The sequence below is a fragment of the Nitrospirota bacterium genome, assembly GCA_016214845.1.
Classification (GTDB): Bacteria; Nitrospirota; Thermodesulfovibrionia; order UBA6902; family UBA6902; genus SURF-23.
The window spans coordinates 115,344-173,014 of sequence record JACRMS010000032.1 but is presented as its reverse complement, the minus strand read 5'-3'; the positions used below and the strand labels follow the sequence as shown (position 1 = coordinate 173,014).

General features: G+C 46.8%; 54 protein-coding genes (2 of these 54 cut by a window edge). 32 read left to right on the top strand and 22 right to left on the bottom strand.

The features are described 5' to 3' along the window. Both HZB61_11710 and HZB61_11705 read left to right on the top strand, forming a co-directional pair. On the top strand, positions 1–546 hold the 3' portion of the coding sequence (locus HZB61_11710; protein MBI5057268.1) for a pantoate--beta-alanine ligase. It extends 315 nt beyond the left edge of the window; only the last 546 of its 861 coding nucleotides appear in the window; its start codon lies beyond the left edge, outside the window; it ends in the stop codon at positions 544–546. A gap of 95 nt (positions 547–641) precedes the next feature. Next, on the top strand, positions 642–1,175 hold the full coding sequence (locus tag HZB61_11705; protein ID MBI5057267.1) for a hypothetical protein: 534 nt from the start codon (positions 642–644) through the stop codon (positions 1,173–1,175). A 42-nt stretch (positions 1,176–1,217) separates the two neighbouring features. Here the strand turns inward: HZB61_11705 and HZB61_11700 are convergent, their stop codons facing one another. Continuing rightward, positions 1,218–1,652, bottom strand: a complete 435-nt coding sequence (locus HZB61_11700; GenBank protein MBI5057266.1) for a DUF296 domain-containing protein — start codon at positions 1,650–1,652, stop codon at positions 1,218–1,220. Between the two features lie 403 nt (positions 1,653–2,055). Here HZB61_11700 and HZB61_11695 point away from each other — a divergent pair, with 403 nt between their 5' ends. The 6 genes from HZB61_11695 to HZB61_11670 all read left to right on the top strand — a co-directional run bounded on the left by HZB61_11695 (position 2,056) and on the right by HZB61_11670 (position 7,942). Next, a complete protein-coding gene (locus HZB61_11695) occupies positions 2,056–2,412 on the top strand; it encodes a PEP-CTERM sorting domain-containing protein (protein ID MBI5057265.1) in 357 nt (118 codons plus the stop codon). A gap of 192 nt (positions 2,413–2,604) precedes the next feature. Continuing rightward, positions 2,605–3,447, top strand: a complete 843-nt coding sequence (gene htpX, locus HZB61_11690; GenBank protein ID MBI5057264.1) for a zinc metalloprotease HtpX — start codon at positions 2,605–2,607, stop codon at positions 3,445–3,447. 192 nt (positions 3,448–3,639) lie between these two features. Then, positions 3,640–4,791 carry an aminofutalosine synthase MqnE gene (gene mqnE / locus HZB61_11685; GenBank protein MBI5057263.1) on the top strand — a complete coding sequence of 384 codons (1,152 nt, stop codon included), beginning with the start codon at positions 3,640–3,642 and terminating at the stop codon, positions 4,789–4,791. A gap of 5 nt (positions 4,792–4,796) precedes the next feature. Further along, positions 4,797–5,897, top strand: a complete 1,101-nt coding sequence (gene mqnC / locus HZB61_11680) for a dehypoxanthine futalosine cyclase (protein ID MBI5057262.1) — start codon at positions 4,797–4,799, stop codon at positions 5,895–5,897. Positions 5,898–6,336: 439 nt separating this feature from the next. Next, the gene (locus HZB61_11675; GenBank protein MBI5057261.1) at positions 6,337–6,957 is read left to right on the top strand and encodes a DUF47 domain-containing protein; all 621 of its coding nucleotides are present in this window, start codon (positions 6,337–6,339) and stop codon (positions 6,955–6,957) included. Further along, a complete protein-coding gene (locus HZB61_11670; protein MBI5057260.1) occupies positions 6,950–7,942 on the top strand; it encodes an inorganic phosphate transporter in 993 nt (330 codons plus the stop codon). Before HZB61_11675 ends, HZB61_11670 begins: the two co-directional genes overlap by 8 nt. A gap of 1 nt (position 7,943) precedes the next feature. Here HZB61_11670 and HZB61_11665 read toward each other — a convergent pair whose 3' ends face one another. The 3 genes from HZB61_11665 to HZB61_11655 all read right to left on the bottom strand — a co-directional run bounded on the left by HZB61_11665 (position 7,944) and on the right by HZB61_11655 (position 12,480). Next, on the bottom strand, positions 7,944–8,588 hold the full coding sequence (locus HZB61_11665) for a YdbL family protein (GenBank protein MBI5057259.1): 645 nt from the start codon (positions 8,586–8,588) through the stop codon (positions 7,944–7,946). A gap of 61 nt (positions 8,589–8,649) precedes the next feature. Next, the gene (locus HZB61_11660) at positions 8,650–11,841 is read right to left on the bottom strand and encodes a hypothetical protein (GenBank protein MBI5057258.1); all 3,192 of its coding nucleotides are present in this window, start codon (positions 11,839–11,841) and stop codon (positions 8,650–8,652) included. Between the two features lie 30 nt (positions 11,842–11,871). Next, positions 11,872–12,480 carry a threonylcarbamoyl-AMP synthase gene (locus tag HZB61_11655; GenBank protein MBI5057257.1) on the bottom strand — a complete coding sequence of 203 codons (609 nt, stop codon included), beginning with the start codon at positions 12,478–12,480 and terminating at the stop codon, positions 11,872–11,874. 139 nt (positions 12,481–12,619) lie between these two features. Here HZB61_11655 and HZB61_11650 point away from each other — a divergent pair, with 139 nt between their 5' ends. Next, on the top strand, positions 12,620–13,015 hold the full coding sequence (locus HZB61_11650; GenBank protein MBI5057256.1) for a DUF3568 family protein: 396 nt from the start codon (positions 12,620–12,622) through the stop codon (positions 13,013–13,015). Here the strand turns inward: HZB61_11650 and HZB61_11645 are convergent, their stop codons facing one another. Beyond that, entirely contained in the window at positions 13,016–14,404 is a 1,389-nt protein-coding gene (locus HZB61_11645; GenBank protein MBI5057255.1) for a serine protease, read from the bottom strand. Between the two features lie 62 nt (positions 14,405–14,466). On the opposite strand from HZB61_11645, the gene msrA reads away from it, so the two are divergent. Together msrA and HZB61_11635 are read left to right on the top strand one after the other, a co-directional pair. Beyond that, positions 14,467–15,558 carry a peptide-methionine (S)-S-oxide reductase MsrA gene (gene msrA, locus HZB61_11640; protein ID MBI5057254.1) on the top strand — a complete coding sequence of 364 codons (1,092 nt, stop codon included), beginning with the start codon at positions 14,467–14,469 and terminating at the stop codon, positions 15,556–15,558. A 118-nt stretch (positions 15,559–15,676) separates the two neighbouring features. Then, a complete protein-coding gene (locus HZB61_11635) occupies positions 15,677–17,191 on the top strand; it encodes a radical SAM protein (protein MBI5057253.1) in 1,515 nt (504 codons plus the stop codon). 153 nt (positions 17,192–17,344) lie between these two features. Here the strand turns inward: HZB61_11635 and HZB61_11630 are convergent, their stop codons facing one another. Next, on the bottom strand, positions 17,345–17,791 hold the full coding sequence (locus tag HZB61_11630; protein MBI5057252.1) for a hypothetical protein: 447 nt from the start codon (positions 17,789–17,791) through the stop codon (positions 17,345–17,347). A 72-nt stretch (positions 17,792–17,863) separates the two neighbouring features. Then, a complete protein-coding gene (locus tag HZB61_11625) occupies positions 17,864–19,396 on the bottom strand; it encodes a radical SAM protein (GenBank protein ID MBI5057251.1) in 1,533 nt (510 codons plus the stop codon). A gap of 262 nt (positions 19,397–19,658) precedes the next feature. Here HZB61_11625 and alaS point away from each other — a divergent pair, with 262 nt between their 5' ends. The 8 genes from alaS (at position 19,659) to HZB61_11585 (ending at position 26,813) form a co-directional block, all read left to right on the top strand. Continuing rightward, positions 19,659–22,289, top strand: a complete 2,631-nt coding sequence (gene alaS / locus HZB61_11620; protein MBI5057250.1) for an alanine--tRNA ligase — start codon at positions 19,659–19,661, stop codon at positions 22,287–22,289. Between the two features lie 77 nt (positions 22,290–22,366). Beyond that, entirely contained in the window at positions 22,367–22,678 is a 312-nt protein-coding gene (locus HZB61_11615; GenBank protein ID MBI5057249.1) for a phasin family protein, read from the top strand. A 40-nt stretch (positions 22,679–22,718) separates the two neighbouring features. Beyond that, positions 22,719–22,913 carry a hypothetical protein gene (locus HZB61_11610; GenBank protein MBI5057248.1) on the top strand — a complete coding sequence of 65 codons (195 nt, stop codon included), beginning with the start codon at positions 22,719–22,721 and terminating at the stop codon, positions 22,911–22,913. A 44-nt stretch (positions 22,914–22,957) separates the two neighbouring features. After that, complete coding sequence (locus HZB61_11605) at positions 22,958–23,287, top strand: hypothetical protein (protein MBI5057247.1); 330 nt, start codon at positions 22,958–22,960, stop codon at positions 23,285–23,287. A 281-nt stretch (positions 23,288–23,568) separates the two neighbouring features. Beyond that, positions 23,569–25,281 carry an AarF/ABC1/UbiB kinase family protein gene (locus HZB61_11600; GenBank protein MBI5057246.1) on the top strand — a complete coding sequence of 571 codons (1,713 nt, stop codon included), beginning with the start codon at positions 23,569–23,571 and terminating at the stop codon, positions 25,279–25,281. A 109-nt stretch (positions 25,282–25,390) separates the two neighbouring features. Beyond that, complete coding sequence (locus HZB61_11595; protein ID MBI5057245.1) at positions 25,391–25,828, top strand: hypothetical protein; 438 nt, start codon at positions 25,391–25,393, stop codon at positions 25,826–25,828. A 79-nt stretch (positions 25,829–25,907) separates the two neighbouring features. Further along, positions 25,908–26,027, top strand: coding sequence for a hypothetical protein (locus tag HZB61_11590; protein ID MBI5057244.1), 120 nt, complete (start codon positions 25,908–25,910; stop codon positions 26,025–26,027). Between the two features lie 51 nt (positions 26,028–26,078). Then, a complete protein-coding gene (locus HZB61_11585) occupies positions 26,079–26,813 on the top strand; it encodes a PilZ domain-containing protein (GenBank protein ID MBI5057243.1) in 735 nt (244 codons plus the stop codon). A gap of 42 nt (positions 26,814–26,855) precedes the next feature. On the opposite strand, the gene HZB61_11580 is transcribed toward HZB61_11585, so the two are convergent. Beyond that, entirely contained in the window at positions 26,856–27,620 is a 765-nt protein-coding gene (locus tag HZB61_11580) for an MBL fold metallo-hydrolase (protein ID MBI5057242.1), read from the bottom strand. 116 nt (positions 27,621–27,736) lie between these two features. Between HZB61_11580 and lptF the strand changes: the two genes are divergently transcribed. Beyond that, positions 27,737–28,816: an LPS export ABC transporter permease LptF gene (lptF, locus tag HZB61_11575; protein MBI5057241.1), complete on the top strand. Its 1,080-nt coding sequence runs from the start codon at positions 27,737–27,739 to the stop codon at positions 28,814–28,816. Positions 28,817–28,821: 5 nt separating this feature from the next. After that, the gene (locus HZB61_11570; protein ID MBI5057240.1) at positions 28,822–29,892 is read left to right on the top strand and encodes an LptF/LptG family permease; all 1,071 of its coding nucleotides are present in this window, start codon (positions 28,822–28,824) and stop codon (positions 29,890–29,892) included. Positions 29,893–30,028: 136 nt separating this feature from the next. On the opposite strand, the gene HZB61_11565 is transcribed toward HZB61_11570, so the two are convergent. The 3 genes from HZB61_11565 to HZB61_11555 all read right to left on the bottom strand — a co-directional run bounded on the left by HZB61_11565 (position 30,029) and on the right by HZB61_11555 (position 32,344). Next, a complete protein-coding gene (locus tag HZB61_11565) occupies positions 30,029–31,021 on the bottom strand; it encodes a YncE family protein (protein ID MBI5057239.1) in 993 nt (330 codons plus the stop codon). Positions 31,022–31,065: 44 nt separating this feature from the next. After that, positions 31,066–31,929 carry a UbiA family prenyltransferase gene (locus tag HZB61_11560; GenBank protein MBI5057238.1) on the bottom strand — a complete coding sequence of 288 codons (864 nt, stop codon included), beginning with the start codon at positions 31,927–31,929 and terminating at the stop codon, positions 31,066–31,068. Between the two features lie 190 nt (positions 31,930–32,119). Then, positions 32,120–32,344, bottom strand: coding sequence for a hypothetical protein (locus HZB61_11555; protein ID MBI5057237.1), 225 nt, complete (start codon positions 32,342–32,344; stop codon positions 32,120–32,122). Between HZB61_11555 and HZB61_11550 the strand changes: the two genes are divergently transcribed. After that, positions 32,313–35,261 carry a PAS domain S-box protein gene (locus tag HZB61_11550; protein MBI5057236.1) on the top strand — a complete coding sequence of 983 codons (2,949 nt, stop codon included), beginning with the start codon at positions 32,313–32,315 and terminating at the stop codon, positions 35,259–35,261. The genes HZB61_11555 and HZB61_11550 overlap by 32 nt on opposite strands. A gap of 175 nt (positions 35,262–35,436) precedes the next feature. Continuing rightward, positions 35,437–35,814 (top strand): response regulator, encoded by a 378-nt coding sequence (locus HZB61_11545; protein MBI5057235.1) that lies wholly within the window; start codon positions 35,437–35,439, stop codon positions 35,812–35,814. A 666-nt stretch (positions 35,815–36,480) separates the two neighbouring features. Here the strand turns inward: HZB61_11545 and obgE are convergent. The 6 genes from obgE to HZB61_11515 form a co-directional block, all read right to left on the bottom strand. Further along, positions 36,481–37,488 (bottom strand): GTPase ObgE, encoded by a 1,008-nt coding sequence (obgE, locus tag HZB61_11540; GenBank protein MBI5057234.1) that lies wholly within the window; start codon positions 37,486–37,488, stop codon positions 36,481–36,483. Between the two features lie 211 nt (positions 37,489–37,699). Beyond that, positions 37,700–37,969: a 50S ribosomal protein L27 gene (gene rpmA / locus HZB61_11535; protein ID MBI5057233.1), complete on the bottom strand. Its 270-nt coding sequence runs from the start codon at positions 37,967–37,969 to the stop codon at positions 37,700–37,702. 21 nt (positions 37,970–37,990) lie between these two features. Beyond that, entirely contained in the window at positions 37,991–38,299 is a 309-nt protein-coding gene (gene rplU / locus HZB61_11530) for a 50S ribosomal protein L21 (GenBank protein ID MBI5057232.1), read from the bottom strand. A gap of 185 nt (positions 38,300–38,484) precedes the next feature. Further along, positions 38,485–39,948, bottom strand: a complete 1,464-nt coding sequence (locus tag HZB61_11525) for an anthranilate synthase component I family protein (GenBank protein ID MBI5057231.1) — start codon at positions 39,946–39,948, stop codon at positions 38,485–38,487. A gap of 96 nt (positions 39,949–40,044) precedes the next feature. Further along, positions 40,045–40,767 (bottom strand): orotidine-5'-phosphate decarboxylase, encoded by a 723-nt coding sequence (gene pyrF / locus HZB61_11520; protein ID MBI5057230.1) that lies wholly within the window; start codon positions 40,765–40,767, stop codon positions 40,045–40,047. 2 nt (positions 40,768–40,769) lie between these two features. Further along, complete coding sequence (locus HZB61_11515) at positions 40,770–41,318, bottom strand: dCTP deaminase (protein ID MBI5057229.1); 549 nt, start codon at positions 41,316–41,318, stop codon at positions 40,770–40,772. 824 nt (positions 41,319–42,142) lie between these two features. Here HZB61_11515 and HZB61_11510 point away from each other — a divergent pair. The 4 genes from HZB61_11510 to HZB61_11495 all read left to right on the top strand — a co-directional run bounded on the left by HZB61_11510 (position 42,143) and on the right by HZB61_11495 (position 46,417). Then, positions 42,143–42,427 (top strand): hypothetical protein, encoded by a 285-nt coding sequence (locus HZB61_11510; protein ID MBI5057228.1) that lies wholly within the window; start codon positions 42,143–42,145, stop codon positions 42,425–42,427. Positions 42,428–42,494: 67 nt separating this feature from the next. Continuing rightward, positions 42,495–43,490, top strand: a complete 996-nt coding sequence (locus HZB61_11505; protein ID MBI5057227.1) for a YncE family protein — start codon at positions 42,495–42,497, stop codon at positions 43,488–43,490. A gap of 154 nt (positions 43,491–43,644) precedes the next feature. Further along, on the top strand, positions 43,645–45,021 hold the full coding sequence (locus HZB61_11500) for a mannose-1-phosphate guanylyltransferase/mannose-6-phosphate isomerase (protein ID MBI5057226.1): 1,377 nt from the start codon (positions 43,645–43,647) through the stop codon (positions 45,019–45,021). A gap of 154 nt (positions 45,022–45,175) precedes the next feature. After that, the gene (locus HZB61_11495) at positions 45,176–46,417 is read left to right on the top strand and encodes a cobalt-precorrin-5B (C(1))-methyltransferase (protein MBI5057225.1); all 1,242 of its coding nucleotides are present in this window, start codon (positions 45,176–45,178) and stop codon (positions 46,415–46,417) included. A gap of 9 nt (positions 46,418–46,426) precedes the next feature. Here HZB61_11495 and HZB61_11490 read toward each other — a convergent pair whose 3' ends face one another. From HZB61_11490 to galU, 5 genes are all read right to left on the bottom strand, one after another. Next, positions 46,427–47,266: a site-2 protease family protein gene (locus tag HZB61_11490; protein MBI5057224.1), complete on the bottom strand. Its 840-nt coding sequence runs from the start codon at positions 47,264–47,266 to the stop codon at positions 46,427–46,429. Then, positions 47,253–47,741 (bottom strand): DUF2062 domain-containing protein, encoded by a 489-nt coding sequence (locus HZB61_11485; protein MBI5057223.1) that lies wholly within the window; start codon positions 47,739–47,741, stop codon positions 47,253–47,255. The genes HZB61_11490 and HZB61_11485 overlap by 14 nt, the downstream gene beginning before the upstream one ends. A 110-nt stretch (positions 47,742–47,851) precedes the next feature. Then, positions 47,852–48,835, bottom strand: coding sequence for a thiamine-phosphate kinase (thiL, locus tag HZB61_11480; protein ID MBI5057222.1), 984 nt, complete (start codon positions 48,833–48,835; stop codon positions 47,852–47,854). Between the two features lie 130 nt (positions 48,836–48,965). Further along, positions 48,966–51,332: an endopeptidase La gene (lon, locus tag HZB61_11475; GenBank protein MBI5057221.1), complete on the bottom strand. Its 2,367-nt coding sequence runs from the start codon at positions 51,330–51,332 to the stop codon at positions 48,966–48,968. Then, a complete protein-coding gene (gene galU / locus HZB61_11470; protein MBI5057220.1) occupies positions 51,332–52,219 on the bottom strand; it encodes a UTP--glucose-1-phosphate uridylyltransferase GalU in 888 nt (295 codons plus the stop codon). The genes lon and galU overlap by 1 nt, the downstream gene beginning before the upstream one ends. 628 nt (positions 52,220–52,847) lie before the next feature. On the opposite strand from galU, the gene HZB61_11465 reads away from it, so the two are divergent. From HZB61_11465 to HZB61_11445, 5 genes are all read left to right on the top strand, one after another. Next, on the top strand, positions 52,848–53,285 hold the full coding sequence (locus HZB61_11465; GenBank protein MBI5057219.1) for a cyclic nucleotide-binding domain-containing protein: 438 nt from the start codon (positions 52,848–52,850) through the stop codon (positions 53,283–53,285). Positions 53,286–53,384: 99 nt separating this feature from the next. Further along, positions 53,385–55,013, top strand: a complete 1,629-nt coding sequence (locus HZB61_11460) for an MHS family MFS transporter (GenBank protein ID MBI5057218.1) — start codon at positions 53,385–53,387, stop codon at positions 55,011–55,013. Between the two features lie 93 nt (positions 55,014–55,106). Beyond that, a complete protein-coding gene (locus tag HZB61_11455) occupies positions 55,107–55,850 on the top strand; it encodes a metallophosphoesterase family protein (protein ID MBI5057217.1) in 744 nt (247 codons plus the stop codon). Between the two features lie 6 nt (positions 55,851–55,856). Further along, complete coding sequence (locus tag HZB61_11450) at positions 55,857–57,287, top strand: protein kinase (GenBank protein MBI5057216.1); 1,431 nt, start codon at positions 55,857–55,859, stop codon at positions 57,285–57,287. A gap of 72 nt (positions 57,288–57,359) precedes the next feature. Next, on the top strand, positions 57,360–57,671 hold the start of the coding sequence (locus HZB61_11445) for a cation:proton antiporter (protein ID MBI5057215.1). It continues 837 nt past the right edge of the window; 312 of the gene's 1,149 nt are visible here — the first part of the coding sequence; it begins with the start codon at positions 57,360–57,362; its stop codon lies off the right edge, out of view.

Genomic DNA, 57,671 nt, shown 5'->3' with positions numbered 1-57,671 from the left:
TCGATCAACATTGGCAATATTGGAACAATACTGTGCGGCGCGTCAAGGCCGGGACATTTCAACGGCGTTGCAACGGTTGTCGCAAAGCTTTTCAATGTCGTTATGCCGGACAGGGCGTATTTCGGGCAGAAGGATTTTCAGCAGACTGTTGTTATTATAAAACTGGCAAGGGAAGTAAACTTTGCCATCGATATTATTGTCTGCCCGACAGTCAGGGAACCTGACGGGCTTGCCATGAGTTCAAGGAACACATACTTGAATAGTGAAGAAAGAAAGGCGGCCCTGATCTTGTATAAAGCGCTGAAGCTTGGGGAGGAGCTTATTGTTTCCAATGGCATTGTTAATGCGGTATTGATCAAAGAGGAACTGAGAAGGCTCATTCACACAGAACCGCTTGCAGTCATGGACTACGTCGAGATAGTTGCCGCTGATCTTGGAGAAGTGGAAAAAATCAAATTGCCTGTGGCAATATGTCTTGCAGTGAAGTTTGGAAAGACAAGATTGATCGATAATATAATTGTCGACAGCCTTCAGCAGAAGTCCTGACCTGTCACCCTGAAACTTGTTTCAGGGTCTCATGGTAATTCCTGTAACAATTAGATGCTGAAATCAATTCAGCATGACAACTCACGATATTTTTTATGACTGAAAAAAAAGCACAGCCCGAACTGTTTCAGGACTCTTCAAAAGCGCCTCTTCCGTTAAAAGAGCGCAAGGCGGAGATAATCCCGCTTGCAAAACAGTTCATTAAATTGTCAGAAGTACAGCTCGGCACCGCGCATAAGGAACTATCAAAAGAGATAGAAGAGCATCTTGTGATATACGACTGGCCCGGCGGGGAAAAAGAACTTGAGACCGCTGTAAAAAGGGCATGCATACTTTCGGATGAAACGGTACTTCAGATAGAAGATTTTGATTTTAAGCAGAGGCAGGCAAAATCCATCGGGAGATTTGTCGAGGTCCGGCTTAAAAGCTTCATGAAGAATATTAACCGTTTTGAAAAATTCAACCTCTATGACATGGTAATACCTGAAGTGGAAAAATCGCTGATTGTAATGGTTTTGAAAGAGACAAAAGGCAACCAGATCAAGGCAGCAAAGATACTCGGCATCAACCGCAACACATTGAGAAGCAAGATAGGAACACTGAAGATAAAATTAAAAGATTTGAAGTAGGGGCTGGTTTTAAACCAGCCCGCCCCTGCAAGACCATAATTTTTACAATTTCAACAGCACCAAACCGGTGACGGGGTCGAGTTCTCTCGTAGCGGTAATCCCCTCCATCTCAATTATCACCGCCTCAAGCACAAGGAAGGTCTCCGATTGTTCCCTGAGGCATCCGACCTTCACCATGTCCTTCTTGCCGAAGGCCCCATGAAAATGTACTTTCGGTTCGTCACCCTGCCAGAAGATGGTCCCAAGTCCAACGACCTCATGACATTCGCCAAGGGTTTTCCAAACCGGTTTCGGCGGCACTTCATCTGTTTCAGGTCCGACAACAATTCTCCCTTCACGCATTCCGCCCACGAGGTAGAAAATTCCGGCCCTGATATTTTCCGCCTTTGCAAGGCTTACAAGATTCGCAAGCACATCGTCATGATCTTCAAATTTTGCCACAAGGACCCGTCCGGGTTTACCAGTCTGGTATTTCATTCAGCCTCCTCAAAAGATTTTTTTCAGGCACTAAGTTTTATAACATAAAGAAATTATATTTTACAGCACGCAGATTAGTTTTAATTATTCCACCAGTCGTCCGAGTCAACTCATAGATTTACTTCTTCCCAGTATCTTTAAATAAATCAGAATGTCAACTTGATTTACACATAATAATGGGGTTTGAATTATAACTACTTGTTTCTTCATTGAAAGTTAACTGTAAACCTTGTCGATGTCGATTTTCATTACAGTTTTGTCGGAATAGTTTACCCTATTTCGCTTTCTTGTTTTTATGTTTCTTGTAAAATCAGATGGTTACAGTTAAGCACAAATATTGCATTTAGTTAAATCAGGAAAAGCGAAACGCTAACTTTGAAATAAATTAAATATGGAGGCAACAATGAAAAAACATTTTACAATTTGTGGGGTATTAGTTATAAGCCTCATTTTGCTACCCGTACTTAGCTTTGGAACGTCTATATCGTTTGATAACTACTCTTCACACAGTGGCCATGACTCGCACAACGATCATGACTCAGACAATGATCATGACTCAGACAATGATCATGACTCAGACAATGATCATGACTCAGACAGCAATCATGATTCCCACAACGATCATGATTGCCTCTTGGACTCACCTTCACATGATGAAACTTCTCAAGGCAGTACCACAGTCCCTGAACCAAGCACCCTGGTACTCCTTGGCAGTGGGCTTTTAGGTCTTGGCATTTACAGAAAAAAATTAAAGAAATAAAATTATTATAAAAATACCGCTTACCAGATAACGGAAGGTCCAATCAGATCTTCCGTTATATTTTTTCGTGCTGTTCACTTCGCATTATTTCCTCAATAATCTCTTCCAACCTGGAATATCGCGATTATTGCTTTGGCATAAACTTTGAGTTAGAATAGAATCAAATTTCGAGATTTCCGGAGGGACAAATAAATGAACACACTTAAAACAATGTCTCTGATGGTCGGTCTTACGCTCGTCCTTGTATGGGCAGGGGCCGCGCTTGGAGGCAGATCAGGCATGACAATGGCGCTTATATTCGCCTTGATGATAAACCTGTTTTCCTACTGGTTCAGCGACAAGATAGTGTTGAAGATGTACAGGGCAAAGGAGGTAACTGAAAATGAAGCGCCTGAGCTTTACTCAATAGTAAGAAGGCTCTCGCAGAAGGCGGAACTTCCGATGCCGAAGGTTTATATAATGGAGCAGGACCAGCCGAATGCCTTTGCCACAGGAAGAAATCCTGAACATGCGGCAGTTGCTGTGACAACGGGCATAATGAGGATACTGAGCAGGGAAGAGCTTGAAGGAGTTATCGGGCATGAGCTTGCTCATGTAAAACACAGGGACATCCTGATCAGCACAATCGCTGCGACAATTGCAGGCGCAATAAGTTATCTCGCGCAGATGGCGCAGTGGGCCATGATATTCGGAGGCGGCAGGCGCGACGACGATGATGGAGGAAGTCCGATAGCTGCGATTGTGATGATGATCGTCGGCCCGATTGCGGCGATGCTCATACAGATGGCTATATCACGTTCGAGAGAATACTTGGCAGATGAGGGCGGCGCGAGGATCGCGGGAAATCCGAGATATCTCGCAGGCGCATTAAAGAAACTGAACATGGCGTCACAGAGAATACCAATGGAGGCGCAGCCTGCAACGGCCCATATGTTCATTGTCAATCCGCTTACAGGCGGCGGGCTGATGAAACTGTTCAGCACGCATCCGCCGATTGAAGAGAGGATTGAAAGACTCGAAGCAATGGCAAGATAACGTTTGATGACCGGCACAGGATTCAGGATACAAAATGTATTCTGGATCCTGTTTTTTTGTTTTCAATCAGTCATTCCGAACAAACGGGAATGACTACTATGGGCGCTTCACCGGAACTTTTTATTCGACTATGCCTAATCTCTCTTTTTAGGTTATAATTTCCTGACTACTTAAACTTCAATACAGCGAAATATGTCCTTAAAGAAAATTGAAAATAAGGTCCTGTCTGAAAAACGCCTGACCACCGAAGACGCGCTTGTGCTCTTTGAGAGCGAGGACATCTTCACCATCGGCAGGCTTGCGAATATTATTGCCGAAAGAAAGAACGGGAAGAACGCCTACTTCATCCAGAACCATCACATTAATCCGACAAACATCTGCGTGAACCGCTGTAAATTCTGCGCCTTCAGCCGCTCCAGGGGAGAAAAAGGCGCGTATGAGCTTAGCATTAAAGAGATCATCAACAAGCTTAGCGCAAAGGGCAAAGGGCATATAGCAAAAGAAACTAACCCTTCGCCCCATGCCCCATGCCCTATGCCGCAGTCTTTCAGCGAAGTCCACATTGTCGGCGGATTACATCCTGACTGGCAATTTGATTTCTACGTGGAGATGCTTAAGGAGATCAAGAAGGCGCTCCCGCACATTCACATAAAAGCCTTCACCGCGGTTGAGATAGACTATTTCTCAAAGATAAGCGGGCTGCCGCTCCCTGAAACTCTTCGTGAGCTGAAGAACGCGGGCCTTGATTCCATGCCGGGCGGCGGAGCGGAGATATTTGATTCTCGTGTGAGAAATAAAATTTGTCCTGAAAAGGTCTCCGGCAAAAAATGGCTTGAGGTAATGGAAGCAGCTCATAATGCCGGGATCAAAACAAACGCCACTATGCTGTACGGCCATCTTGAATCACTTAAGCACAGGGTTAAACACATGCTGAAACTCCGGGAGCTTCAGGACAGGACAGGCGGCTTCCAGGCGTTCATTCCCCTTGCGTTTCATCCCATGAATACAAAATTAAGTCAGAAGTCGGAACCTTCAAATCTCAAACCTTGCGGATATACTTCAGGCATTGATGATCTGAAGACCATCGCGATCTCAAGACTCTTCCTCGATAATTTCCAGCACATAAAAGCCTACTGGATAATGCTTGGTGAGAAGATCGCACAGCTTGCGCTCAAGTTCGGGGCTGATGACATGGACGGCACGATAATAGAGGAAAAGATCACACACTCCGCAGGCGCGCTTTCAGGGAATGCTTTGACTAAAGCCCAGTTAACAAATCTGATTGAAAAGGCAGGAAAGGTCCCTGTGGAGAGGGATTCATTTTACAAACCTGTAAGATATTAATAAAAATGAACAGGATAACCAAAAAACAGGCATTGACCCTTCTCAAATCCGCTGACCTTCTCGGGCTCGGTCAGATGGCTGACGGTTCGAGAAAGAAGCTGCATTCTGACGGAATAGTCACGTTTATCATTGACCGCAATATCAATTACACGAATGTGTGCATCAACAAATGCAAGTTCTGCGCATTTTACAGGGACAAGGATGACCCCGATGCTTATGTCTTGGGCAGGAGAAAGCTTTTCAGCAAGATAAAGGAAACCATTTCACTCGGCGGCACGCAGATACTTATTCAGGGCGGGCTCCATCCAGAGCTTGATATAAATTATTACGTTGACCTTTTGAAGACCATCAAGGATAAATTCCCGATCCACATCCACGGTTTCTCACCTCCGGAGGTTTGCTACATGGCGGACAAGGCGGAACTTTCCATAAAAAAGACTTTGCAAATTTTAAATGAAGCCGGACTTGACTCGATCCCCGGCGGAGGGGCAGAGATCCTCTCTGACAGGATACGGGAAAAGATCAGCCCAAAGAAGATCGGCAAGGACAGGTGGCTTGAGGTGATGGAACAGGCGCACCGCATCGGGATGAAGACTACTGCTACAATGATGTTCGGCAGTGTTGAAGGGCCGGAAGACATAATAGAACACCTTGATGCAATACGAAGATTGCAGGACAGGACAAATGGTTTCACGGCTTTTATCCCGTGGAGCTTTCAGCCGGGCAACACTGAATTAGGGATTAGGGATCAGGGATTAGGGATTGGTAAGAAAAGAAAAACCAACCCCCAACCCCCAACCCCCAACCCCTTTCACGCTGCTACTGCAATTGACTATCTCCGGGTGCTGGCGCTTTCACGCGTCTATCTTGACAATGTACCTAACATTCAGGCGTCGTGGGTGACGCAGGGATTGAAGATGGCGCAGGTGGCTTTGAGATTCGGAGCGAATGATTTCGGCTCAACAATGATTGAAGAAAATGTTGTCGCGTCAGCCGGAGTGAAGTACAGGGTCTCGGTCCAGGATATTATCAATTCAATAAAGACAGCAGGGTTTCAGCCGGCACAGAGGGACATGTACTACAATATTATCAAGAAGAATCTGTAATTAACTCCCTATCTGCTCCGCTGCACCCATTACATCAAATAAACTAATAACTATCATTTATTGAATCCGGGAACATAAATTTTATTCAAAGAAAACTTATTGAATATGATTTAAATCATATTGCGGGACCTTTTTTTGTTTTAAAACGTTACTAACTTAAATGAAATAAGTCCTCTGTAGAGTGATGCTACAGAGTTTCCCTTCAGTCCCCTTCATCACCCAAGAAGGGGAGGAACAGCAACGCTGTCAACCTCCCCTTCACCCCTCATTTTGCAATAGAGAGTTTTGAAGTTATTAAATAAATTTGTAATGCCTTTTGTTTGTGGACAGTTAACTTTTCAGGCGGCGGATGGCAGCACTTTATGCGTGCATCGCGGTTGACATTAGTACGATATTTTAGTATTCTTTTACCACATATTCAGGTATCAAACACGCAATGATGAAAAAGTTCTTTCCTAAAGAAATTGATTTCTTCGATATGTTCGAAAAAGCGGCTCTTAATGTAAACAGAGGCGCTGTATCGCTTGTCGACATGATGGGGAATTTCGATTTTGCGGCTGAAAAGGCAAAAGAGATACATGAAGCAGAGCAGGAAGGCGACATGCTCACTCATGAGGTCATGAGAAAACTCAACAAGACCTTCATTACCCCGCTGGACAGGGAAGACATTCACTCCCTCATAAGCTGTCTGGATGATGTGCTTGATCTAATATGGGCTTCCGCGGACAGGGCGGTCTTATTCAAGTTGAACAACCCTTTGCCGGAGGCGGTCGAGCTTGCAAAGACCCTGCATGAAACTACCGAGATAATCACAAAGGCCATCAGCTGCCTGAAAGGCAAAAAATATACTTATATCCAGGAATACTGCATCGAAATCAACAGGCTCGAAAACAGGGGAGACAGGATCTTCAGAGAGGGGCTTGTAAAATTATTTGATAACATAAAAGATCCCATCACAGTCATCAAATGGAAAGAGGTCTATGAGCACCTTGAAGACGCCAGCGACACTTGCGAAGACGTAGCAAATATTCTTGAAAGCATAGTCCTTAAACATGCATGACACTTATTTCCTCCTTGTATGCGTAATAGTCCTTGCCACAATCTTTGATTTTATAAACGGTTTTCACGACACTGCAAACGCCATCGCCACTTCAGTATCAACAAGAGTTTTGTCTCCAAGAGTGGCTGTTTCCATGGCGGCGGTATTGAATTTATTCGGTGCACTGACAGGCACCGCAGTTGCCAAGACGGTCGGGGCAGGACTTGTGGAGGCGGCATATATCACACAGGCCACTGTTGTCGCCGCACTTCTGGCCGCAATACTGTGGGACTTAATAACATGGTATTTCGGACTTCCCACATCTTCAAGCCATGCCCTGCTTGCGAGTATACTCGGGGCGGCAGTCGCAACGGCGGGGACAGATGTTATCATGGAGAAAGGCGTATACAAGGTTTTAATAGGGTTGATTGTTTCACCCCTCGTTGGTTTTGGCCTCGGCTTTCTTTTGATGCTGTTCCTCATGTGGCTTTTCGGCAGGTCCCCGATTGCATTTGTAAACACATTCTTCAACAGGCTCCAAATAGTGTCGGCAGCCTACATGGCCTTCAGTCACGGCAATAACGACGCCCAAAAAACAATGGGCATAATAACCATGGCCCTTGTGAGCTATTATAAACTTCAGGTCTTCGAGGTGCCGTTATGGGCAATGCTTCTGTGCGCTACTGCAATGGCGCTCGGCACTGCAATAGGCGGCTGGAGGATAATAAAAACACTTGGAGTGCGTCTTGTCCACCTTCAGCCCATTCACGGTTTTGCCGCTGAGGCGTCCGCAGGCACAATAATAGAGATAGCATCAAGAATAGGCCTGCCGCTTTCAACGACCCACATAATTTCATCCACCATAATGGGAGTCGGGGCTACGAAAAGGGCCTCGGCAGTCAGGTGGGGTGTAGCAAGAAGTATAGTAATGGCATGGATACTCACACTTCCGATGTGCGCGATCATGGCGTGGCTGATTTATAAGGCCATGATATTAGTCCTTTAGACTATTTCTGTTTCCAGTTCCCGCCGCTGTCCTGGACCCACCAGCCTTGTCTTGCGTTCTTGATCCAGCTTCCGGCAAAAATCTTTTTTATGGAAGGAATTCTGTCCGGCTGAAAGTTGTTCGCCTTTGCGATCTCCGAATAGAGGGCCTCCCTGTCTTTGTTTTCCGCCTCAACGAGCCTTGAGAGGTTTGCCTTGTCCTTTAAGTTCAGCCCCTCGGCGCTGCGCACGGCCAGAAGGCCGTCATTGGTAAGGCCCGCGTTTCCGCTGTCCATGAACGGCTTGATCGAGTCAGCCCTTTTCTGTATGGAGTCTTTCAAGGCCCTGATGGCAGGGGTTGTCACATTGATGTCCGCTTCCTGGGCATATGCCTGTTTTGCGCCGAGCAGTGAGAACGTAAATCTCACCGGGCTATCAATCATGCTCTGGGGTTCGCCCTGTTTCTTCTGATCTTCCTTATTTATTGGTCCTTCCTTTTTTTGTTCGTCCTGCTTTGGCTTTTCCCCTTGTTCGCCCCAGACATCTTCAACGATCTTGTCAGCCGCTTTTTCAACCGCAGCCGCCGGGAAATATATGTTTATGGTCACGCAAGAAGTTATAAAAAATATCAGCGAATACAAAAATGATTTCTTTACCCTTTTTTTCATTGCTGCCTCCTGATGAAAGTTTATGACACAATTATAAAACATTTTCAGGTCCACCGCTATCTCATTCTTTCCCCGCCTGTTTCAGCCTCTCAAGCCTGCTGACCATTTCCTGGAACGAGATGTTCTGTGTATAATTGATGACATCCACCTTCGGCGGGAGAAGCCCGCCCTTCACAAGAAAGCTCTTGTCACCTTCGTTTTCGATGCCGGTAAGCAGGAGGTTATCGTTTTTTAAATATGCCCTGAACCCGAGTTTTTCGTACCTGTATTCCTTGAATAATTGATATATCCCTTTGTCCAGGATCGAGGTGGAGGAACCTGACCCGAGGATAGAGATCTTTTTCAGAGCGTTCACGCTAATTCTCTGGTCAACGCCTTTCTTCTTATAGCTCTCTACCATTGCCTTAAAATGTTCGGCCTGCCCGTTTGAAATAACAAGGTCGCTGACGCTTCCGCGGACCACCCCGGAGATATGTCCGAAATCAAATGTATTTGTCAGCCTGCCGAGGTCAATGTCCTCAAATTCTATATCTGATTTAATCGAAGCGGCGGGACCGAAGACATTATCAACGGAGAGATTGCCGATCCTCATTTTACCGCCGAAGAGTTCAAGGCTGATCCCGCCCTCGGTGCGGAGATTGTCCTGAACGAGGGTAACTCGCGGGATAGCACCTGAAAGCCTTCCGCTGAATTCGGGCAGTCCAAAAGCGGCGCTCGCCTTATCAAGGTCAATATCTTTTATGTCGATCGACAGGCGCAGCTGCTTTTCAGGTGCAAAGATGCCGCCGTAAATAATGTCCTTCAGCACAATGTCTCCTCCCATGACCGGGATGACAATGTCCTTTTTAAAGACAACGTTATTGTCCCAGACAGAGGGGAAGGCCTCAATGTTTTTTAATTTCAGCATCGACCATGAAAAGTCGTTGATACGTATCGAGCCGAAACGTATTTCTTTTAGAGAATGAAGAGGCTTCGGATAAGACAGATTTAGAGGAAGAAAAATGTTTATCCCCTTCACGGCGTTGTCGGGACTTTTAACCGCGATATCCATATCCGCAACCTGAATATAGCCGCTTGCAGTAAAGTGGTCCGGCGCGCCCTGTATATTCAGCCTCGCTGAACTTTCACCGGTTACTTCAAGTTGAGACAGGAGCGGGAGCTGGTCCTGAAAGGTTTCACGGATGAAGAAATTGTGGACCTCTTTATTTGAAAGCCCCGCAATCTGAACGTCCGTGTTGAATAACGGAGACTTCGTAATATTTGAAATCATGCCGGACAGAAGTATGTTCCCTATGCCGGTCAGACCCATTTTAGATTCAGTGATGTGGATAGAATCGTCAGCCTTCGTATATTTTCCCGAAGCAGAAAGGCCCAGCGCTTTGTCCCTGAAGCTGCCATAAAACTTGCCGTATAAAAGTTCGAAGTTTCCAGCTTCAGAATCAAGCCTGAAATTTGCCTGCTTAATGGGGAATGTGAATTCAAATGCATTTGAGATCTTCATTTCCAATCCCTCGCAGACAAGGGTCTCATCGGAAGACGAAAACCCGGCATGAGTGAGATTTAAACTGGCTGTGCCCGATATGCCCGGCGCTGCATTTTCAGGGATGGTCACCTTAAACGCGGCTTGCAAAGAGCCGCTCCCTTTTACGCGGAGGCCTTTCTTTTTGAGAAGGTCATTAAAATATTTTTTTGATAATTGCTCAATATCAATGCTGTCATAGTTCAGCGCCGCGTCAACAATATCAGGTTTTCCTTTTACAAAATTAAGATCAGCGGTCACCCGTTTAAAAAACCCGGTTTCAATCAGCAGGTCTTTGACCTTGAACTGATGATTGGCGAGGTCCCCTTCGATGGAGCCGTCAACTGAAATTCCCTTCTCCTCATATTCTTTGCCATTGTAATAAATCGCCCTGTCAGCGCGTACCTGAACATTTTTTGCCGTAAGCATCGAGTTCATGTATGTAAAAGAAGGGATGAAAAATTTTATGTTTTGCAATCTTCCAATATATTTTTTGTCAGGCCGGCTGCGATAAGCGGATTCCGCGGCACTCATAGATGCGCCTTTTACTGCAAGAGATCCCTTTTCATATTCAAAAGGGCATCTCATTGCAAATGATTGGAGCCTTATATTCTTCCAGGCAAGTTTCTCACCATGTGCTGAGATCTCGCCTTTGACTTTCGGAGATTTAAGGTTGCCGGAGATGACGACACCCGCATCCACGGAACCGTCCGTGTCTATTTCGAAGAGCTTCGCAACTGCGGGGCCGGAGATGATGCTCTTTATCCCGTTGAGGCTGATGTTCTTAGATCCAGCAATAATATCGATGTCAGGGTTGTCGGCAGAGATGTGTTTTACTGTCCCCTGAAGGCTTAATAAATTTAACTGCGAAAGGCTTGCCGTCATTGACGATATTTCAATATTATCTTTTTCAGAACTGTAAGCGCCAAGAGATACAAATTCGAGAGGCCTGTCTTTTAAATTGATGTTCAGTTCCTTAGAATGGAACAGGAAATTTTCAATAAACGCCGATGTCTTGTACTTAATTTTCTCCCCTCCGTCATAATTGTCTCTTTCCATGTCAACTGTGATCCTGCCGGAACCTTTCAACTCTTTGTCTTTGAAAAACGGCAGAGGGTGTTTAGAGGAAAGACTTTGCAGGTCTATTGGCGAGACCTCTATCCGCGCCTTGTTGAAGCTGAATTTTTCAGTGTCGATATCCGCTGTTAAAGATATCTTCGAATCCAGTTCGTCGACAAAAGCGCTGCCGGACAAAAACGATATTTTCTCATCTGCTGTTTTGTTCAGCGAAATTGTTATTGCGCTGATATGAAACGCCCCATCCTTTTCTACTTGAATCATCACATCGGCATCACTGACGGACATCCTGTTGAAGGTGAACGGCAGTGATACTTTGCCTTTCCCCTCTTTTTTATACGCGACTGAGATCCTGGGCTTTACAAGAACGATATCGTCAATGTTTTTTCTGAGGATGCCCCTTAGACTTGCGCTGATCTCCGAGTGCGGCAGGATGAGGCGGAAACCCTCCTTCTTTTTCTCTTCTATCAGAAGGCCGTTAATCACCATTCGGTGCCCTTCCACGAAAGACAGATCGCCTATCTCCACGCGCAGGCTTGTATGGCTATTGATAAAGCTCGTAGCAGTTTTTATAAATGCGGGGCTCTTTATGAAGGCAATGAGAGAGATCGAGAGAATGACAATTACTAAAAGTATGATGAGGAGTATTTTTTTCATACATGAATTGATTTTTAACCCGAGTTGGTATCAATCATTTAAAGCTATGCGCCCCTCTCTTAAAACCACTGGAGGCTCAAGAGTAACGTCGACAATCGTGGAAGGCCTTCCGCCCGGCGCTTTCCCCCCGTCAATAATCAAATCTATTTTATCACCGAAATATTTCATGATCGCACCCGGATCTTCCGCGGGCCGCTCCCCGGATGGATTTGCGCTGGTGGAGGTGACAGGCAGCTTCAACGCCCTTGTCAGATGAAGGGCAACGCTTTCGCCCGGTATTCTCACTGCGACCTTTCCGCTTCCCCCGGTCAGCAAAAAAGGGACGTTGCCCTTTGCCTTAAATATCATGGTCAGCGGCCCGGGCCAGCATTTCTTTATCAAATTTCCAGCGTTGGCCGGGATATTTTCCACGACAGATTTGAGCGTGTCCATATCGCCAACGATTACCGGCAGCGGTTTGCCTACAGGTCTTTTTTTCAGCTCAAACAATTTTTTGATAGCAGATTCATCCGCGGCCAGGACCCCGAGCGCGTAAAAGCTTTCGGTAGGATACGCGATAATGCCGCCGCTCTTAAGAACGTCTAAAGCCCTTTTAAAAATGTCCCGGGATTTTTTTTCCGTAAAAGGCAAAATCAGCATGGGTTCATTTTACCATAACGGGTTTCAGGCAATACCCGGTTAATTCAGGTCCGCAAAGATTACATATTGCAATCAACGAAAGCTTTCGTGTAAATTTATGCAGTGTTATATTTAATATTCTAAACTCACGGGAGGAAGAATGAAAAAGATCAGGAATTTATTATTTGCAGTGTGCGTTTTGTTTTTCGTTTACGGGTGTGAATTAGCGCTTGTAGGCGTCGGCGCCGGGGCAGGAGTTTTGGCATACAAGTATGTAGACGGCCTTTTGATAAAAGAATACCCGGTTGAATACACAAAGGCGTGGGACGCGGCCAACACCGAGTTGAGCAACCTCAAGATCAGCATATCGGACAGCTCAAACGAAGGAAGAAACGGAAAGATAAACGCCGTCAGGAGCGACGGGGCAAAGGTTGTAATCGCATTAAGAGACATGGGACAGAAAGTGACGTCTATCGGCATAAGGGTCGGTACGTTAGGGGACCGTGTTGAGGCTGATAAATTGCATACCGCTATTGCTTCTGCGCTTGGGATCTGATCAGCTTTTGTTGATCAGGCTGAATAATTTATTTGCCAAGTCATTGTTAAGGGACTTCAGCGTTTTATATCTTTCAAGGGCAGCGCCTTTATCGTTCAATAATAAGTACACAATCCCGAGATTGTAATGGGCCTCAGCGTAATCAGGTTTGAATTTTAAGACCTTTTGAAAGGCAGCAGCAGCATCTTTGTAGCCGCCTGATTTTTCATAGGCAATGCCGAGGTTGTAATATGCGTCAGCAAAATCGGGTTTCAGGCTGACGGCCTTTCTGCCTGCCTCGATTCCTTCCCTGTACATGCCGAGTTTGCTGTATGCGACGCCAAGATTGTAATATGCGTCGGCAAAATCAGGCTCAAGCCTTACAGCCTGCTTTAAAACTTCCACTGCCTCTTTGTACATGCCGAGCTTTCCATATGTGACACCAAGGCTGCAATGCGCGTCAGTAAAATCAGCCTTTGATCTTATCGCCTCTTTGAAATCCCGAGCGGCCTCTTTATACTTTCCCAGCTTTTCATTTGCCGCGCCGCGGTAATAGTATGCCTCGGCAAAATTGCGCTTAAGCCGTATCGCCTCTTTGAACACACCTGCCGCCTCCTTGTCCGCGCCTGCCTCCGAGAGGTAATAACCAAGATAGAACCAGTACTCCGCAGAATTCCGGTAATTTTTTATTATGCTGCTTATCGGGGTGGTCTTTCCCCCGGCCCGCAGCTTGTCTCTCAACAGGTCAGAGGGCATCGCAAGAATAATGTTCTCGCTCCTCCTGATCAGAAATGTCGTGATGCCGACAACTTCACCGTTGCTGTTAAATAAAGGGCTGCCGCTGCTTCCGTGCGAGACAGGGGCGGTGATCTCAACAACCTCTCTTCCCGGGGAAATTGTTCTCATCTTTCTGAATGACCCTTCAGAGATCACGTTGCCGGAATCTTCCGAGCTGCTAATGATATAGATCTTCGCGCCTGGATCTATCTTCCCGGCATCTCCGAGTTTCACGGCCGGTAAATTTTTTCCTTTTACCTTGAGTATCACAAAGTCATTATCTTTGTCGGCGTAGGTCACGCCCTCAACATCCAGCGCCCTGCTGCCGGCCTTTACCTTTACATCCTTTGCAATGCCTATCACATGGTAGTTTGTAATTATCAGGCCGTCCGCGCTTGCGATAAATCCCGTCCCCTCGGTAAGCTGCTGGCCTTTGTTGTTATACGCCGTAACAACCACAATGGACTTCTGGTTTTCCCTGAATACCCTGTCGGCGTCAGAAGCGGAACTGACAGATGGGAGTAACAATAAAGCAAGCAGGAATATTATCTTTTTCATCCAGAGATTATAACAGTATGCAGGCAGAATACAGAAGACAGGTGACAGAAGACAGAAGACAGAAAAATCCGTCATACTTGCCCCGAATTCAGAAGCTGCTTCACAATTTCTTCAAGGATGGGGTGTAAAATGAAGATATGAAAAAAGCTCTCATTGTTTTTTCACTTATAATATTAACAGGAGTGATAACTATGGCTATCATCGGGAATAAAGAAAAGGAAGGCGCGCAGACCCCTTCCGCAGGACTTGAAAGGGCCACCTTTGCAGGAGGGTGTTTCTGGTGCATGCAGCCGCCTTACGATAAACTCAACGGGGTCGTCTCCACAAGGGTCGGTTACACCGGAGGACATACGAAGGCCCCCACTTATGAAGAGGTCAGCTCAGGCACGACCGGACATGCCGAGGCAGTAGAGATCCTGTATAATCCGGCCCTGACAGGCTATGAGGAACTGCTTGACATCTTCTGGCAGAGCATAGACCCGACTACACTCAACCGGCAGTTTGCCGACAGCGGGACGCAATACAGGACTGCGATCTTTTACCATAATGAAGAACAGAGGCGTCTCGCGCTTGCCTCAAAAGAAGCGCTGGGAAAATCGGGAAAATTCTCAAAACCCATTGTAACCGAAATTGTTCCCGCCTCAGAATTTTACCCGGCTGAAGACTACCACCAAAAATACTACGTAAAAAATTCAACAAGCTACAATCTCTACAAGACCGGATCGGGCAGGGAGGCATTTATTCAAAAGTTATGGGGTGACAGTGCCAAGCCCGCAGGAACAAAGAGATTCACGAAGCCGCCTAAGGAAGAGCTGAAGAAAAAGCTGACCCCGCTTCAATATAATGTCACGCAGGAAGGAGGCACTGAACGGGCCTTCGATAATGAGTACTGGGACAATCATCACGAAGGAATATATGTTGATGTTGTCAGCGGCGAGCCGCTCTTCAGCTCCGCTGACAAGTTCGATTCAGGCACAGGCTGGCCGAGCTTTACAAGGCCTCTTGAGCCCCGCAATGTTGTTGAGCGCGAGGACAGGGGCTTCTTCATGCGGAGGACAGAAGTGAAGAGCAGCCACGGCGATTCACACCTGGGGCATGTCTTTGACGACGGGCCGAAACCGACCGGACTTCGCTATTGCCTGAATTCCGCAGCGCTCCGCTTTATCCCCAAAGAAGATTTGGACAAGGAAGGCTACGGGGAATACAAGAAGCTGTTTGAGAAAAAGTAGCTTTATTGTCCGTATCAAAATTAAAACCGGTTTGCATATGTCCAAAGTGTTGTGGTAATCTTTTTTTCAAGTACGAAAAAATAAATCCAGGCACAATACCACGTCGAGCAATTTAACTGTGACAAATAAACCGTCTCTTTATCTGATCAATCCTGCTTCGACATTTCCCACTTATTATAGTGTTGAGGCGCTGATGGCAGGCGGTTACAGCCCCGCTGCGCTTGTGGCAGACCTTGCCGTGGTCACGATCGCTGGAATGGCGCCTTCTGATTTTAATGTGACCCTCGTTGACGAAAATATTTCTCCCGTGGATTTTGATATATCCGCTGACTTCGTGGGGATAACAGGAAAGGTCAATCAGTGGGGGCGTATGGCGGCAATCGCGAAGGAATTCAGGAGGCGCGGAAAGATCGTCATCATTGGGGGGCCATTTGCTTCTCTTTCTCCTGAAGTGGTCCGGCCGCATTGCGACATTCTTGTGAAAGGTGAAACAGAGGAAGTGTCTGTCACGCTGTTTGCCGATCTGCGGTCCGGCAACTGGAAGAAAGAATACACCGGGCAAAGGTCCAAGTTCTCTTCCCCTGTTATGCCCAGATGGGACCTCTATCCAAATGACCGGGCCCTGCTTGGAATAGTCCAGACGTCGCGCGGATGTCCATTTCAGTGCGAGTTCTGCGATACCATTCAGTATGTCGGCCGTACACAGAGGCACAAACCCATTCAGCAAATCTTAAGCGAGCTTGATGACCTTTATAAATATGGATACCGCATGGTCTTCTTTGCGGATGATAACTTCACTGCCAACCGGCAACATGCAAAGGAACTGCTGAGGGAATTGCGCAACTGGAATTTGCGGCAGAAGGATGGGTCGGTGAGTTTCGTAACACAGGTTTCGATTGATTCCGCAGCGGACGAAGAATTACTGCGCATGTGCGCTGAAGCAGGTATGATCTATGTCTTCATCGGCATTGAAACACCGAACGAGGACAGCCTCAGGCAATCCGGCAAGAACCAGAATCTCAGGAACAACCTGACAGTACAGATTGAGCGCTTCTTAAACAGCGGGATAGGGGTCATGGCAGGCATGATTGTCGGATTTGACTCGGACGATCCGGATATATTTGCCAGGCAATATGAATTTGCCCAATCAGTCCCGATTCCTATATTTAGTCTTGGCGCTCTTGTTGCGCCTGCGGGGACACCGCTGTATGAAAGGCTGGCTGCTGACGGCAGGATACTTCCGGGAGAGGCTGGCATTGCGACTATGGCGCCCTGGGACACAAATATTATTCCTCATGGGATGAAACGTGAGCAACTGCTCAGCGGGATCAATGAACTCTGCGCAAGGCTCTATGAGCCGGGCGCGTTCACAGAGAGGTTGATGCGCTTCATTGAAAAAGCCGCGGTCCCCAATTCGACAAAAGAATCCGGGATGCTCGTTCAACTCAGGGGGCGTTCAGTGGAGATAGACACCATGAGACTTATGTCTGATCTCAAACGCATGGGCCCGGAAGAGGCCGCAATGTGGAGTAAGGTGAGGGCCGCGCTTTCCAGAAAACCCAAGCTTGCGCTTGTGGTGCTTAATATGCTCTTGCAGTACATGCAGATTCGATATATGTACAATTCGAAATGAAAGCCTGCTCCAGAAGAGCAAATAGTATTCATGCTTTTAACTTTACGCCCTCCGCTCTTTGCTCTCTGCTTTTTAAAGGTGTCGTATAGAAGATTCTTCCGCAGCCTTTCATTTCAGTAACCATTGAACAGAGTTCACCATGAATGATGTGGACTAATCGTCCCTGTCATCATCATAATGTCTCCTCCATTCCCTGCGCCTGTTATCGTGTCTGTAAGGTGAATAATAACGCGGCGGCGCATAGTAGTCCGGGGGCATGGATACAAGCATACGGGGCACTCGTCCCGGGACTAAATACACCCACGGTCCGTTGTATCCTCTCGCCCTGTACCAGCGTCCGGCATAGGGGCGGTACCAGTTGCCGCGGTAAAAGTAGATGTCCTCCTCGACATTCGGGGAGTAATATACTTCCGTTCCCGGTATCACTACTACAGCAGGCGGCGCGGGCGGCATGAACATTGGCGGAGGCGCGGGGATTACAAATGGCGGAGGATAGAATCCGATGTTAACATTTACTCCTGCGTTGCTTACGGCAGGGGCTGCGCTGAATCCAAGAGAGACGATCCCGGCAAATAGTGCAACAAGTCCTGTTCTTTTCATGTGTCCTCCTTTTTGCTTTTAAGATTTTATTTATGTTCTTTGACTAAAGAATAAATAAAACATTTGAAGAAATTATGAACGATGGTTCATCGCGAAAAAAGGGGCGTGATTGGAGGTAAATACCGGAGGGTCGTTTTTCAGTATTTCTGAAACCGCTTTGTTCTTTTTGAACTCGTTATCAAGGAACCGCCTCACGTTCTTTCTGTCCCAGCCATTTGGATGTGAAAAGTCCGTGTAGAGGGAAAGGTCACCTTCGTAAAAACTGCCGGTCTCAAATTTTCCCGCTTCAGGCCCGCAGACTGGCATATTGAACACCGCGAGGTTCAGAAAACTTATCTCGTCCTTATGACCGACGACAAACTCAAGTGTCTTTCGCGCCTCATCCAATGTCTCTGCCGGGGTGCCGAAGAGGAGATAGACGTAAGCGGCGATCCCCGCCCGTCTCAGCGTCTTTAAAGCGAGGGAGGCCGTCTCAATATTAATTCCCTTCTGCATCCGGTCAAGCACTCGCTGGTCGCCTGATTCGAGTCCGAGCTTGAGCATCACGCAACCGGATTTTTTTAAAGCCATGCAAAAATCAATGTTCGTCAAAAGTTCACTGATCCGCGCGAAGCCGTACCATGGAACATTTAACGGATTACCTGCGAGTCTTTTTAAAAGTTTCTCGCTCACGGAATTATCCAGCAGGTGGACCATGACAGGGTTTGTCTTCGCAATCAGCGCATTGAGTTCATTCGTCACTCTTTCAACCGGCAAAGGAATGTACGGATTGTCCTCCGCCCTTTCAGGACAGAAGGAACATTTGTTCCAGTAGCATCCGCTTGAGGCGCTGTACGGTAAAATAAAACCCGGAGACAGGTAATCGTTTAAAGGCAGGGAACCATAATCCGGCGTGAAATTTTCTTCCTGAACATTATTGATACCCAAAATTGAAAGCAACTGATTTTCCCCCGGCCCGGCAACGAGGTGGTCCACCAATCCTCTGAACGGATTTTCCCAATTCGGATTTCTCCTCCATGAGGTCACAAGCCCTCCACCGAGGATGATGGTAATGCCGGGAAATTCTTTTCTTAAAAAACCAGCCATCGCAAAAGTGCAGAGCGCCTGGCTTAGATAATTCAGGGAAAAGCCGACTACTGTGGAACTTCTTTTCTGGACAAGCTCCAGAAGTCGTTCTTTGAAATACGGATAAAATGGATTTTGCTCAGGGCGCTCAGCAGCTCTGATGAGGTCATTGCTTCTTAGGGGAGAAAGTTCCTGATGATGAAGGTCCGCAAGACTGAGAGTGAAACCGTTATCAACGGACATCTCAATAGCGCGGTTCAAATCAATCACAGCGCGTTTGTAACGGTCGATGGAATGATAGATCCGCCAATCTTTCATTGAGGCATGATTCTTATCAAGATTGCGCAGTGCGCGCGCCGTCCATTTGTCATGCGAATTAAAAGTCTGCGATTGCGAGCGTTCGATCACGTAAAGTAGGGTTTCAAGATTAGCATCAAGAACTTCATGCTTAACGTTATTCAGCTTTAGCGCGCCTGAAAGCTTTGCCAGTCCGGCAGGAGGTTCACAGGGTTTTGCAACCGGGGGGTGGATGAGTATCATGGGTTTTCGCTGACCTTTAAAATTTCCCTTAAACCTGAGGGGAAGAAGCGCCTCGAAATCTATACATTAATTGATATAATACAGTATCATATAACGAAGTTTCTTAACGACAGAATTTATTTTATCCATAAACTCTGTTTGTCTGTCATTCCAGCAGTCCTTAAGCCGGAATCCAGTCTTGATTTTTCTGGATGCCCGATTAAGAACTTCGGGCATGACGGATTAGTGTTATGAAGCTTTACAAATAACGGCATCAATAATTATGGAAAGCAAAAAGATAAGACAACTGTTTTTGGATTTCTTCAAGGAAAAGGGGCACGAGATAGTTTCGAGTTCTCCTCTTTTGCCGAAGGATGATCCGACACTGCTTTTTACCAACGCGGGAATGGTGCAGTTCAAGTCCGTATTCCTTGGTGAAGAGAGCAGGCCGTACAAGAGGGCGGTGACTGTGCAGAAATGTCTCCGCGCAGGCGGCAAGCACAATGACCTTGAGAATGTCGGAAGGACCGCGCGGCATCATACGTTCTTTGAGATGCTTGGAAATTTTTCCTTCGGTGATTATTTCAAGAAAGAGGCGGCAGCGTGGGCGTGGGAATTATTGACTGAGAGGTTCAAGCTGCCTGCGGACAAACTCTACATTACCGTCTATGAAAAAGACGATGAAGCTGCTGAGATCTGGAAGGACCATGTGGGCATTCCGGCAAAGATGATCTACAGGCTTGGCGAAAAGGACAACTTCTGGCAGATGGGGGACACCGGGCCGTGCGGGCCGTGCTCTGAGATATTGATCGACCAGGGGCCTGAGATGGGCTGCGGTAAATCCACCTGCACGGTCGGATGCGACTGCGACAGGTATCTTGAGATATGGAACCTGGTCTTCATGCAGTACAACAGGGATTCATCCGGGAAATTGACCCCGCTGCCCAGGCCGAGCATTGATACCGGGATGGGCCTGGAAAGGTTATCGGCAGTGCTTCAGGGCAAGCACAATAATTTTGACAGTGACCTCTTTATGCCTATTATTAAAACCGTTGAAAAAATTTCCGGGAAAAAGTACGGCATCGACCCTGTGACCAATGTTTCAATGCGGGTGATCGCGGACCATATCCGGTCAGCGGCCTTTGTTATTTCAGAAGGCCTGTTCCCCTCAAACGAAGGCAGGGGATATGTGCTGAGGAGGATAATCAGGAGGGCGGCGAGGCACGGCTTTATGCTTGGCATTCAGGAACCGTTCCTCTGCAATTTACTGGATACGGTCTTTGAGACCATGTCAGGGCCTTATCCTGAAATCCTTGAGAACACCGAGCGGAGCAAAAAGATCCTGAAGCTGGAAGAGGAGAGGTTTGCGCACACACTTTCTTCCGGCATGGATATATTGAACAAGCTGATGGGTGACCTCAAGTCATCCGGCAAAGACACGATACCCGGCGCGGAGCTTTTTAAGTTATACGACACATTCGGATTCCCCATAGACCTCGCTCAGGACATCGCTGAGGACAACAAACTCAGAATAGACCTGAAGGCTTTTAATGATGAAATGGAGGTCCAGAAGACGCGCGCGCGCGCTTCATGGGTCGGAGAAGAAGAAGTAACGGGCGTCTACCGCGAGATCAAAAAACAGTCGGGCCCTACACAATTCCTCGGTTACGAGACATTGAGGTCAGACAGCGTTGTCACCGCTATCATAAAAAACGGCGCGCTTTCGGATGAGGCGCGTGAAGGTGAAGAGGCTGAGATCATCCTGGACAAGACCCCGTTCTACGGGGAATCGGGAGGGCAGGTCGGTGATAAGGGAATTATAAAAGCAGACGGACTGAAGATTGACGTGCTGGACACAAAAAAATTCAGTGATATACTTATTCATAATACGGTAGTAAGAAAGGGAATTATCAGAAAGGGAATGACGGTCTCAGCGGCAGTTGATGCAGACAGAAGAAGGGCCATCATGCGCAACCACACCGCAACGCATCTCCTTCAATCCGCACTCAGGGCAGTCCTCGGAGACCATATCAAACAGGCCGGCTCGCTCGTTGCGCCGGACAGGCTCAGGTTCGACTTCACCCATTTTTACGCGATGGAAGAAAGAGAGCGCGAAGAGGTGGAGGAGATCATAAATGAAAAGATACTCGAAAATCTGACAGTCGAAAAATCAACTACAACCCTCGATGACGCTATCTCAAAAGGCGTCACCGCGCTCTTCGGCGAAAAATACGGCGAGACCGTGAGGGTCATTAAGGCTGGGGATTTTTCCGCGGAGCTTTGCGGAGGCACTCACTGTGACTCTACGGGAGAGATAGGCCCCTTCAAGATAATCTCCGAGGGAAGCGTTGCGGCGGGAATCCGCAGGATAGAGGCTGTGACGGGTTTGCAGTCAATTGAGTTTTACAAGATCAGAGAAAAAGAATTAAGAAAGGCCGCTGCCCTGCTCAAAGTCCCTGAACAGAAGGTCTCGGAAAGAGTGGAGAAGATCATCAGTGACTTAAAACAGAATGAAAAGGAGCTTGATAAATTCAAGCAGAAATCAGTCAAGGGCAAAGTAGAAGGTATTCTTGAAAGAGCAGTTTCAATAGACAATATAAAGGTGCTCTCTCACAGGATCGACGGGTTTGATATGAAAGGTTTACGCGACCTCGCCGATGGTTTAAAGAACAAGATCGGTTCAGGCATAATCCTGCTTGCCTCCGCGCTTGACGGGCAGGCTTTTTACGTTTCAGCGGTCACGAAGGACCTGACCCCGCGTTTTAACGCAGGTGAAATTTTAAAAGCAGTCACCGGCGGAAAGGGCGGCGGCAGGGCCGACATGGCGCAGGGCGGAACAAAAGACGTAGAGGCAATTGATAAGGCAGTTGGAGCGGTGGTTGAGATAATTAAGAAAACGGTAGTTAGTAGATAGTAGTTAGTAGCTATGGGGAAGATGCCCCTTTCTACTTACTACTGACTACTATCTACCAATAAAAAGGAGGAGGGCAAATGACTATTAATGAAGTTTTGCACAAGGCTTTGATGGCAGGATTGGGCGTTCCTGAAAAGGTGAAAGAGTTGATCGACGAGTTGGTCAAAAAGGGAGAGCTCAGCGAATCGCAGGGATCAAAACTTGTAAAAGAATGGTCAGACAAGGCAGGGAAGAGCGGGGAGACCTTATCAAAAAGTTTGACTGAGCTCGTCAACAAAACCCTTGAGAAGATGAATATACCGACGAGAGAGGAAGTTGAAAAGCTCGAAAAGAAGCTGACCGCCCTTTCAGCAAGGGTAAAGAAGCTCGAAGGCTCGTCGCAAGAGTGAATATCTGATTGAAGTATTTCTGTAAATCCGGGGGGAGGAATTGAAAGATTCTTTTGTACGGTTTCAGATATTGAAACTTGAATGGGAATCTGAGACTGCTCATTTGTCATCCATTACAGAAATCTCAATGCATCCTGCCTACCAACAGATAATTGGAATGGGACAAGTTGCTGTTCCTTTTATCCTTTCAACCGGTGTGCTGATGGAAGAGGTGTTGTTACGCCGCGAGATGTAATTGACCTTCTAAGCCGTGCAAAACAACGACAGCAGGATGATTTCATGGCAAATACTGACGGTGAATGCGAATGGGTTATTGGCCAGTTGGCTTTACAATATGGGTTGAAAGAGCTTTCAACGAGAAAGCGGCAGACATATTTACAAGCAGAGTTTCCTCATCTCTGGGATTATATAGAAAAGTTTATTGGCGGCAAGTCAGAATATACTGAATCTGCTATGCGAAATATATTAGATAAAGATTGGAAAAGGATATCTGATGATCTTGTCTCTATCGGGTTGTTTAGGAAGAAAATCATCCGGGATGGAAAAGCTGTTTACTGGGTGCCTTTCCTTTATCGGCAGGGGTTGGAGATGACCCAAGGGAAAACGTAAATCTGGAAAATGAGTATCTGTAATTATTCAAACATATTAAAAGCAATTTATGAAAATGAAAGACAATAAATCATGAAATCCATTGAGTTGGCATACAGAAGATTTGAAAGGTTATCCGTCATCTGTAACATACGGGGCGGATTAAGAGAGAAGTATAAATTCATGATAGCGACAAAGGCTGAAATTGAGGGTATAATTAAAAAAAGAAAGGCGTTATAATTTTGCTGATTCTCAACAACATAAAGAAAGCTGTTAACTTAATTTTCATCTTAAAATATTAAATGCCAATAACAAAACTTCTCAGATACTGGCAGACGTATAAAAATATAAAGCGCATAAGGCATATAGTCAATGTTTTCCTCAAGCACGGGTTCGGACAGTTTATTGAGCAGGTAAATCTCCAGCGGTTCTTCCCCCTGAGTTTAAAATTAAAGATCCTCAGGCGCTGGGAAAAACTTGAGAAGCACACCATCCCTGAAAGACTGAGGATGGCCTTCAGCGAATTAGGCCCTTCGTTTATAAAACTGGCGCAGATCCTTTCCTCCAGGCCTGACCTGATAACAACAGAATACGCGGATGAATTTAAAAAGCTCCAGGACAAGGTCCCGCCTTTTGCCCCGGAACATGCAATCCAGATCATAGAGTCCGAACTCAATATTTCTCTCAATGACGTATTTCTGGATTTTGAAGATATTCCCATTGCTGCCGCCTCCATCGCGCAGGTCCATAACGCGGTCCTCAAGACCGGCGAGAAAGTGATCATCAAGGTGCAGAGGCCTGACATCAGTGAAATCATAGACAATGACGTGACCATCCTTAATGTCATAGCGCGCCTCATGATCAAATATATCCCTGAAAGCAGGCTCTTTGATCCCGAGGGGATAGTGAACGAGTTTTCAAAGACAGTTAAAAAGGAGCTGGATTTTTTTGCCGAGGCGAAAAACGCCCAGAGGTTCAAAAGGAACTTTGCGGAAGTCCCTGATATTTGCATCCCCACAATTTACTCCCATCTGTCAACCGAAAAAGTGATCGTAATGGAAAGGTTTGAAGGCGTGAGGATAGATGATCTGCCGGGGATTGACGCGCTTGGCATTGACAGGCTGGAAGTGGCCCGTAAGGGGGTTGCCGCCTACTTCAAGATGATATTTGAAGACGGATTCTTTCATGCCGACCCGCACCCCGGGAACATCTTTGTTATGCAGGACGGCAAGATAGGGCTTATTGATTTTGGAATAGTCGGGCGGCTTACGCCGGACATGATGGAGAACATCGCCGGGGCGTTTCTTGCGCTTTACAACAGGAAGTTTGACGCCCTCATTGATATATACATTGACATGGGGCTGGTGGCGGGTGATGTAGACCTTGATGAATTCAAAAGGGCGCTGAAGAGAGACCTCGTTGATATCGTAGAGCCCCTTTATGACCTCACGATCTCTGAGGTGAATTTCCCGGAATATCTGGAGCTGTTCACTCATCTCGTCATAAAACACGGGCTCAGGGTGCCATCGGAATTGATGCTGATAAACAAAACCATCATGATCCTTGATAATATAGGCAGGCAGCTTGATCCCGGCTTCAATGCCATAACATACGCCGCCCCTTACGCGGCAAAGCTGATAAAAAAACGCCTGAGCCCAAAGGGCATTTTTGAGAAGGCAAAAGATAACCTGTCGGACGTGAGCCGCCTGCTGTTTGATACGCCGAAGCAGATAAACAGGCTATTGAGAAAATCCCTCAGGGATGAGGTAGGCATCAATATCAACCCGGTGGGGATGGATAAACTGATACGGGACATAGACCGTTCAAGCAACCGGCTCGCATTCAGCATAGTTGTCGCGGCCATTATCGTGGGCTCGTCAATGCTGATACAATCCAATATGGACATCGGCGGCAGGATCTTCGGCCTGCCGACAATCGGGGCCATAGGATTTTTAGTGGCCTTTCTGCTTGGAATAAGGCTGCTGATATCTATTATAAAATCTGGGAGGCTGTAATGAATAAAGAAGGTCCAGAGTCATAGAGAAGCAAAGGCGCAAAGCTTTCTCATTCCTTTGTGCCTCTGTGCCTTTGTTACTTTGGACTTTTCTTTGTCTAGGAGGGAATATGACAATAGATGAGCTTCAGAAATACCTTGAGCAGGAATTCGCAAACATAGACAGGGTTGTCGGCGAACTTTTTTCCATCTATTCGCCGGGAAAATCCGGGTATACGTTTTCAGAGCAGGCGGCAATAGCGACCTTTATCGTAAATATATACAGCGGCATTGAAAAGGTCCTGAAGCAGATGCTGCTTTTTGACAAACTCGATGTGCAGGATTCCCCTGAATGGCATGAAAAGGTGCTCAGGAAATCCAGCGAGATCGGCATCCTGCCGCCGGACCTTTTCCAGATATTGACCGGCTACCTGTCCTTCAGAAATTATTTTATTTACAACTATGTCTTCACTATTAAATGGGAAAACATGAAGGCGCTGTCCGACGCGACAAAGGACGTTGCGGCACGGGTCAGGTCAGAGGTCAACGAATATATACAGACGATCTGAAAGGAGAAGACAGAAGGCAGACTGGCAGAAGACAGAAAAAAAAGGGGGGGGACAATGAAGAAGCACAATCTATGAAGTAATGACATGTCTTGAAATTTCTTTAAAACTATTTTATTGTGAACGAAGTGATTTTGACAGATTAACAGCAGAAGCAGATGAGATAGCAGCCATGATCGCCGGCTTTGCAAGGAGTTTGTAGTCTTGCTTCTGTCTTCTGAATGTCTGTCTTCTATTTAACCACGGAGAAGCGATGCCAGAGACCAAAAGAAAGTTCAGGAGATTCGACATGCAGCTCGGGGTAATATTCAGGCCCACATACGGCGCCACGGATTACGCCACCGGGGTAACGACAAATATTTCATGCGAAGGCCTCGGTCTGGATGCGGATGATTTCAAGTTCATTATGTACGAAAACCTGGAGCTGCTCATCGGCCTCCCGGGCAAAGGGGACTCTGTTTCACTGTCCGGCGATGTTTTATGGAAGAACCAGGACGGGAAAAGATGTTCCGCGGGGGTCAAGTTCAGGATGAAAGATAAGGCAGTTCAGGAAGAAGCGCTGGCAAAGATCTTCTCCGCCTCAAATGTCCCGGAGATCGATATGTACAACTGTGACTGGGAATATAAGATCCATAAGGAAGCCGAAAAGAAAAACAAGAAGGCTTTACTGCTGCCGAACAAATTGGGCTTTATAAAACAGTATAACGGGGACGGCAAAAAGTGCAAGGTCACCTTCAGGCTGCTGAAGGAGATGGCAAAGAATTCACAGAATGTCGCGCTTGCGGGAGAGTTTAATAACTGGGACGCTTCAAAGTCGCCCATGACCAGGCTCGACAACGGAGACTTTGTCATAACCCTGGAGCTGTTCTGCAAGAGAAGATACAGATTTAAATATCTTATCGACGGCCAGCGCTGGGAGAATGACTGGTATGCCGACAGGTTCGTCCGCAATGATGAAGGCTCCAAAGACTCGGTTGTGATCGTCTAAACCATTCAAGCAGATCGAACAAGAAAATCGCTGATTGTAAAACTACAAACTGAATATCCCTGTTGCCTTGTAGCGGCTTGCGGTGTATAAGGTTAGGCGTTCACCCACAATTTTCTGGTGTGTCCTGAGGGCTGTGGCAGGAGTGTTGTTGTTCTCGGAGATATGGGCAAGGCAGGCCCATTTCAGGCGGCTGCCGGACTGAAGAAGCAGTTCAGCAGCTTCGGCATTGGAGAGGTGTCCCTGAAATCCCCGTATCCTTCTTTTAAGAAAAGCGGGATAAGGCCCCCTTTCAAGCATCACCGGGTCATAATTGCTCTCAATGAAGACCGCATCAAGCGATGCCATTGCTGAAACGAGGTCCTTAAATACATGTCCGAGGTCTGTCAATATGCCTAATTGTTTTTTGCTGGAGGCGACAACAAATGCCACGCCGTCAACCCCGTCGTGAGGGCAGGGGATGGTCTGAATGGACACACCGTTGAAATGAAGTATTTCTCCTGATCGAAAGCAGTTGATATTGTCCAGACGTCCCAACCCGTTTCTTTCATTTGCCTTTTCAAGTGTCTTCGGCGTGATAAAGACCGGCAGGCCGAACTTCCTCTGATATACACCTGCGTAACGCGCGTGGTCGGAATGGTCGTGTGAGATGATCAGGGCATCGACTTCCCTGATATCGCGTCCAAATGCGGCGAGCCTGCGGGAGGCCTCGATGCCGGAGATGCCGGCGTCAAACAGCAGCTTCACGCCGCCTGTCTCAACGTAAATACAGTTGCCGCTGCTTCCGGATTGAAGGGAGATCGCAATCACGCTCTTATACTCTCATACACGGGCCGGAGATTACAAGAGAGAGGCTCAGGCTGCCTACCTTTTGGTTTCATTAGTTGTTATAATTGAATTCCGTAGAACACTGCTTGGCGCAAGAAATGATTATTCAGAGAAAAATATTTAAAGAGCTCCTGGTAAACCTGCTCGTCATAGTCTTTTCCCTTTCGGTGATACTATTCATGGAAAAGTTCGTGAGGCTGTCAAGGCTCTTCATGGGGAGAGGGGCGGACATTCTGGACATCGTCAAGATATTTGTGTATATCCAGCCCTCGCTTTTATTGCTTTCCATCCCCATGTCGCTGCTCATGGCAGTCTTTCTCACATACGGCAGAATGGCGGCTGACAGTGAAATAGTTGTATTAAAGGCAAGCGGCATGAGTTTCTGGGGGATATCCAGGGCCGCCGTTATCCTCTCGGTCTTGTCCTGCATGGTCCTTTTATTCATCAGCATTTATTTATTGCCGCGCGGCATGTTTGCATTTAAAAAGACATTATATGAGACGATAGTAAAAAAGGCCTCCATGACCTTTGAGGAGGAGACATTCTCCGATGTATTCAAGGACACGGTCATTTATGTGAAGGGAATACCCGGTAAAGACGAATTGAAGGGGATCTTTGTCTACAGGGAGGGTGATAAAACATTCAAAGACCCTGTAGTGATCGTCGCTGAGAACGGCGTATTGACCTCTAATCCCGGTGAAGGCCAGATAAAACTGACCATGAACAAAGGACTGATACACACATACTCGGGGAACAGTTCATCGGAAATTATATTTTCAACTTTTGATCTGGTGCTTATGACAGGGTTAGATCCGATGGACAAGGCAAAGCCCGAAGAGATAAAAACCGGCAAGCTCTGGAAGGAAAGCGGAAGCTCAACTTCGTGGGCGATAGAACTGCACAGGAGGCTGGCGCTGCCGTTTACCTGTATAATTTTCGGCATTCTCGGACCGGCGCTCTCCGGCAGGATCGGAAAGGTAGGCCGCCTCGGCGGTTTTTCCATGAGCATGTCGGTGCTTATGCTTTACTACCTGCTTCTTATAACGGGCGAATCTTTTGTGAAGGCCGGGAAGCTTCCTGCTTTTGTGGGAGAATGGGCCCCCAACGTTTTTTTCAGCGCCCTTACGGTGCTGTTTTTTTACAGGGCATATATGGACAAGCCGATCAGGAAATTTTAGGCATCATGAAAATTCTAAGGAAATACTTTTTAAAAGAATTCATCCGGTATCTGGTAATTCTCCTTCTGAGTTTTACGAGTATCGCGATCGTTGCCGAGTTTTTTGACAAGATAAACGAGTTCTACACCCACAAGGCCCCTGCTCACCTGATAGGCCAGTATTTCTTATTGCAGGCCCCGGGCGTTATGTTGTATGCCCTTCCGTTTGCCTCTCTTTTCTCCGTCCTCATGACTATCGGAATGGCCTCAAAATGGAGAGAGGTCTTGATCATCAAGGCCTCAGGGTGCAGCACGAAGAGACTCTTTTCGGGTTTTCTTTTAATCGGGGTCATTTTCAGCCTGCTCGCCCTGTTGTTAGGCGAGACGGCAGTGCCTGCGGCTGCCAGAAAAGCGGCATGGATAAGGAAGGTGAAGATCCTGAAAGAATCGCCCAGGATCAGTTTCAGGGAAGGCGCCCTGTGGCTGAAGGGCATTGATAAAAGCCTGGTCCGTATCGATGGTTTTGTTGCAGACCAGAATAAAATTTTAAAAACGAGCATATTCAGTTTTAATCCTTCTTTTGTTCTGGAAAAGAGGACCGAAGCCGCGGAGGCTGTGTGGGAAGACGGGGTATGGAAACTAAAAAACGTGACCGTCTTTGATTTCACCGCCAACACGTCAAGGAAATATGATTCTCTCATATCCTCCGCGATCGAGGAGCCCAAAATGTTCGACGATGAAATGAAAAAACCCGCGGAGATGAATTTTGCCGAGCTTTACTCTTATTACACGAGGCTTGAGAGGGCCGGATTTAAAAACCTGAGATACGCAGTGCGCCTCTATGAAAAACTTTCCTATCCCGCGATAAATTTTATCATGGTCCTCTTTGGCGTGGCCCTCGCTTTAAACTCAAGACTGGGCGGAGGCATCAAGGCCGCCGGCATAGGGGTACTTGTAAGCGTGGCCTACTGGCTGATCTATTCCGTCAGCATAGCGCTCGGCAACACAGGCGCCCTGCCCGCCTGGTTTGCCCCGTGGATCGGGCTGATCGTCTTCGGCATAACAGGCAGTGTTTTGTATCTTAGAATCAGAGATTGAATATCATCCACAGATTTACACAGATTAATCTCGTCCGGTCACGGTATAATGGCAGACATACGTTTCTGGAGCAAAGCAAGGAATAAGTTAATCAAATTTTTTAAATCTGCGGTCATCTGCGTCATCTGCGGATGATTTAAAACACGGCAGCGCCCCACGGGGAACCGGAGTAGGGGCTGTTCGGGGTAAGCCCAAGCTTTACCGTGCCGGTAACTTCATTGGTCCTCATGTAGATTATTGATACGCTGCTGTCCGCATGGTTGACCACGTATGCTTTATTTTTATTGCTGTCTATAGCTATGCCGATCGGCTCCCTGCCCACCCTGATTGTATCTATGACTTTATTAGCTGCGGTGTCTATGACCGAAACGGTGTTAGAGCCTCTGTTGGTAACATAGGCCATGTTCCTTGATGGATCAATTCCTATGTGCCAGGGCTTCTTATCAACCTCTATGGTTGCTGAGACCCTGTCTTCTCCGGCATCGATGACGGTAACTGTATTTTTGCCGTGATTGGCCACGTACACCTTCCGGTTGACAGGGTTTGCGGCTACGCCGAGCGGCGTCTCATTGACCTTTATAGTTTTTGTTACTGTCCTGCTTTGTGTACTGATGACCGAAACCGTTTTATCGCCTGAATTGCTGACATAAAGCTTATCACCGATAATGCCCGCGTCAAAGGCGCCCATACCAACCTTTATTTTCCCGGCAACTGTGTTTTTCTCAAGATCTATTATCGAAATAATCCGCTCCTTGTTTTCGGGATGGGTCACATATGCAAGCCTTGCAGCGGAATCAATTACTATATGCATGGGGCTGCTGCTTACCTTTATCGTTGACAGCACCGAATTACTGTTTAAACCGATAACGGAGATGCTGCTGTCGCCGGGATTTGAATTGACGACATACATCCGGCCGGTATTTTGATCGATAGCTACACCGGAAGGCCATACGCCGACTCTCAGGGTCATCGCTACTTCATTCTTTAATGTGTCAAGGACCGAGACCGTATTGTTGCCGACGTTGGTTATATAAACACGTTTGGGCAAAGGCTGGGCCGAGACCTTGTTTACGGAAATTGTTGACAGTAAAAAAAGACAAATGAGAAGTATCAGGTTCTTCGTTTTCATTTCGCTTCCTTTAAGAAAAAGCATAGGGCAAAGAGCATAACAGGCTATAAAGGTATCACGTAATTAAACAGGGTGGAGACAAAGACCGTGACGCTTATGTAGCCGTTCATATTGAAAAAGGCGATGTTGAGCTTGCTTAAGTCATGGGGCTTAACGAGTGAATGCTCATAAAGCAGAAGCCCTGTGGCCAGTAAAACCCCGAATAAATAAAAACCGTTCAATTTAAAAATAGGTATCAGGCTTAACAGCAGCCCTATGGTGATTATATGGAATACGCGCGCAGTCCAGAGCGAGGCGTTTACGCCGAAGATGCTCGGGATGGAATAGATGCCGTGTGTTTTGTCGAAGTCAATGTCCTGCAGGCCGTAAAGCGCGTCAAAGCCCGCGACCCAGAACATGACCGCGAAACAGAGCGGCAGTATCTCTGTGTCGAAAGTCCCCTTCACGGCAATCCACGCGCCCAGGGGGGCGAGTGAAAGCGCGATTCCCAAGACGATGTGACAAAGCCATGTGAATCTTTTCGTATATGAATAAGAAAAAAGCACCAGGAGGAACAGCGGCGAAATTTTGAAGCAGAGGGGATTAAGCTTGTAAGCGGAAAGCAGCAGGAGGGCGAACGCAATGGCAGTAAAGATAAAGGCCTCCCATGTTTTTATGACCCCCCTTGGGAGCTCCCTGTTTCTGGTCCTCGGATTAAGCGCGTCGATGTTCTTGTCAACTATCCTGTTCATGCCCATCGCGCCGGTCCGGCCGCTCACCATCGCAACCGTGATCCAGAATATCTGATCAAGGGACGGCAGGCCCCCCGCGGCAATTATCGCTGAAGTAAACGCGAAAGGAAGCGCAAAGATGGAATGCGAGAATTTTATCAGCCGCAGATAGTCAGCAATCTTTTTAAAGAGAGTCATAAGAGCAACCCTAATAATGGAATTGCTTTATTGTAATTTTTAAGGCCATTAAATGCAACAGAATTTTTGAAAAGTGCAAAAGTGCAAAAGTGCGAAAGTTCAATAGAGCAAAAGTGCAGAAGTAAAAAACGACAGGGACTTTATTTTTTTAACTTTTGCGCTATTGCTCTTTTGCACTTCTGCTCTTCTGCTATAATATCCCGTATATGAAGAGGGATATCTGGATATTTCTTTTTGTCCTCGGGGCTGTCCTTTTCAGTTGGCCCGTCATCAGCATATTCAAATACGATCTGTCGAAATATTTTTTCGTGGCGTGGCTTATTTTTATCGGCCTGATCTTCTTTGCAACCATATACTCAAAAAAGAGAAACAATGGAGGATGATTGTTTTCTCCCGCGGTCCTGATCTCCATCATATTCGCCTATCTGGTGCTGCTCTTTCTGATCGCCTATTACGCTGAAAGGAAAGAGCGCAAAGGCAGCAATCTCGTATCAAACCCTTATGTGTATTCGCTTTCCCTCGCGGTCTACTGCACGTCGTGGACCTTCTACGGCAGCGTTGGCAAGGCGGCAAACGCGGGCCTGAGCTTTCTGACGATTTATATAGGCCCCACTCTCATGGCCGCTCTGTGGTGGGTGGTCCTGAGAAAGATCGTTTACATCTGCAAAGAGAACAGGATCACTACGATGTCGGACTTCATAGCGTCGCGCTACGGCAACTCGCTTTTCCTTTCAGCCCTCGTGACCCTCGTTGCCGTTATAGGCATAACGCCGTACCTCGGACTGCAGCTCAAGGCAGTCATGACCACCTTCGTTATCCTTTCGGGTGAACCGGAGGGGAGCCATTTCGCGGGATGGTTTATCACACTCGTGTTAGGCGTCTTTGCGATCTTTTTCGGGGCGAGAAAGGTTGACGTCTCAGAGCGTCACGGCGGCCTTATCTTTGCCATTGCCTTTGAATCGGCGATAAAGCTCGTGGCCTTCATATCCGTCGGGCTTTTTGTGACCTACGGGCTGTTTGACGGAGTGGGCGGCATATTCGAGAAGATAAGGAATTCGCAATTTTCAAATCTTATGCTCCTTGGGCAGGATTCAAACGTGAGTTTTACTGAATGGACTTCCCTGACGTTCCTCTCGATGATGGCTATTATGTTTCTGCCGAGACAGTTTCACGTGTCTGTTGTTGAAAACTCTTCACATGAGCACATTAAAAAAGCCATGTGGCTGTTCCCCCTTTATCTTTTTCTCATCAACATCTTTGTCCTGCCCATTGCTTACGGCGGGCTTTTGCTCGGCGAGCCGCAGCAAAGCGCGGACTTTTTTGTCCTCAGCATCCCTCTAAACAGGGGCATGCCGCTGCTTGCGCTCTTTGCATTCATCGGCGGTTTCTCGGCGGCCACTGCCATGGTGATCGTTGAATCGCTTGCGCTGAGCACTATGGTGATGAACAGCTTTGTGATGCCCGCTCTCTGGCGGATGAACGCAATGAAGGGTTTTTATGCAATGATCCTGAATACGAGGAGGGTCATCATTATCGGGCTTGTATTTTTAGGCTATGCCTTTGCCATCTATATCGGGAATTTTTACAGCCTCGTAGACATCGGGCTTAAATCATTTGAAGCTGTCACAATCTTTGCGCCCCCTCTGCTGTTCGGCATTTTCTGGAAGGGCGGCAACAAAAAAGGCGCCATCGCCGGCATCCTTGCGGGTTTCAGCGTATGGATGTATACGCTCATGATACCGGCCCTGATGCGGGCGGGCATCATCGAGCACGAAGGCTTTTGGGGAGGCGTGTTCCACTCGAAACTTCTAAACCCGACAGCCCTCTTCGGCCTTGAAGGTATGGACCGCTGGAGCCACTCGCTGTTCTGGGGGCTTCTTTTGAACGTCTTGCTTTACGTAGGTGTTTCAATATTCACTTCACAGGACAGCGAAGAGGAGAGGCAGGCTTTCAGGTTTGTCGAATCGCATTCTTCAAGGATGCTGCCCGCAAGAGGCATTTACAGCATCAGGCAAATAGAGGATGTCCTTGGCCAGTATATCGGGAAGAGAGAGTCAAGAGAATTCATTGAGGTTTTTATTGCACGCAATAATATTCAGAGGGATCCCATTTCCCAGGACGACCTCATCAGGATGAGGAACGAGGCTGAGAAAATATTGTCCGGGGCGCTGGGCTCTCCAATCGCCGCGATTATCCTGGAGGACAAATTGACGCTTACCGAGCGGGAAAGGGGAGAGCTTTCAAGCTCCATAAAACAAATAACCGACACCCTCAGGCTTTCGAGGCAGGAGCTTGCGGAGGCAAACAGGAACCTTGCGTATCTTAAAGAATTCAGCGAAAACATAATCGAGAGCGCGCCGGTCGGCATTGTGACCGTTGATTCTTTATTGATGGTGAAGTACTGGAACAGGGAAATGGAAACTATCACGGGCATAAAAAATTCTTCCGCCTTTAACACGTCCGTACTAAATCTGCTGCCCTGGATCAAGAGGGAATTGTTTACACAGAACATGCTCGGCGAGATGATAGTGCAGACCGCAGCGATGCAGTCGTTCAAGATAAACATCAATCCCCTCAAAGACCCGTCCGGAGGATTTGTTGTGATCATCGAGGACATAACAGAGAAGAAAAAAATGGAGGAGCAGCTCCTGCATTCTTCAAAACTCGCCAGCATCGGCAGGCTGACAGCGGGCATTTCCCATGAGATAGGAAACCCCCTTGCTTCCATATCCTCCCTTGTTCAGGAGATCAGGTCGATGAAGCTCGATTCGCCGGAGGACGTGAGCTTTACAGAGGAGTCGCTGAAGACCATCAACAGCCATATTGAAAGGATTGTAAAGATTGTCAGGAGCCTCGGGGATTTTGCCAGGATATCCGCGTCGGAAAAGACCGATATAAAAATCGCCGAGATACTCGACAGGACCATCAGCCTGGTGAGCTTTGATAAAAGGTTCAAGAACATCCGCATGAAGCTTGATGTCGACAGTATCCCGCCCCTGAAAGTAAATCCCGACCAGATGCAGCAGGTTTTTTTCAACCTCATACTCAACGCCCTTGATGTGATGCCTGAAGGCGGGACGCTCGCTGTTTCCATAAAAGAGACGGACGGCTTTGTCGAGATAATCTTCAGCGACACCGGGGCCGGGATAGAAGATTCAGTTTTAGACCGGATATTCGACCCCTTCTACACGACAAAGACCCCGGGTAAAGGCACGGGGCTCGGTTTGAGTATCTGCTATGGCATAATAAAGGACCATAACGGCACAATTAACGTGAAGAGCAAAAAGGGAAAGGGAACAACATTTATAATAAGACTGCCTAAAACAATATGAGGCATGAAAAATTAAGAGTATATCCACAGATTTCACAGATAAAGACAATGAAATAAATAAACACATATTGTTTATCATCCAAAAGGTGTAGAGACGACCCGGCGGATCGTCTCTACTCTGTGATAATCTGCGTCAATCTGTGGATAAATGTTTTTTTAGGCTCAATGGAGAATACATGGAGAAACGGCTAATCATCGTTGAGGACGAAGAGACCTTGTGTGAATCCCTGAAGAGGGTGCTCACAAGGGAAGGCTATACCGTTGACGCGGTCAACTCCGCTGAAGACGCCTTCAACATGCTGGAAGAAAAAGAGTATGACCTGATAATCACCGACATCATACTTCCGGGCCTTAACGGGATAAAGCTGATAAAGAGGATCAAAGAGAAAAATCCGGAGCAGACAGTTGTGGTAATGACGGCATATGCGTCGCTGGAAACAGCTGAAGAGGCGCTAAGTGCAGGAGCTTATGATTATATTGTTAAGCCGGTGATGCATGAAGAGATAAAACAGATCGTCAAAAACGCCCTCACGCGGGAGACGCCGCAAAAGTAGAATGTGCTGCCTATATGCCTGATTGCGAAACAATATGACACATGATCAGGGCTGTGCTATGGCACACATTTGTGACAATGAATTCTTGTGCCATGGCACATATAAACGCCTCCTGAAAATTTTAATTATCCCTTCTTTATGACCTAACCATTTATTTTGTTTGATAAAAAAATAAACTTATATTGTTCAATCATGCTGGCATATTTCTTGAGTTATAAAATTTAATTAACTCATCCAAAAAAGATGAGAAGACAGAATCGAACTTTCAAAAAGGGGGCATCAAATGACAGTTTTTCTAAAGGAAGTTAGAAACGATTTAAATCTATTAGAATGTTCCAATTACGCCGCAGATGGGTCCCGGTCAAAAAAGTCATTTAAAGAACTAATAGATTTTGCCAAAATTTTAATAATTATTACGGGGTCCCTGGCTATATCATTTTTCATTACGTTTCTCAGGTAAAGTACATATCATTGTAAGCCAAAGGCATTAGTTTGAAAAGATTGCAAAACAAACTTCTCCATCTTTCAGGATAAGCAACTGAATTGGCTATTCGCCTTCAAAGTCTTCAAGCCCGGGACGTTTCAAGATTTGATCAGAGCTGTAGCAGAATTTTCCCCTCTTATTACCGCCCCTCTCATAAACCTGCAGCTTCAGGGTCACAACTCCTACTTTTTATACTCCTCTACTTTTTTCCCAAGATGCATCAAAAGCTCTTTTATCCCTTTTCCAGTCACTGCGCATATCGGGAAAAAATCATAGCCTTTATCTTCACAATATCGCGCGAGCCTGTCAAGTCTTTCCCCATCGCCTTTTATATCGAGCTTTGTCCCGGCAACCGACAGGGGTTTCTTCATGAGTTCAGGGCTGTAGAGTTCAAGCTCTTTGTTTATCTTTTCGAAATTCTCCACGGGGTCTCCCTCCGCCATTTCGGATATGTCAACGAGATGAAGCAGAATGGATGTCCTTTCCACATGGCGCAGGAACTGGAATCCCAGCCCTGCTCCTTTGTGCGCGCCTTCAATGAGTCCGGGAATGTCGGCGATCACAAAGCTTCTGAAATCTTCATGTTTGACAACGCCTAACACGGGAATGAGAGTTGTAAAAGGGTAGTCCGCAACCTTGGGCCTTGCCGCGGAGAGCGCGGATATCAATGTGGATTTGCCTGCATTGGGCAGGCCTATTAAACCCACATCGGCAAGGAGCTTTAATTCCAGCACCAGGTTTTTTTCTTCACCGGGTTCTCCGGGCTGAGCAAACATCGGGGCCTGTCTTGTGGCGGTTTTAAAATGCGCATTGCCGAGTCCGCCCCTGCCTGCTTTTGCGGCGAAGAACTCCTGCCCCTCGGTTGTGAGGTCGCACAGGACTTCCCCTGTGTCGGCATCTTTTATAAGCGTGCCCGGAGGCACGGGTATGGTAAGGTCTTTTCCGTTTTTACCGTGCATGTCTTTGCCCATTCCATGCTCGCCTCTTTCAGCCCGGTACTGCTGCTGGTATTTTAAATCCAGAAGGGTGTTTAAATTGCTCACGGCCTTAAAGATTATGTGTCCGCCCCTGCCGCCGTCGCCACCGTTGGGCCCGCCTTTGGGAACGTACTTCTCCCGCCGGAAGCTTATACAGCCTCTGCCGCCGTCACCGGCTTTAACGTAAACTTTAACCTGATCGATGAATTGCATTTTCTATATCCACAGATAACTCAGATTTACACATATTAATTTTAAATTATTATCCGTGCAATCGGCGACATCTGCGGATTCATTTCCTTTAAGATTAATTTTCTTTTAATATCTTTGTTCTTTTGAATATAGGATACAGAATATTAAGATAAAAAATAAAAAAGGCGGACAAAAATCCGCCTTTTAGAATTGCTAATATGTTTTTTTGCAGCTACGCGCTTTGCTCTGCTGCCGGATAAACGCTTATCTGCTGTCTGTCTTTGTCCTTGCGCTCGAACTTCACAATCCCGCCGACCATGGCAAAAAGTGTGTCGTCGCTTCCCTTGCCTACATTAAAGCCGGGATGGAATTTTGTGCCTCTCTGCCTTACAAGGACATTGCCGGCCTTCACAAGCTCGCCGCCGTATCTTTTTACACCGAGGCGTTGTGATTGACTATCGCGACCGTTCCGTGAGCTTCCTACGCCTTTTTTATGGGCCATGTTACTTCCTCCAAGATATAGTTATGAAACTTTGATCTCTTTAATCTTAACTTCCGTATAAGGCTGCCTGTGCCCTCTTGTTTTCCTGTAATTTTTCCTCGGCCTCATTTTAAACACGAGGACCTTTTTCCCTTTGCCGGTACTGACAACATCGGCAGTCACTGTTGCAGATGAAATGAACGGGTTGCCGACAGAAAGCTTGTCTCCGTCAGAGACAGCCAGGACCTTATCAAAGGTGACAGCGCCTGTTTCTTCAACCTTTTCTATCTTCAGGACGTCTCCCTCGGAGACCCTGTATTGTTTTCCGCCTGTTTCTATTATAGCGTACATGAAATTCCTCCAACTGAAAAAATAGATATATTTTTTAACATATCACCTGACGTAAAGTCAATTATTGCTTCGTTGACTGAATTTTCATTATCGCTTAGCTGACGGATTTGCTTCACTTCAGCGTTAAGCTGCATCTTTTAAGCTTTCTTTGAAAAAGAAGGAAGGGATGCGGGAAGATCAAATAACTATAACGTCTCCAGCGTGCGTATCAGGGCCTCGGCCTTTTTGAGGCTCTCGTAATATTCCCTCTCCGGGTCTGAATCTGCGACAATCCCGGCGCCCGCCTGGACGTACGCGGTCTTATCTTTAATCACAAACGTTCTAATGATAATGTTCAAGTCCATGTCGCCGGTAAAACTTATGTAGCCGATCGAACCTGTATACGGCCCGCGCGCGACCGGCTCGAGTTCGTCAATGATCTCCATGCAGCGCACTTTCGGCACTCCCGTTATCGTTCCTCCGGGGAAGGTGGCCCTTATCGCGTCGAAACAGTCCCTGCCTTTTGCAAGCGTCCCCTTCACGTTTGACACGATATGAATGACATGGGAGTAGTCCTCGGTAATCATGAACTCATCAACTTCCACTGTGCTGTAATCGGATATCTTCCCCAGATCGTTTCTTTCAAGGTCAATCAGCATGAGATGTTCCGCGCGCTCTTTTTCATTCAGCAAAAGGTCTGTCCTCATCTGATGGTCGCTTTCAGCATCTTTACCTCTCGGCCGCGTGCCCGCGATAGGCCGTGTTTCAACTGTATTGCCCGAAACCCTAACCAGCCTCTCCGGCGATGAGCTTGCGATGTGGTAGTCTCCCAGGTCAAGATACGCCGCAAAGGGCGAGGGATTGATCCTGCTCAGAGTTTTGTAAACCTGCCACGGTTTGATGTCACCGAGATATGCGGACACCCTCTGCGAAAGATTTGCCTGAAAGATATCCCCTGCGCGGATGTATTCTTTCGCCCTTCTCACTATATTCATGTAGGCCTCTTTGCCCATCTCGTGATGAATGCGGACCTTGGCATGGGAGGGGTTAAAACCCTCAAGGGAGGGGACCGGATTTAGCTTTTCACAAAGTGCGTTTATTTTCTCACAGGCTCTGTCATAAGCAGTTTCCCATTCACCGAGGGCGGGTTTGAAACCCGCCCCTACATTTGTGCTTTGCAGAGGGCAGGAAATGATAAATGTCATTCGCAGCTTGTGGTCAACGGCTATAACTGTGTCAACGAGCATGAAGTGGGCATCTGGTATTTTGAGATCATCAACCACGGTCTTCGGCAGGTTTTCAAAATAATGCACGAAGTCATAACTTATGGTCCCGACAGCGCCGCCGATAAATGGCGGCAGGTCCGCGGATGATTCAATTTTGAAGGTTGTGAGGATTTCCTTTAGTTTCTTTAGAGGGGAGATGCTGTCCTTTAGGGCGGGTTTGAAACCCGCCCCTACAAATTCCATTCTGCCGTCTACTTCAACAAAACCGTTTTTTACCTTGAAAGTAAGGAAAGGTCCTGCGCCTATAAATGAATATCTGGCGATCTTTTCAGGCCCTTTTATACTTTCAAGCAAAAAACTGAACGGGGAGTTTACACATTCGAAAATCTGCTGCGGTGGAATAAAAGGCAGCTCTGCATAGACAGGGGAGGGTTTACCGGTCATCGCGCTTTCAATGAAGTTGGTTTTTGAGGGAAAGATTAACATAACAAGTGAAGAGTGAAGAAGTTCGCTTAACTTTCAACTCTTGATTTTAAACTTCTAACTCAAGCTCCCTATTTCCTCTTCGATACGTTTTAACGCCTTGACTGGATCAGGCTGTGACGTGATGGCCCTTCCGATGACAAGGTAATCGGCCCCTTTTATCAGCGCCTGCCTTGGAGTAAGCATCCTTTTTTGATCGTCAGCCGCTGCCCATGACGGCCTGATACCGGGGGTAACGATCAGGAATTTCTTCCCGAATTTTGAACGTATCATCTCAGCATCCTCCGGGGATGCGACAACTCCGTCGAGCCCTGATTTATGGGCAAGTCCCGCGAGGTTTTTAACCTGAGCGCTCATGCGAAGTCCGACCCCAAGTTCGTCCTGCAGGGCAGCCTGGTCAATGCTGGTCAATATGGTCACGCCAATGAGTTTCGGTCTTTCGATATTCTCCTTGAGCGATATCTTTCTGATCGCCTGGGCCGCCTGCTTCATCATTTCAAGTCCGCCCGATGTGTGTACGTTAAACATGAACACGCCGAGTTTAGCCGCGACAGAGGCAGACTTCGCTACAGTGGTCGGGATGTCGTGAAATTTCAGATCAAGAAAGACCTTCTTGCCCATTGAATTGATCTTTTCCACGATCCTTGGGCCGGCGGCGGTAAAGAGTTCAGAGCCTACCTTGAACAGTTCAATGTGGTCTTTAAATTTTTTAGCAGTCCTGATCGCCTCGGTGTAATCAGCGACGTCGAGGGCAAGGATTATGCGCTCTTTTGGTTTCATGATTAAATCTTGGCCAGCGTTATCCCTTTCTGGGCCTGATATTTACCCGCCTTGTCGGCATAGGACCTTTCGCATACTTCATCCGCTCCTAAAAATATTAGCTGGGCAATCCCTTCATTGGCATACACCTTCACGGGCAGCGGCGTAGTGTTGGATATTTCTATTGTCACGTGGCCCTCCCATTCCGGCTCAAGAGGAGTGACGTTGACGATTATCCCGCATCTCGCATACGTTGATTTGCCAAGGCAGATGATGATCGTTTCCCTCGGAATTTTAAAATACTCCACAGACGTGGCAAGGGCAAAAGAGTTCGGCGGTATTATACAGACGTCCCCTTTAAAATCAATAAAGCTCTGAGGGTCGAATTTTTTGGGGTCGATCACGGTTGTGTTTATGTTGGTAAATATCTTGAACTCATCGGTTATCCTCATATCATAGCCGTATGAACTCACTCCATATGAGATAACACCCTTTCTCACCTGTTTGTCCGAAAACGGGGTTATCATGCCTTTTTTTGCCATTGACTTTATCCAGCGGTCATTCTTTACCATCGGGGTTTCTCCTTTGCGAATAACTGTATCTTTTAGAGAGGATTTTATGATTTCCAAAGGGTAACATAATGCCTTATTTTTTTACAACAGAGCTCTCTGACTTTAAAATATGAATCAACTCGGGACACCATTCACTATAACGTTTTGTGCAGCATTATGCCGAAGCCTGCGTATGTCTGTAAGGGCAGTTTCTTTGATGTGAATTTTACCTTTACTTAGCATCTGGATAATGAAATAATTATTTAACATATAAAAGAATTGCACAATTGATGGAAAAAAAGGATGGGGAAAATTAACTGCTGGGAATTTATGAAGTGCGGACAAGGGCCGTCATTTGATGAAAACGGTAACACATTCGCTCTCTGTCCGGTTGCAACCGAAATCTTGGCTGATGGCCTGAACAGCGGGACCAACGGAGGTAGAATTTGCTGGATAATTGCCGGGAAATTCAATACCCCGTTAAGGTGTTCACCTTTATACAAAGTTTGCTCCTGTGCAACATGTGAATTTCATATTAAGGTTAAGGGCGAGGAAGGATTGGCAAACATTTGTCGCACGGTAGGGACCTTTTTACATCTTATTAATAATGTTCATAAAACTTGATTTTCCATTTCTGACTTACCCTTTGAATTGCCCCCCTGTCAGCACGTAATCAAAAGAGTTCCTCTAAGCGCGCCTTTCTTTATTAATGTCCGGGAATAATTGGGCAATTGAGGAGGGGTATTATTATTTTTTAATTCAATATTTTTTAAGTGACAAAACATAATGATAAATGTAAAATTACACTTTAAAAAAATATTGATAAGGTCCTAACAGGAAAGGCCATGGATCCACGAGTCCCGGATGATAAAGTGCCGGCATATGACATAATTGAAGCAAAGATCCGGCAGATTGACAATACGGTAATATTGTTCAGGGTATTTTATTTGCTGGATACCCTTATTTACAGGGTACAGTTGATAAAGAAGGACACTATGTGCATTGTGGAGCTTTCTAAGAAGCTGCTCCTGGATTTGAAAAACGGCAGTCCGGCCGCCGAGCAGGAGTTAATGGACATATTGCAGGAAACTTTGGACAGCGATGATTGCTGGAGAAAGTTAGAAGGATAAAATATTCTACCCCTATGCAGAGCTTCAATAACTTCTTTTGATTGCAATTATAGGAAGGGTATAACTAATGAACTCACTGCGAATCTTTCTGCTTCTGTTCTTGTCGCTTGCAATACCTCCTGTTACAGTAAGCGGAAGCGATGCCACCCGCTCTGCAAAAGCCGCAAGGCTTTATGTAGTGAATTCAGGAGCTGAGAATGTAGCTGTAATAGATACTGCGAATAATCAGATACTGGAAACAATTCAAGTAGGAAAATGGCCTGCGGGCCTTGCGGTCAGTCCTGACAAAAAAAAGATATACGTCCTTAATTCAAATGCCGAAAGCAGTTCGGTATCTGTTATTGACACGTCAACCAATAAGGTTGTGAACACCATTAAAACAGACATTGGACCGATGCATATGGCAATTGATCCTGAGGCAAATCTCGCTTATGTCACAAATACCGATGATAAGGAAAATAAAAGCGTAACCATCATTGATATTACAAATGATTCAATAAAAGGCAGAATAAAATTTGATGGGACCGGGCCTTTTGAAACGGCGCTTGTCCCTGACAAGAAACTTGCATTTGTTGTTATTTCGGGCGGCCGGTATGTTTCAGTAATCAATCTCAAAGACCATTCCGAAACTGCAAAGATACCGGTCGGCAAGATACCTCTTGGGGCGGCTTACAGTCCCGCAAGCAAAAAAATATATGTAACAAGTCATGATGATAGCGCCGTTTCTATTATAGATACGGCAGCCAATAAGGTTGAAGGGACGGTGCAGGTTGGATTAAATCCCTGGTATATAGGCATTGATGCGTCTGCCAACAAGATTTACGTTACTTGCGCCGGTGACAACAGTGTGGCAGTAATTGATACCGCCACTAATACCGCGGCAGGATCAATAAAGGTCGGGGCATCGCCAAAAGGAATTGCGATAGATCCTGCTGCCAGGAAAGCCTATGTAGCCAACAAGGCCGACAACAGCATTTCGGTGATTGATCTGAAAAACAATAAAGTAATAGATACCATCCAGCTTGGGAAAAATGCGCATCCCTGGGGCATAGGGCTTTTGTAAATTGAGATTACTTGATAACATTCAATTTGTTGACCTTACCGGTTGTAAACCAATATAATGTTTTAAGGACTTGAAACCTTGAAACTATTTTTTTCAGCATTAGGGGTCAAAAAAATACATGTCAAAAAAAGAAATTAAAACATTTCCCGTCCTGTTGGCAGGCGGCAGCGGCTCAAGATTATGGCCCGTTTCCAGAGAGCTTTTCCCGAAACAATTAGTTAGTCTTGTCGGGTCCGACTCGTTGATTCAAGGCACGATCAAAAGATTGTTCCCCCTCTTTGAGGCGAAAGATATCCGGGTTGTCTGCGGAGATGAACATTTTTTTGAAATAGCGCGGCACCTTGAGGAAATCGGCGTACCGTCCAAAGGGAAGATCATTGCCGAGCCCTGCGGACGCAACACAGCCCCAGCCATACTTCTTGCGGTCATGAATATTCTGAAGACTGAAAAAGATGCGGTGATTTTGATATTCCCCTCTGATCATGTAATTAAAGATGTTGAAGGATTTCAGGCGAGATTGATGACAGCGGTGTCACTCGCAAAAAAAGACTACATCGTAACGTTCGGCATAAAACCCGACTACCCGGAAACGGGCTATGGATATATAGAAGGGGCCAAACCTGTGCAAAACGGCGCCTTTGCCATCAAACGGTTTGTGGAGAAACCCGATGATAAGACCGCACGGTATTATCTCAAAGCAGGGAACTTTTTCTGGAACAGCGGAATGTTTGCCTTCAAGGCATCTGTGCTCTTGAACGAATTCAGGGCATATGCACCGGACCTTTTTAAAAACATGCAACGGATGGTTTCAAAGGCGGCCTCCGTACCTCTGAGCAAATATCAGTCCCTGCCTGATATCTCCATTGATTACGCCATAATGGAGAAGACAAAAAAAGGCGTTGTGCTCCCGTCTGATTTCGGGTGGAGCGACATCGGCTCCTGGAAATCCCTTTACGATTTTTTACCGAAGGGGGCAAACAACAATGTTGTTGAAGGTGACGTAATTCTCAAGAACACCAAAAATTGTTTGATACGCGGCAATAACCGTCTGGTTGTAACAAACGATATTGAAAACATTGTGGTGGTGGAAACGCCCGATACGGTTTTTGTATCAGACCTTGAAAAAAGCAAGAACGTTAAGTCCATAGTGCAGGAGCTCAAGAAACAGGGACGCAATGAATATAAGGCGCATACCACTGCCTATCGCCCATGGGGGACTTATACGGTGCTTGAAGAAAATAAAACTTCCAAGATAAAGCGCATCGTAGTTTATCCGGGGGCAAAACTGTCCCTGCAAATGCACCACCACAGAAGCGAACACTGGATCGTGGTCCAGGGCACAGCTAAAATTGTAAATGGCGACCAGACCATTTTCCTTGAAGAAAACCAGTCCACCTATGTTGCCAAGACCTCGCCTCATCGCCTTGAAAATCCGGGCAAGATCCCTCTTCATCTCATAGAAGTGCAGATTGGAAACTATCTTGAAGAGGACGACATCATCCGTTTTGACGACGACTTTGGCAGGAAGTAGATTCCGCTATAAACAAATTAACCACAGAGGCACGGAGAAAACTCCATCCACAGATTACACAGAGCTACACAGATTTAAAAATATTAATTCGTGTGTTTAATCTGCGGAATCTGCGGATGATTTTATCATTTTCTATATGGTTTAATTTTGATCAATGAAAAAGCATTTACGTTCAGGATATACAACAGGCGCATGCGCGGCAGCGGCGGCGAAGGCGGCAGCCTTGCTCGTCACCCGTCACCCGTCACCCGTCACTGATGTTGACATTCCCTTCCCTGACGGCAGCAGGGTTAGTTTTAAAATTCATCACTCTGAACTCATAACTCTTAACTCTCAACTAATCGCCCGCGCATCCGTTATCAAGGACGCGGGAGATGACCCTGATATAACAAACGGCGCGGAGATAGCGGCGGAAGTCAAAATTCAGAGCACAGAGCACAGAGCACAGAGCACAGAACCCCCTCAGCAAGGGGATGGGGCGCAATCCCCAATCCCCAATCCCCAATCCCTGATTTTAATCAAAGGCGGCAAGGGCGTTGGCATTGTAACGAAGCCCGGACTTCCCGTCCCTGTTGGTGAAGCGGCAATCAACCCCGTACCGAGAAAGATGATTGAAGAGGCAGTAAGGGAAGCGTTGCTGGATAATAGTGCAAAAGTGCAGAAGTATAAAAGTGCAAAAGCGAAAGATGAGAAAAGCTACTCGGAAACCAACATATCTTCTGCGCTTCTGCACTTCTGCACTTCTGTACTTCTTGAAGTTACCATCTCCGTCCCGCAGGGTGAGGAGCTGGCAAAGAAGACTTTAAACGCCCGGCTCGGCATAACGGGCGGCATCTCGATACTGGGAACAACGGGTATTGTCAAACCTGTATCTGCCGAAGCGTGGACAGCTACAATTACTTCTTCAATGAAAGTGGCAAAGGCGGTGGGGCTTCAGGAGATAGTCCTTTCTGCGGGACGGACATCTGAAAAGGCGCATATGGCGGAATATAATCTTCCCGAAGAATCATATGTCCTCATCGGCGACTATCTCGAATACTCGCTGCGGGAGGCAAAAAAACTTGGATTTAAAAAAATCCATCTCTGCGCGCAGTGGGCCAAGATGGTCAAGATTGCAATGGCGACCCCGCAGACCCATGTGAGATTCGGAGCGATTGATATGAGGAAGGCCGTTGAATTTTTAAACTCTCTCGGAATTGCTGTGCCTGAGGACCAGGAATTCAATACCGCAAGAGAAATTTTTGACTTTATTAACTCGTCACCCGTCACCCGTCACTTGTTACTATTCTCGAAAGTCTGCGCTCATGCAAAAATATACGCTGAAGAGATTGCGGATGGGATCCCTGTTACCACACATCTTGTATCATACGAGGGAAAGATTATTTCGGGCAGTTGAACGAAAAGGCTACATCCCCTTCACAGGCGCGGGAGTGAAGGTCAAGATGAAAATTACAAACGTGATCCATCCGATGACCTTTCTTTTCCTGTCAAGCTGAATATAGGGATAAACCACAGGCGGATGCCTGTAGCCTAAAAAGATCATTATCACCGCCCATACAATCCACCCGCTCCAGAACAAAATGCCGAGGATAATCAATACAGGGATCATGCCCTTTGAGATCCACGCATGTTTGTCTCCAAGCAGGGCGTAAGTAATATGGCCGCCGTCAAGCTGGCCGATTGGAAGCAGGTTCAACGATGTGACCAGAAGGCCAATCCAGCCGGCAAAGGCAACAGGGTGGAGCAGTACGTCGTATTTGTCAGGATCGATATTGAGAATTATTTCGGATAAAAAATTAAATAGTATTGAACTGCCGAATGAAAGTCCTTCCTGCAATTCTCCCATCGGTTTGACCTCAGAAAAATTTAATCCTATGACCGTGGCGATCACTGCTATGATGAATCCGCCGATCGGCCCTGAGGCGCCTATGTCGATAAGCGACCGCCTGTCGGGAATCGGGGGTTTCATTTTGATAACAGCGCCAAACGTACCGATTATGGAAGGGGCCGGGATGAAATACGGAAGAGTTGCTGAGACGTTGTGCTTCAGGGACATGAAGTAATGCGATAATTCATGTGTCATTAAAATAAGGAGCAGCGTAAGTGAAAACGGCAGTCCGAGGTAGAGTTTTTCAGGATGCTCCCACGGTATGACGTTTTTCATCAGCGCGCCCGCAAGAGTGGTTGTTATAAAAGTCGCGATGAAAAGCAGGACATGCGTGCGGGTCAGTTTATGCGGCGTCATGTGCTTTCTGCTGGTATCTGGTTACCAGGTTGTGGACAATAAAATAGCCCGCAACCGCTGACACCGCACCGACGATGGTGGCGCCGACAAAAAAAGATGCTATGAGAGGCATTAACTCTTTGACGAGAGTCATTAAACTATTCAGGTCCGTCAGCTTGCCCGCAATTTTACCGAAAGTTATGCTGCCCCATTCCACGTCAGGCAACACCTGTTTTATTCCGATTAATTTCGCCCCGAACCAGACGCAAAAGGAGGACAACGGAACAATAGTCCAGGGGTTATTTACGCTCACTCCTACAAGAGTGACGAGTTTATTCAGGCGGAAAAGCCATGCCATAAAAAATCCTCCGACATAGTGAAGTCCCAATAAAGGTGAAATGCCCATGAACACGCCGAGCGCAAAAGCCATAGCGATGCGGTGCGGCGTGTCTTTCACCTGGAATATGGCCCTGAATTTATCTCTTATGTATGACATGTTAATTGGGAACAAGCAGAGAGTAGTTAGGTAGTAAGTAGTTAAGGAAATAAATGCAGCACGTCTTATCTTAACTACCATTGTACTAACTTCTAACTACTGGCTACTGACTACTTTCCTTTAAAGTGTTCATATCCTTCCGCCTGAAATCTTCTCTTTCTCCCTCTTTCGTCTATTATGAAACGGCCCGTCTTTATAATTTCGCCGATTTTAAATGCATCTGTTTTTATGCCCTGCGGCGCGGTGAAAAGCAGCGCGTAATCTTCCCCGCCTTTTAACGCAAAGTCTAAAGGATGCAGTCGCAGTGTCCCGGCAGCTTTTGCAAGCCCCTTTGACACCGGAATTTTATCTTTATAAATTACAGCGCCGACTTTGCTTTCGTCACAAATATGACTTAAATCTATCAGAAGCCCGTCGCTAATATCAATCATTGATGTAACCTTAGACGTGTTTTTCATAGGGAACGGCTCGGGCATCAGGTGTTTCGTGATGAGTTTTGGGTTTTGAGTTCCAAATTTCAGCTTCTTGTTTTTTAACTTCTGACTTCTGACTTCTGACTTCTGACTTTTCAAAAGTATAAGTCCCATCGCGGAATCCCCTACCGTGTCCGTGACGAAAATCCCGTCGCCTTCTTTTGCTCCTGAGCGTGTAATTATCCTGTCAGCGGTCCCGATGAGAGTTCCGCTCAGCACGAGTCCGTCTTTTGATGAACATGTATCGCCGCCTGCAATTGTAACTCCGGACCTTTTCGCGAGCCTTAATATTCCCGAGTACAGTTCATCAATATCTTCCGCATTGCATTTCTTTGGAATGCCGAGGCTGATAAAAAAATATTCCGGGCTTCCGCCCATTGCAAAGATATCGCTGATGTTCACCGCTAAAAATTTGTGGCCCAGTTGTGAGAACGTTGTAAATGAAAGGTCGAAATGGGTCCCTTCGAGCATCATGTCAGCGGTGACGAGAATTCTTTTTGCCCCCGCTTTTATAACTGCCGCGTCGTCGCCAATGCCTTCAATGATCTCAGGGGAGGCATTTTTGCATTTGGCCCTGATTCTTTTTATAAGGCCGAATTCGCCAAGTTCAGAAAGCAGCATAGTTTAAAAATTAACCACAGAGGTCACAGAGGCACTGAGGAAAATACAAAAATTTTGTAACGAAAAGTGAGAAAGAAAAAGGCAAGAATTTATTTAATCTTCTCAGTGTCTCAGCAGTGCATTGTATTTTTCATTTTCTCTTTTTCTTGCTCGTAATAAGGGCATTCTTTAAAACTTCATCCATTGTCTCCACCGGAATAAACTGCATGTCTTTTTTCACGTACTTGGGAATATCTTCGAGGTCCTTTTCATTTCGTTTTGGAATTATCACCTTCTTGATTCCCATCCTCTTTGCCGCCAGAGACTTCTCTTTCAGGCCTCCTATCGGAAGCACCTTCCCGCGCAGTGTTACCTCGCCTGTCATGGCAACGCTCTTATGAACAGGCTTGCCGGTAAAAACCGAGGCGATAGCGGTGGCCATTGTTATACCTGCGGAAGGCCCGTCTTTGGGGATCCCTCCTGCGGGGACATGAATGTGGATATCATTTTGTGAAAACATCGAGTTGTTTATGCCGAGCGTTTTGGCCCTTGAACGCACATAAGTTAACGCCGCATGGGCCGATTCCTTCATAACATCGCCGAGCTGCCCCGTAAGTGTCAGGTTGCCCTTGCCCTTCATTATCGTGGCTTCGATATATATTATGTCTCCGCCGCTCTCCGTCCACGCAAGCCCTGTAGAGACCCCGATCTCGTCTTTTTTGATCTCTTCTTCAGGCATGTATTTCTGTACGCCGAGATACTTTGAAATATTCTTTGATGAAATAACGTATTTTTTAATCTTCCCCTCGGCGATCTTTCTCGCTACCTTCCTGCAGAGGTTTGCGATCTCGCGTTCAAGATTTCTCACGCCTGCCTCGGCGGTATAATTTGTGGTAATGCTGAGGAGCGCACTGTCATAAATTCTTATGTTTTTATCCGAGATGCCGTGTTCTTTTAACTGCTTGGGGATAAGATAATTTCTTGCTATGCCGATTTTTTCCTCGGCGGTATATCCCGACAATGCGATCACCTCCATCCTGTCCCTTAAAGGAGAAGGAATGGGGTCTATGAGGTTAGCGGTTGTTATGAACATCACGTTGCTTAGATCAAAAGGGACTCCGAGATAATGGTCTGCAAAAGCATAATTCTGTTCCGGGTCCAACACTTCAAGCAGCGCGGATGCGGGATCGCCTCTAAAATCCATGCCTATTTTATCGACCTCATCGAGCATGAATACGGGATTGTTTTTGCCTGATGTTTTAATGCCCTGAATGATCCTGCCGGGCATCGCCCCGACATACGTCCTCCTGTGCCCCCTTATTTCGGCTTCGTCTCTCATCCCGCCGAGGGACATCCTGAAGAATTCTCGTCCTAATGAGCGCGCAATGGATTTGCCGAGCGAGGTCTTGCCTACGCCGGGCGGCCCTACGAAACAGAGGATGGGGCCTTTCATTTTCTCTTTGAGCTTTCTCACCCCGAGATATTCGAGTATGCGCTCTTTGACCTTTTCAAGATCGTAATGGTCGTCGTCGAGGATCTTCTTCGCCTTTTTCAGGTCGAGGATGTCTTTTGAGCTCTTCGACCACGGCAGTTCAACAAGCCAGTCCACATATGTTCTTATAGTGCCTGCCTCAGCGCTGTCCGGATGCATCTTTTCGAGACGGTTGATCTGTTTTATGGCCTCCTTCTCGACCTTCTCCGGCATCTTCGCCTTTTCAATCTTTTTACGAAGTTCCATGACCTCCTCGGCTTTTTCGTCTATCTCGCCGAGCTCTCTCTGGATGGCCTTCATCTGTTCTCTCAGGAAATATTCGCGCTGGGTCTTGTCAATTTCCCCCTTGACGTCGGACTGTATTTTCTGCTGCACCAACAGGAGTTCAACCTCCCTGCTGAGCAGCTCGCTGATTTTTTTAAGCCTGAGAATAGGGTCTGTCTGCTCCAGTAATGATTGGGCCTGGTCGGCCTTTAAGCCGAGATTCGATGCAACTAAGTCTGCAAGCCTTCCGGGGTCCTCTATGTTTTCTATAAGGACTATAATATCGGGAAGAAAAGACTTTCCGAGCGCTAATGATTTGTCCACAAGCTCTTTTACATTGCGCATCAGGGCCTCAACTTCAAGTGTCATCTCGGGTTGTTGCTGGTCAATGACTTTTCCAATTTCGCCGATATAGAACGGGTCCGTCTGGGTATAATTAAGTATCTTTGCCTTTGCAACGCCCTGCACAAGTATCTTGAGACGCCCGTCAGGGAGTTTCAGCATCCTCAGAATTGTTCCGACTGTTCCAACGGTATAAAGGTCTTCTTTGGAGGGGACTTCGATATTAACGTCTTTTTGTGAAACAAGCAGTATCATCTTGTTTTCCCCGACGGCATGCTCAATCGCCTTTATCGATATGTCCCGTCCCACAAAAAGCGGAAGAATCATGTAGGGGAAAATAACAACGTCTCTTACGGGCAAGATCGGCAAGGATGTCGGGATCTCAATTTCGCGCTCTTCTTTTACATCAATTTCGGCCATTATTGCTCCTTGTTTATGATTGATGAAACTGTGGATAAAAGATATTTCTTAAACTCGTCTCTGACAGTCGGGGTCTTTAATGCAAATTCAACCGTTGCCTTTAGATAACCAAGCTTGTCTCCCGCGTCATAGCGTGTTCCCTCAAAAAGGTAGCCATAAACCGGTTTCTTTTGCAAAAGCGCATTCAATGCGTCGGTCAATTGAATTTCACCGCCCTTGCCCGGTAATGTTTTTTCAAGGAAATTATAAATATCCGGAGTTAGTATATACCTTCCGATGACGGCAATGTCAGAAGGAGCGGAAGACTGTTTCGGCTTTTCAACCATATCGGTTATCCTGAAAATATTTTTTTTGACTTCTTTTCCGGCTATTATTCCGTAACGGTGTACTTCTTCCTTTGGCACTCTTTGCAGTGCGAGCACCGTTGCCTCATGTTCATTATATATTTTCAGCATCTCTCCAAGAAGATTGTCCTCTGGATCAATTATATCATCACTCAGGATCACTGCAAACGGTTCGTCATTTACAAACGCCTTGGAACAGAGAATCGCATGACCAAGTCCCAGCGGGGCACCCTGTCTTATGTAAGCAAATTGATGCCGTGACAGCCTGCGAATTTCTTCAAGCATTGCATGTTTGCCTTTGCTTTTAAGGTTTTCCTCAAGCTCCCAGGCAGAATCAAAGTGGTCTTCAATTGCCCTCTTGGATTTACCTGTAATCATGATAAATTCTTTTATGCCACAATTCTCCGCTTCTTCAACTGCGTACTGTATCAACGGCTTATCAACAATGGGCAGCATCTCTTTGGGAGATGCCTTTGTTGCAGGTAAAAACCTTGTGCCTAACCCTGCAGCAGGGAATACAGCTTTCTTCACGATCTTAGGCATGCACTTTTCTCCTTTGTGATTTTGGCAAAAAAAACAGAGAAAAAATATTTTTTATTCTACCATGTTGCAGGAGTTATTGAAAGAGGGCAAATCAAACTTTCCCTTAAATGATAATGTGTTTCGTGGATACCTGAGATAGTATAATTCAGTATCACAAGACACCTCAGAGCAGATAAGAGACTGCGGCATCATTTCTTGATTAATGGATTTTCTGAACTCATCTGTCTGACCTTTTTGATGTATTAGTTAGCTCTGTTCATAAACTAGTGTTTTCTATTTTCGTCATGCCCGAAGCCTGCTCTCAAATTTCGTAATCGGGCGTTAAGGACAGGCACTAATTCAACTATCAAGACAAAAATAGGGGTTGGCATGTTACTTATCTCTACGTCAAGCACAAATTTGTATTACAAAAAGTAACTATCGTAACTACCTTGAAAAATAAAGATTATATTAAATACCCCCCTGCATTGCTACATAAAGTATCATTCAGTCTTTTTGTTTAAACATCTACTGGTATCCGGGAAAACTCCTTGTTCCCATTATTTCTTTTTATTGCAATGAGTTAAACAGTCAATACGGTTCTGATTTTTTCAGGCATATGATTTGCTCTTCTTTTAGTCATCATAAGATGACCATCGAAGAAGTAAAAGAATTTCTCAGTAAGCTTAAACCCTTTCAGGAACTTGAAGATAAAGCCTTAAGACAAATTGCCGGGGGCGTCATAGTGGAATTCTATCCTAAAGACAGCGTGATCATTCTTGAAGAAAATCCGCCTTGCGAATATCTTCAGATTATTAAAAAAGGGAATGTAAAAGTGAAGTTTAAAAAGGGTGATAAGGATGCCACTGAATACAGGGGAGAAGGCAATTCATTCGGCTGTCTCCGGGACAAGGCCGGATCAAAAATCAGGGTCTCAGCAGTTGAAGATACTACTTGCTACCTAATCGGTAAAGAAATATTATTCGGAATTCTTGAAACACATCCGTCAATGTCAGGATATTCAGGGCTGGCGCTGACAACGGACAGAAAAACTGGGGCACTCACGGCGCGCCGCAGTAAAAAATAAAGGAGGAAGTTTATATGTAAAAAAACCAGTCAAAGCGCTTATCCAGGTGTTGATTCAACCCTGTTTCCAAACAACAAAATAAAAAAGGAGGTTTGCTTAATGAGCACAACTATAGTAACAGATCAAGTAGCAGAAAAAGCTCCGATATCCAAAGAGGAAAAATTAGTTATCGTAGCTTCATCCGTTGGAACAGTGTTCGAGTGGTATGACTTTTACCTGTACGCAACACTGGCGCCGTTCTTTGCTGCATTGTTCTTTCCGAAAGGAAATGAAACTGCGGCGCTCCTTTCTGCTTTCGCAACATACGCGGCAGGCTTTTTAGTTCGTCCCTTCGGCGCGCTCGTGTTCGGACGCATCGGCGACCTTGTAGGCCGCAAATACACATTCCTGGTAACGATCGTCGTCATGGGTCTTGCGACTTTCGGTTGCGGCCTGCTGCCGACGTTCGAGTCTGTCGGCTGGTTTGCGCCTGTTATTCTGGTGACTCTGCGTCTGCTTCAGGGACTTGCGCTTGGCGGCGAATACGGAGGTGCGGCCACATATGTCGCTGAACACTCTGCTCATCATCGACGGGGGTACAGTACCAGCTGGATCCAGACCACGGCAACGGTCGGCTTTTTCCTTGCTTTGCTTGTAATCGGCCTCTGCCGGATCAATATGACCAAAGAGGTTTTCGCAACCTGGGGATGGAGAGTTCCCTTCTGGTTGTCAATAATTCTTCTGGGCGTCTCGATCTATATCCGTCTCAAGCTGCAAGAGTCACCGGTCTTCCAGCGTATAAAGTCAGAAGGCAAGACTTCCAAGGCTCCGCTTACCGACAGCTTCCTGCGCTATCCGAACAATAAATACGTGCTACTGGCGCTGCTTGGCGCAACCGCAGGACAGGGCGTTGTCTGGTACACCGGACAATTTTATGCGCTTTTCTTTATGCAGATCACGCTGAAGCTCGACTTCCTCACAACTTACACACTGATAGGCGCGTCTCTGCTTCTTGGAACACCCTTTTTCATCGTCTTCGGCAAGCTGTCGGACAAGATAGGCCGGCTTAAGATCATCCTGGCCGGCTGTCTGATCGCGGCAGTGACCTACTTCCCGATGTTTAAGGCGCTGACGCACTATGTCAACCCCGCGCTGGAGGAGTTTCAGAACAGGACGGAGATCACTGTTGCAGCAAACGAAGCCGATTGCAACTTCCACATTTTTGTCGGCCCGTGGAGCAAGTTCAGCAACTGTGACCGCGCCAAGGACTACATGACCAAACAGGGATTGAGCTTCAAAACATTGCCTGGAGTAGAGGGCAAGGATGTTGTAACGACTATTGGAGGGACCGAGATCGTGGGCTGGAACGAGCAGGCAGTAAAAGATGCTCTGAAAGCCCAGGGCTATCCTGCTGAAGCTGACAAGAGCAAAATCAACTATCCGATGGTTCTGCTCATCCTGTTTATCTTCGTTATCTACGTTACCATGGTTTATGGCCCGATCGCGGCGTTCCTGGTCGAACTGTTCCCGACACGTATCCGTTACACGTCCATGTCTTTGCCGTATCACATAGGCAATGGCTGGTTCGGCGGCTTGCTGCCGCTTACGGCTACGGCAATGGTAGCGGCAACAGGGGATATCTATTACGGACTATGGTATCCGATCGTTGTTTCGATTGTAACAGTAGTCATTGGAGCGCTCTTTTTGAAAGAAACAAAGGAAAGGGACATTACCTCTTACGAACATTGATTCGTACTGTTGTTGGGAAGACCCTTTCTTTCACTTGAGATGTCCGGCGGATGGCGCTTGCCATCCCGCCGGATGGCTTTTTATTAATTTGATATGCGAATAGCTTTTTTTGCAGATATTCACGCCAACCGTGAGGCTTTGGAAGCATGCCTCGCTCACTCAATCCTGCAAGGTGTTGAGAGGAATGTTTTCTTAGGGGACTTGATCGGCTATGGCGCTGATCCGGAATGGGTACTCGGAACTGTCATGCATTACCATGAGAACGGAGCGATAGTCGTTCTCGGCAACCACGATGAGGCGGTATTGCAGAAATCACGTAACGGTATGCACGAAGACGCTCGCTATGCTGTTGAATGGACGCGTACCCGTCTTAATGGCCCTCAGATGAAATTTCTGTCCGGACTTCCGCTCCAATTTGAGGAGCATGACCGCTTGTACGTTCACGCAAACGCCTGGGCCCCGGGTCAATGGGGCTATATAACTGATTCGTTTGATGCAGCGCGCAGCCTTGCCTTTACCCGCTGCCGTTTAACATTCTGCGGCCATGTTCATGAACCGCACCTGTATCACCAGAACGGCAGCAGGAGCGTTAGTGCCTTTGTTCCTCAACCGGACGTAGACATCCCGCTCAGCACGCATCGCCGCTGGCTTATCAACGCTGGGTCCGTTGGGCAGCCGCGTGACGGAAACCCTGCGGCATGTTATGCTGTATACGATTCAGCTCGTAACATGCTGACATATTTTCGTGTGCCCTTCAACGTGGAAGCGGCAGCAAGAAAAATAAAAGAGGCTGGACTGCCTGAATGGTTTGGGACGCGTTTGGAACAGGGAGTATAACTTAGGGTGGTTGCGGAATCACTTTCAGCTGGGGCATTCCTGGGCGGCTTCAAGCTTGAAAATAGAATTCACGCGGGCGGGATGGCAACCATATGGAAGGTGACGAGGGAAGACCTGTCTATCCCGATGGTAATGAAGGTCCCGCGTCTTAAGGACGGAGATGATCCGTCATTTATTGTAAGCTTTGAAGTCGAGCAGATGGTCCTGCCTAAACTTACAGGTCCGCATGTCCCGCGCTTCATCGCTTCCGGCGATTTCTCGCAGCAGCCGTTCCTCGTCATGGAACATATTCCGGGCGGATCGCTTGAATCCCGCCTTCCTGAATCACCGCTGCCGCCGGATGAAGCAGCGGCCATCGGAGCAAAAACTGCCAAGGCCCTGCATGATCTTCACCGTCAGCGCGTCATCCACCTCGATCTTACGCCGGACAACATACTCTTCCGTAAAAGCGGAGAAGCTGTGCTGATTGACTTCGGCCTGTCACGTCATGATCAGCTTCCCGACCTGATGGCCGAGGAGTTTCACCTGCCGATGGGCACTGCTCCGTATATCTCGCCTGAGCAGGTGCTGAATGTGCGCAGTGATCCGCGCAGCGACATTTTCGCCCTCGGAGTGATCTTGTATGAATTGAGCACCGGGGAACAGCCTTTCGGCGACCCGAAAAGTAAGGCTGGCCTCAGGAGACGCTTATATGTGGATCCCGTTCCTCCACGTGCATTAAACAAAGAATGTCCGCGCTGGCTGCAAGAGATAATTTTAAGATGCCTTGAAGTAAATCCTGCGGAGCGTTACGGCAGCGCTGCCCAGCTTGCCTTTGCCCTTCAGCATCCTGAACAAGTTACGCTTACGCCACGCGCGGAACGAGGCAGGCGGGACAGTCACTGGACGATATTTAAGCGCTGGATGAATTATAAAAAATTCGGTTCATCCGCAAACAGGTCGATAGCCAGACATCTTGATACGGTGCCGATTATCATGGCCGCCGTGGATACCTCTCCTGAAATGGAGGCACTCTCCGATTCTTTGCGCAAAGCCGTAAAGCGTATTTTTCATACAGAAAGAAACGCCCGCCTTACCTGCGTCACTGTCCGCAAAACGCCTCTTGTCGGCCTCGACCTCGGCGTCGACGAAGCGGGAAAAAATTTGCACGTGCAATTTCTGATAGAGCTTAAGCACTGGGCGCGCACTTTGCAAATCCCTGCTGACAGGATATCGTTTCATGTGCTTGAATTTCCCGACCCTGCAACGGCCCTCATCAATTACGCTAAGGCGAACCATGTTGATCATATCGTCATAGGCGCTCGCAGCAGCTCAACGCTCAGACGTTTTCTCGGCAGCGTGTCTTCGCAGGTTGTTGCGGAAGCGCCCTGCACAGTGACCGTTGTGAGGGCGCACCAGACCGGAGGCCCTGAATCAGGAGGCGAAGCTGCGGGTTAGAAGAGGCATTGTTTACAAATACATGGTATATTTAAACGCATGTTAAAATGAGAACATTTAATCACTAAGCATATGGCCACGATTGAATTACAGATAAGTTTGATCCTGCTGTTTGCATTAGCGGGATATCTGCTTTCCTCAAGAATAAATCAGTCCGCTGTTGTCGGCATAATCATAGTCGGAATAATAATAGGCCCGAGCTTCCTTGCGATCATAAAATACAGCGACGCCATCAAGATGCTGGCGCATCTCGGCGCGATAATGCTCTTGTTCGCAATAGGGCTTGAATTTAAGAACAGGGAAATCTACCAGACAAAATATTTACTAATCGCGTTTATAGGCATAATCCTTCCATGGACGGCAGGTTATTTCCTCGGAAATATT

What these genes read in the sequence shown, in the direction of transcription:
- HZB61_11675 (MBI5057261.1), top strand. Translation starts at nt 6,337, where the DNA reads ATGAAAAAGTTCTTTCCTAAAGAAATTGATTTCTTCGATATGTTCGAA.
- HZB61_11460 (MBI5057218.1), top strand. Translation starts at nt 53,385, where the DNA reads ATGAGCACAACTATAGTAACAGATCAAGTAGCAGAAAAAGCTCCGATA.
- HZB61_11665 (MBI5057259.1), bottom strand. Translation starts at nt 8,588, where the DNA reads ATGAAAAAAAGGGTAAAGAAATCATTTTTGTATTCGCTGATATTTTTT.
- lon (MBI5057221.1), bottom strand. Translation starts at nt 51,332, where the DNA reads ATGGCCGAAATTGATGTAAAAGAAGAGCGCGAAATTGAGATCCCGACA.
- rplU (MBI5057232.1), bottom strand. Translation starts at nt 38,299, where the DNA reads ATGTACGCTATAATAGAAACAGGCGGAAAACAATACAGGGTCTCCGAG.
- HZB61_11705 (MBI5057267.1), top strand. Translation starts at nt 642, where the DNA reads ATGACTGAAAAAAAAGCACAGCCCGAACTGTTTCAGGACTCTTCAAAA.
- alaS (MBI5057250.1), top strand. Translation starts at nt 19,659, where the DNA reads ATGGAAAGCAAAAAGATAAGACAACTGTTTTTGGATTTCTTCAAGGAA.
- galU (MBI5057220.1), bottom strand. Translation starts at nt 52,219, where the DNA reads ATGCCTAAGATCGTGAAGAAAGCTGTATTCCCTGCTGCAGGGTTAGGC.
- HZB61_11465 (MBI5057219.1), top strand. Translation starts at nt 52,848, where the DNA reads ATGACCATCGAAGAAGTAAAAGAATTTCTCAGTAAGCTTAAACCCTTT.
- HZB61_11600 (MBI5057246.1), top strand. Translation starts at nt 23,569, where the DNA reads ATGCCAATAACAAAACTTCTCAGATACTGGCAGACGTATAAAAATATA.
- HZB61_11490 (MBI5057224.1), bottom strand. Translation starts at nt 47,266, where the DNA reads ATGACGCCGCATAAACTGACCCGCACGCATGTCCTGCTTTTCATCGCG.
- HZB61_11655 (MBI5057257.1), bottom strand. Translation starts at nt 12,480, where the DNA reads ATGCTGATTTTGCCTTTTACGGAAAAAAAATCCCGGGACATTTTTAAA.
- HZB61_11555 (MBI5057237.1), bottom strand. Translation starts at nt 32,344, where the DNA reads ATGATGGAGATCAGGACCGCGGGAGAAAACAATCATCCTCCATTGTTT.
- HZB61_11455 (MBI5057217.1), top strand. Translation starts at nt 55,107, where the DNA reads ATGCGAATAGCTTTTTTTGCAGATATTCACGCCAACCGTGAGGCTTTG.
- HZB61_11650 (MBI5057256.1), top strand. Translation starts at nt 12,620, where the DNA reads ATGAAAAAGATCAGGAATTTATTATTTGCAGTGTGCGTTTTGTTTTTC.
- HZB61_11660 (MBI5057258.1), bottom strand. Translation starts at nt 11,841, where the DNA reads ATGAAAAAAATACTCCTCATCATACTTTTAGTAATTGTCATTCTCTCG.
- HZB61_11525 (MBI5057231.1), bottom strand. Translation starts at nt 39,948, where the DNA reads ATGACCGGTAAACCCTCCCCTGTCTATGCAGAGCTGCCTTTTATTCCA.
- HZB61_11515 (MBI5057229.1), bottom strand. Translation starts at nt 41,318, where the DNA reads ATGGTAAAGAATGACCGCTGGATAAAGTCAATGGCAAAAAAAGGCATG.
- mqnC (MBI5057262.1), top strand. Translation starts at nt 4,797, where the DNA reads ATGAACAGGATAACCAAAAAACAGGCATTGACCCTTCTCAAATCCGCT.
- HZB61_11595 (MBI5057245.1), top strand. Translation starts at nt 25,391, where the DNA reads ATGACAATAGATGAGCTTCAGAAATACCTTGAGCAGGAATTCGCAAAC.
- HZB61_11545 (MBI5057235.1), top strand. Translation starts at nt 35,437, where the DNA reads ATGGAGAAACGGCTAATCATCGTTGAGGACGAAGAGACCTTGTGTGAA.
- HZB61_11585 (MBI5057243.1), top strand. Translation starts at nt 26,079, where the DNA reads ATGCCAGAGACCAAAAGAAAGTTCAGGAGATTCGACATGCAGCTCGGG.
- HZB61_11505 (MBI5057227.1), top strand. Translation starts at nt 42,495, where the DNA reads ATGAACTCACTGCGAATCTTTCTGCTTCTGTTCTTGTCGCTTGCAATA.
- msrA (MBI5057254.1), top strand. Translation starts at nt 14,467, where the DNA reads ATGAAAAAAGCTCTCATTGTTTTTTCACTTATAATATTAACAGGAGTG.
- HZB61_11590 (MBI5057244.1), top strand. Translation starts at nt 25,908, where the DNA reads ATGACATGTCTTGAAATTTCTTTAAAACTATTTTATTGTGAACGAAGT.
- HZB61_11670 (MBI5057260.1), top strand. Translation starts at nt 6,950, where the DNA reads ATGCATGACACTTATTTCCTCCTTGTATGCGTAATAGTCCTTGCCACA.
- HZB61_11625 (MBI5057251.1), bottom strand. Translation starts at nt 19,396, where the DNA reads ATGATACTCATCCACCCCCCGGTTGCAAAACCCTGTGAACCTCCTGCC.
- thiL (MBI5057222.1), bottom strand. Translation starts at nt 48,835, where the DNA reads ATGCTGCTTTCTGAACTTGGCGAATTCGGCCTTATAAAAAGAATCAGG.
- pyrF (MBI5057230.1), bottom strand. Translation starts at nt 40,767, where the DNA reads ATGAAACCAAAAGAGCGCATAATCCTTGCCCTCGACGTCGCTGATTAC.
- HZB61_11645 (MBI5057255.1), bottom strand. Translation starts at nt 14,404, where the DNA reads ATGACGGATTTTTCTGTCTTCTGTCTTCTGTCACCTGTCTTCTGTATT.
- lptF (MBI5057241.1), top strand. Translation starts at nt 27,737, where the DNA reads ATGATTATTCAGAGAAAAATATTTAAAGAGCTCCTGGTAAACCTGCTC.
- HZB61_11485 (MBI5057223.1), bottom strand. Translation starts at nt 47,741, where the DNA reads ATGTCATACATAAGAGATAAATTCAGGGCCATATTCCAGGTGAAAGAC.
- HZB61_11630 (MBI5057252.1), bottom strand. Translation starts at nt 17,791, where the DNA reads ATGAAAAGAACAGGACTTGTTGCACTATTTGCCGGGATCGTCTCTCTT.
- HZB61_11560 (MBI5057238.1), bottom strand. Translation starts at nt 31,929, where the DNA reads ATGACTCTCTTTAAAAAGATTGCTGACTATCTGCGGCTGATAAAATTC.
- rpmA (MBI5057233.1), bottom strand. Translation starts at nt 37,969, where the DNA reads ATGGCCCATAAAAAAGGCGTAGGAAGCTCACGGAACGGTCGCGATAGT.
- HZB61_11570 (MBI5057240.1), top strand. Translation starts at nt 28,822, where the DNA reads ATGAAAATTCTAAGGAAATACTTTTTAAAAGAATTCATCCGGTATCTG.
- mqnE (MBI5057263.1), top strand. Translation starts at nt 3,640, where the DNA reads ATGTCCTTAAAGAAAATTGAAAATAAGGTCCTGTCTGAAAAACGCCTG.
- HZB61_11495 (MBI5057225.1), top strand. Translation starts at nt 45,176, where the DNA reads ATGAAAAAGCATTTACGTTCAGGATATACAACAGGCGCATGCGCGGCA.
- HZB61_11565 (MBI5057239.1), bottom strand. Translation starts at nt 31,021, where the DNA reads ATGAAAACGAAGAACCTGATACTTCTCATTTGTCTTTTTTTACTGTCA.
- HZB61_11615 (MBI5057249.1), top strand. Translation starts at nt 22,367, where the DNA reads ATGACTATTAATGAAGTTTTGCACAAGGCTTTGATGGCAGGATTGGGC.
- HZB61_11695 (MBI5057265.1), top strand. Translation starts at nt 2,056, where the DNA reads ATGAAAAAACATTTTACAATTTGTGGGGTATTAGTTATAAGCCTCATT.
- htpX (MBI5057264.1), top strand. Translation starts at nt 2,605, where the DNA reads ATGAACACACTTAAAACAATGTCTCTGATGGTCGGTCTTACGCTCGTC.
- HZB61_11510 (MBI5057228.1), top strand. Translation starts at nt 42,143, where the DNA reads ATGGATCCACGAGTCCCGGATGATAAAGTGCCGGCATATGACATAATT.
- HZB61_11700 (MBI5057266.1), bottom strand. Translation starts at nt 1,652, where the DNA reads ATGAAATACCAGACTGGTAAACCCGGACGGGTCCTTGTGGCAAAATTT.
- obgE (MBI5057234.1), bottom strand. Translation starts at nt 37,488, where the DNA reads ATGCAATTCATCGATCAGGTTAAAGTTTACGTTAAAGCCGGTGACGGC.
- HZB61_11605 (MBI5057247.1), top strand. Translation starts at nt 22,958, where the DNA reads ATGGCAAATACTGACGGTGAATGCGAATGGGTTATTGGCCAGTTGGCT.